Below are 43888 nucleotides of genomic sequence, written 5' to 3'. Positions count from 1 at the left end.
GCGCGACGTCCTTGGACCAGATCCCCACCCTCGGGTCGCCCTTGCGCACACCTCGCGGCCACATGCGGTCGATCAGCACGCGCTGGCCGTCGTCGGGGCCGACGTCGTCGTAGACCCTCGCCACCCTGATCCGGCTCTTGCCGCCCACACCTAGCAGCGTAGCGACGGGCTTGTCGGTGGTGCCGGTTAGCATCGCACGTATGTTCGAAGAATTGGCGGTGATCGACCCGTCGGCCGACGAATCGGCGCTGATCGAGCGCATCGCGGAGCTGGAGGCGGCCAAGTCGGCGGCCGCCGCCGGGCAGGCCCGCGCGACGGCCGCGCTGGACTCGGCGCGTCGAGCTGCCGAGGCGGCCGCAGGTTTATCCGCGGCGCGGCGCGGCCGGGGCGTGGCCACCGAGGTCGCGCTGGCGCGCCGCGATTCCCCGGCGCGGGGCTGCCGGCATCTGGGCTTCGCCAAAGCCCTCGTGCACGAGATGCCGCACACGTTGGCGGCGCTGGAGCGCGGGGTGCTGTCGGAGTGGCGGGCGACGCTGATTGTGCGCGAGAGCGCCTGCCTCGACGTCGAGGATCGCCGCCCGTTGGACGCGGAGCTGTGCGCCGAAGCGGCGAACCTGGACGGCATGGGCGATGCGCGGGTGGCCGCGGCGGCCAAGGCGATCGCCTATCGCCTGGACCCGCATGCCGTCGTCGACCGGGCGGCCAGGGCAGAGCGGGAGCGCACGGTGACCATCCGGCCCGCGCCCGACACGATGACCTACCTCACCGCGTTATTGCCGGTGGCCCAAGGCGTTTCGGTGTATGCTGCGCTGCGGCGCGAGGCGGACACCCGCGGCGACGGGCGTTCACGCGGGCAGCTGATGGCCGACACCTTGGTGGAACGGGTCACCGGCCGCAGCGCGGCGGTCCCCACCCCCGTCGCCGTCAACCTGGTGCTCTCCGACGACACGCTGCTTGGCGGCGCCAATGCGTCGGCCGACCTCTCCGGTTACGGCCCCATCCCCGCAGCAGTGGCGCGCGCGATGGTCTGCAGCGCGGTCACCGACCCGCGCTCGCGCGCGACGCTGCGCAGGCTCTACGCGCACCCCCGGGGCGGGGCGCTGGTGGCCATGGAGTCACGGGCACGGATCTTTCCGCGCGCGCTGGCCGCGTTCATCGCGATGCGCGACCAACGTTGCCGCACGCCCTACTGCGACGCGCCCATCAGGCACAGCGACCACGCGCAACCGTGGGCGGGCGGCGGCCCGACCGCCGCGGACAACGGCCTGGGCCTGTGCGAGGGCTGCAACTACGCCAAGGAGGGCGCGGGGTGGCGGGTGAGCGCCGCCGTCGACGAAAACCACACTCACAGCGCGCAATTCACCACCCCCACCGGAAAGAGCTACCGATCGACGGCTCCGCCGCGAGCGCCCGTGATCACGGTCAGCGAGGTGGAATTCCGCATCGGGGTCTCCATCGCGCGCCATGCGGCCTAGGCACTGTTCAGGATTGGCCGGTGAGGCGCTCCACGTCGACGACCTCGCCGCGGTTGATGCTGACCCAGTCGCGTCCGTCCAGGTAGGGGCGCAGCGCGCGGCCGATCAACTCGGCGTCGGCCGGTGTCTTGGGCCGCTGCAACTCGTACACGTGGGGCAATTCGGCCATCCCGGTGACGACGTTCCACAGCGTCAGGGCCTCGGGCCCGGTCGGCGGGTCCACCAGTACCGGACCGAACAGGCACTGCCCCGACAAAAACAGCGTCGGCACACCGTAGCCGCCCGCGTCGACGACCCGGTGGTGGTCGTGGTGGATCTCGTCGTGGGTGGTCGGGTCGTCGAGCGCCGCATCGAGGAGCGACGGTTCGGCGCCGATCTCGCCCAGCAGGCGGCGCGCAACCGCGGGGTCGTGCGGTTTGCCGCCCAGCGTGTGCAGTTCGCGTCCGATGGCGGCGTACCACCGGTCCAGCAGCGCCATGTCCGTTCGGCGCAGCAGCGCGCCGATCCGCATCAGCGACCACCCGTAGGACCACTCCCGCTCCCAGGGGTGCTTCTGGCCCTCGGACCGGTTGATCTCCTCGAGGCTGAAAAATCGCCAGTCGACGGTGATGCCGAGTTGCTCGCGAACGTCGCGGATCCACAGCGAGGTCTGATAGGCGAACGGGCACATCGGATCGAAATGAAAATCCACCACGACGCTCATCTCGGACCCGCTTTGTCGCTCAGTAGTGATAGGTGTCCGACGGCGCGGGGGAATGATCCCGTTCTTCGTCGTCGAAGTCCGACGATTCTATGTCGTAGGCGCGGGCCAGCTCGAGGATCTTCGTGGCCCTGGCAATCCGCGGCAGGTCGGACCCGTTGCGGATCTCTCCCCCGTCGCGTTCGAACTCGGCGAAAAACTCTTTCGCCCAAGAAATTTCGTCCTGTGATGGCGACAGACCCTCGTTCACCACGCCGCATTGGTCCGGGGTGAGGCAGATCTTGCCCGTCATCCCGAATTCCACGGAAACGGCGGTGGCCTCGATCAACTTCAGGGCATTCGAGCCGATCGTGGGCCCGTCGATGGCGCTGGGCAGACTCGCCGCCTTGGCGGCGATGGTGAACCGGGACCGGGCGTAGGCCAGCGTGCTGGGGTCTTCTCCGAAGCCGGTGTCGCGGCGGAAGTCGCCGATGCCGAAGGCGAGCCGGAAGGTGCCCTTAGCCGCGGCGATCTCGGTGATGCGCTCCAGGCCGCGGGCCGTTTCCACTAGCGCCACGATCGGCACGTTGGGCAGCCGTTGCGCCGTCTCGGTGACGTGGTCCACCGATTCGACCATCGCCAGCATCACCCCGCCCACCGGTGTGCCGGACAGCGCGGCGAGGTCGTCCGCCCACCACGGGGTGCCGAAACCGTTGACGCGGACCCAATCGGTGTTGCCGGCGCCCAGCCAGCTCACCACGTTGTCGCGGGCGGCGTGCTTGTCTTTGGGGGCGACGGCGTCCTCGATGTCGAGCACGACGATGTCGGCCCGGGAGTGCGCCGCGGATTGGAACCGGTCAGCGTGCGCGCCGTTGACCAAGAGCCAGCTCCGGGCCAAAACGGGATCGATGCGGTAGCCAATGACGTCGTCGGGCTCCGTCGCGCTGCTGTTGACCTGGTCGTACATTCGTCTCTCGGGGTTATCGATATCGGACTGGTGCCTTAACCGTAGCGATGTCCCCCAACGGGCGGTCGGGTATGCCCCCCGGGCACAGAAATGGCTGGGCCGCCCGGGCGGAGGAACCCCTCGCCCGGGCGGCCTGGCTTTGAATGCTCGGCTAGTTGATGCCGACAACCTCCTGCGCGATCGCGGCGACACGCGTCTGGGCGGCCGACACGACCCGCTGGCGATTCTTGTTCGCCTCTTCGTAGGCGATGATGGCCCGCACGTCGCTCGGATTCGCAAGCTCCTTCACCTCGGCGACGGCCTCGCTGACGTTCAGCTCGTCGTAGTTGGCGATGGGCAGCTCGTCGGCGTCGAGGACCCCCACAGCGGCGCGTGCCGCATGCAGGGCGTCGGCCGTCTGCCGGGCACCTTCGCTGCGGGTGACCTTCTCGGCCGCCTCGAGCGCGGCGTTGCGCGACGCGGTGAGCGCGCGGGTTGCCACGTCACCGGCGTGCGCACCCCGGCTCACCAGCTCGTTGAACGTCGGCCGGGCCGAGCGCAGCGCGTCCGCGGCCCTGTCGACGCCCCGGACCGACCATTCGACCGGCAGGTTGACCAACTTCACCGCGGTTCCGGCCGCGGCCTGCAGCGGCGTGCGGCGCAGCGCGGCCGGGCCGCCGAGGGCGTCTTCGGCCAGCACGGTGGTCAGCCAGTCCACGGTCGCCGAATGCGCCGTGATCAGCCGCGTTGCCAGGCTCTCGACCTCGGGAAGCTCGGCCGCGACGGCCAGGGCCTTCAGGTAGCGGGACCGGTCCAGCAACTGATCTTCCAGCGCGAGGTCGCCCAGGAGCGCCTCGTCGAACGGCTGGGCCTGCTCGGTCAGCGCCTTGACCGCGGCCGCGGCCCGGCCCAGGAACGGCCCGACGATGTCGGGGACACCGCCGAGCCCACGGATCGCCTTCTCGATCGCCTCGGACCGCTCGCGGGCGTTGGACGCGTTCTGCGTGAGCTCACGCTGAACGGCCTCGGTACGTGCCTGCGCGATGCGGGTTTCCGCGACCTGGATCTCGGTGTTGGTCAGCTGGTGAAGCGCACGCAACTGCGCCAGCACCGTCGTCTTGTCCGATGAAGTCATCGAAAAATTCGCCTCCTGCGTTGATTGTGTGGATCGGCACGAAAGCGCCTTTCTAGCGGCTACCCGTTCGACCCTCGGCAGATAACATCCAATCCGGCGTGTGACGCAGATCGCTTTCGCGCCCGGCCACGTATCGTCGTGGTCGGCCCGGCCGGCAAACGAAAGTTGTTGCCTACTCAGATCTTTGGAGAGACGGCGGCCGACCTGCTGGCGGGGCACACAGGGCCCGTTTAGCCCCCTACGCAGCGGGTATGCGTGGCGAAGGCGCACACAGCCCACAGTGCGCAACCGAATTCGCAGAAACACTGGAGGTATCGGCGATGGCCGACATGATTGTCCAGTCGCCCGAGGAAGTCGTCGCATTCCTGAAGGCGCAGCACAACCTCATCGAGGACCTGTTCGACGAGGTGCTGCACGCATCCGATCCCCAGGCACGGGAAAAGCCGTTCGCGACGCTGCGTCAACTGCTGGCCGTGCACGAGACAGCCGAGGAAATGGTCGTGCACCCGCGCGTGCGCCGGGAGTCCGACGCCGGCGACGCGATCGTCGACGCTCGACTCACGGAGGAACACCAGGCCAAGGAGTTGCTTTCGAGCATCGAAGACCTCGACGTCACCTCCCAGCAGTTCATCGACGAGTTGAAAAAACTTCGCGAGGCCGTGCTGGACCACGCGCAGCACGAGGAAAGCGAGGAGTTCCCCGTGCTGCAGAAGGAAGTTGACGAAACCGACCTCAAGCGGATGGGGGTGGCGGTGCGCGCGGCTCAGGCCATCGCGCCGACGCACCCGCACCCCGGCGTGGAGTCGGCGAAGATGAACTTCGCCCTCGGACCGTTCGCGTCGATGCTCGACCGCGCCCGCGACCTCATCGGCCAGGCCCTCGGCTCGTAATTCGCCGTAGGCTCGTTGAGGTGAGTGTCGCCCCGGATATGACGGTCGCCCTGCAGGACCGGTTCTTCCGCGCATTGCCGGAGATGGCCGTCCGGTGGCAGGCGGAGCCGCCGGCCGAGCCGCGGTTGCTCGCCCTCAACGAGCGGCTCGCGGAGGAACTAAGCCTGGACGCCGACTGGCTGCGAAGCCCGGACGGGTTGCGCTTCCTGGTGGGCGACCTGCTCCCCAGCGACGCCGTTCCAGTGGCCCAGGCCTACGCCGGGCATCAGTTCGGGGGCTTCGTCCCCCGCCTCGGTGATGGTCGCGCCCTGCTGCTCGGCGAGCTCGCCGACGGCGACGGACGCCTGCGCGACATCCACCTGAAGGGCTCCGGGCCGACACCGTTCGCGCGCGGCGGCGACGGCCTGGCGGCCGTGGGGCCCATGCTGCGCGAGTACATCGTCAGCGAGGCGATGCATGCGCTCGGGGTGCCGACCACGCGATCGTTGGCCGTCGTCGGCACCGGCCGTCCGGTCCTGCGCGAGGCCGAACTCCCCGGGGCGGTGCTGACCCGCGTGGCCAGCAGCCACCTGCGCGTGGGCAGCTTCCAGTTCGCCGCCTCCACCGGCGACATCGACCTGCTGCGGCGCCTCGCCGACCACGCGATCGCCCGCCACCATCCCAGCGCCGCGAGCGCCGACCGGCCCTATCTCGCGTTGTTCGAGGGGGTGGTCGCCGTTCAGGCGGCGCTCGTCGCGCGGTGGATGCTGATCGGGTTCGTCCACGGGGTGATGAACACCGACAACATGACGATCTCCGGCGAGACGATCGACTACGGGCCGTGCGCCTTCATGGAGGCCTATGATCCCGACACGGTCTTCAGCTCCATCGACTTTTGGGGCCGTTACGCCTACGCCAACCAGCCCGTCGTCGCCGGCTGGAACCTCGCCCGGTTCGCCGAGACGCTGCTTCCGCTGCTCTCCGAGGATCTCGAGCAGGCGGTCGCGCTCGCGGAGACGTCGTTCGGCGTCTTCCAGCGCGAGTACGACGCCGTGTGGTCATCCGGGATGCGCGCCAAACTCGGTGTGCCCGACGCCGAGGACGGCGCCTCGGCCGCCCTGGTCGACGAGTTGCTCGCCCTGCTCAAGGACAGCCACGTCGACTACACCTCGTTCTTCCGCCTGCTCGGTCGGGCGGCGCGCGGCGACGCAGAGCCCGCGCGGGGCGTGTTCGTCGACCTCGCCGGCTTCGACGCGTGGCTTTCGCGCTGGCAGGCGCTGGGCCCCGACGCCGATGTCATGGACCGCGTCAACCCGGTCTACATTCCGCGCAACCACCTGGTGGAGGAAGCTCTGACCGCGGCGACCGCGGGTGATCTGGGCCCACTCGAGCAACTCCTCGCCGCGGTGACGTCGCCCTATGGCGAACGGCCGGGCCTGGAGCGCTTCGCCAGCCCGGCCCCGGAGGACTTCGGCAAGTACCAAACGTTCTGCGGCACTTAGCCTTACGACAACTTGGCGGACTCGGCCTGCAGCTCGTCGAGGCGCCGCAGCGTCTCGTCGCGCGGCTCGGTGGGCAGTTCCACCAGCAGGTGCTGCAACCCGAGAGCGCGGTAGCCCTCGAGCTCTTCGGCCGTCGGCGCGCCGCCATGGAAGCTGATCACCGGAACGTCCGGACCGGCCACGCCGCGCAGCTGCTCCAACTGGGGCGCCAAGACGTCAGCCGACGGTGTCATCGACAGCCAGCCGGCATGCAGCCGGGCGATGCGTTTGAAGCCCGCGGGCCCGCCGCCGAAGTACAGCGGCGGATAGGGCTTCTGCGCCGGCTTGGGCCAACTGTAGAGGGGCCCGAAGTCGACGAATTTGCCGTGGAATTCCGCCTTTTCGTGCGTCCAGATCTCGATCATCGCGTCCAGCCGCTCGTCGACCACCCGTCCGCGAACCGACGGGTCGACCCCGTGGTTGGCGATTTCCTCGCGCAGCCAGCCCACACCCACTCCGAACCGGAAGCGGCCCCGCGACACCAGATCCAGCGACGCCACCTCTTTGGCCAAGTGAATCGGATCGCGCTGGGGAACCAGCGCGATCCCGGTGCCCAGGACCAGCCGCTCGGTGGCGGCAGCCGCCGCGGTCAACGCGACGAACGGATCCAGGGTGCGGTAGTACTTCGGCGGGATAGGACCGCCTGCCGGATAGGGCGTGACGTCGCCCGCCGGAATGTGGGTGTGCTCGGCGAGGAACAGCGACTCGAATCCACGCTGTTCCAGCGCCTGCCCCAGCTCCCCCGGGCCGATCCCCTCATCGGTTACGAATGTCAGTACGCCTAAACCCATGGCGTCCAGTCAACCGCATCTACCTTGTTCCGGCGACCACCTGGCCGCGATCCGGGCCTCACTGCGCCGGTTCCTCGCTCCCCCGCGTGGTCCGGCGCGTCGCGCCCCACAGCCCCACGCCGATGCCGACGACGGCGCCACCCAGGCCGATGATTCGTTGCGACGGTCTCAGCTCTTGGTGGACGCTCATGCCGCCGAGCAGGTCCGCCGCGTCGGCACCGCCCGACGCCAGGAACCAGCCGCGGGTGTTCTTGCCGCGCAACGCCGCCGCGGCGAGCAGCCCACCGATCAACGCGTCGCGATATCCCATGGACCGCAACAACAGTCGCGCCGTCGGCGTCGGTTCCTCCGGATCCCCCCAGAATCGGTTCGCGCTCAAGGGGTCGACGAGGAACCAGACGCCGGAGGTGAGTCGGATACTGCCCGCCAGAAGTGCCGCTCGGTCGATTGACATGCCCGGCAGCCTAGGAGCAAACCGCTCCTCCGCGCACGGGTTTACCCCAACGGCGGTCACGGAGCCGGGCAGGCGTGGGCGATTTGGATGGAGGCGGGCCACAATGCCGTGGTCAAGCCGAAGGCCACGGCGTCGGCTCCCGTAGGGAACACCGCCTCCACCCGCGCCTGAATCTGTCCAGCCTCGTCGGGGTGAAAAACGGTCCACGCGAACCCGATACACAGGTATGGGATCGCCATCCACAGGGCCAGTTCGATGAGCGCGCCGACCCGGACCTGGTATCGCATGGTGCGCCGAAGCAGATCCACGGTCACTCCAGCGCGGGATCGGGTAGGCCGCACAGCCAGCACAGGGTGGCGAGGCCGTCGGGTGTGCCGGGCCAGTGCCTGGCCAGCGCATCGGGTCCCGCGATGCGGCTGATCCAGCGCAGCACCAGGCCGACGATGACCACGTCGTCGGCGAATCCGATCACCGGAATGGCATCAGGTATCAGGTCGATCGGTGAGACGACGAACGCGATCAACGCGACCAACACGACGCGGATCCGCCGCGGCAGTTCTTGATCGGCTGCGAGGCGTTTCAGCAGCCGAAGTACGTCGGGCAACAGCCGCACCAGGTCTTGCAATCTGGCCTTGGGCCTCAGCAGCCAGAAGGTGACGGCGAGGATCAGCCAGATCACCACGAACGCGCTCAGGATGCCCAGCGCGATCATCCACCAGTCGGGCCACATCTAGTCCATCTTGGCGGGACAGGCTGCCGCGTGCCAGCCCGGCTGCGAACGCCTGGCCTTGCTACGCCGCACCGGGCGGCGGAAACGGAATCCAGGGGAACATTCCGGTGTTGGTCGGAGGCGGCGGTGCCACCGTGTCCGGTTCCCCAATGTGCTGGGGGCAGTAGGCGTTCACCGCGCTGGTCGTGAAGCTGGTCGCCTCCGCCACCGTGAACCCGGCGTTCTCCGAGGACACGCTTTGGATGACAGCGGCTTTGGAGTGACCCTGGTCCATCAGTGCGCAGGCCTTCTTGCCCACCCGAATGGCGACGGCGCCGTCCTTGTAGGGAACGCCGGCCTGATCGAGCGCCGCCAAGAAGCTCGCATCGGGATTGCCGGCCGGATCGGCCCGCGCGGGCGTGGCCGCGCCGATGACGGCGGCGAAGCTCGCCAGCGCCAGAAGCATCCGCACCGTCTCAGCCTTCTACAGATGTTCGGCGTTGTCCTGTCGACCCGTTGCCGACCCCGTTAAGCAAACATTTTCCCAGGGCCCGGGTGTGGTACACAAGGCTTATGCCCGCGCCGAACCGTCAACCTGGTTGAGGGCGCCGTGGGCGACGATCGACTGTTGATCCTTGGGCGAACGTGCTGGCGTCTGGAGCGTGCCGACCGGTTCGGTCACATCATCGACGCGGCCGATTATTTCCGGCATGTCAAGACGGCGATGTTGCGGGCCCGGCACCGGATCGTGCTGATCGGTTGGGATTTCGACGCCAGGATGACGTTCGAACGGGGGGTCAAGACCCTTCCCGGCCCGAATCAGCTGGGCGCCTTTCTCTATTGGATGCTCTGGAAGCGGCCCGAACTCGAGATCTACCTATTGAAGTCCAATCTGCGTCTGCTGCCGGCCTTCGACGGCATCTGGTTCGGGCTGACTCCGGTGGCGCTGGTGAACCAGATCAGCAGCAGGCGAATCCACTTCGCGATCGACGGGGCCCACCCCACCGGCTCCGTCCATCACCAGAAGATCGTGGCCGTCGACGACTCCGTGGCGTTCTGCGGCGGGATCGACCTCACCATCGATCGATGGGACACCCGCGCACACGACCATGACGGTCCTGTTCGTCGGACGTTGGGACGCAGCTATGGGCCGCGGCACGACGTCGCCGCGGCGGTCGATGGCGCGGCCGCACGGGCACTCGGCGAGCAAGCCCTTCAACGGTGGCGGACGGCGACCGAGCAGTCGTTGCAACCGGTCACCGCCAAGCACACCGCGTGGCCCAGCAAACTCAAGCCGGCGCTGCGCGGCGTTGACGTGGGAATCGCTCTGACCCTGCCGGAACTCGGCCGGCGCCCCGAGACCCGGCAGGTCGAGGCGCTCAACCTGGCGGCCATAGCGGCGGCACGGGATTCGATCTATCTGGAGAACCAATATCTGGCGTCCCGGCGCATCATCGACGCGCTGGCCGCGCGGCTGAAGGAAGACGACGGGCCGGAGATCGTCATCGTCATTGCCCGCCGGGGGAACAACCCCCTCGAGCGGGGGACGATGGATTCGGCACGTCACCGGCTCATCCAGGTGCTGTGGGCCGCGGACGAGCATCGGCGGCTTGGCATCTACTGGCCGGTGACCGATGGCGGGGCGCCGATCTATGTCCACTCGAAGGTGGTGGTGGTGGACGACCGGCTCCTGCGCATCGGGTCATCGAACCTCAACAACCGATCGATGGGTTTCGACAGCGAATGCGACCTGGCCGTCGAGGCGGAGCCGGCTAGCCCCGAAGGCGATCGCGTGCGCGCCCAAATCACAGCGCTGCGAAGCCAATTGGTGGCCGAACACCTGGGAGTCACCGTCGGTGAGTTCGACGGCGCGACGCACGAACGCGGGTCGGTCCTCGCGGCCATCGAGGCCCTTCGCGGAGACGGCAAGACGTTGCGGCCGTTCACGGAGGGCACCGTGGCCGACGAAGCGGGCCCGCTGGCGGAGAACGAGCTCATGGATCCCGACCACGTCCCGCGATCGTTGACCCGAAGCGTGCAGCGATTCATCACCGGGTTGAGGGGTTGAGTTGAGGCCTACCCGGCTTAATCTGGACCGGGACGAAGGGCGAGTGCCAATGAACATCGACGACTCCGTCACGACGCTGGAAGACCTCAGGGGCGATCTGGCGCAGCGGTACAGGCGGACACCGACCGGCGGGAGTTCGGTCGACAGCAAGGTCGTCGACGCCGACATGGCGGCTATCGACCGCGACGGCTACGTGATCTGGCACGATCTGCTGACTCCCGAGCAATGCGACGAGATCCGCGAGGTCACTCAACCCTGGCTCGGGCACACGGGCCGCAATTCCTTCGAGGGCCGGCGCACCCAGCGCATTTACAGCCTGCTCAGCAGAACCCGGATGTGCGACGGGATCGTCGATCATCCGCGGGTGCTCGCGGTGCTCGATCGGCTGCTGATGCCCAACTACCTGCTTTCGGCCTTGCAGGCCATCAACATTCAGCCGGGAGAGGCCGCGCAGCTGGCCCACCACGATGACGGGTTCTACCCGATTCCGCGGCCCCGCGAACCCCTGGCGGCGGCGACGATCTGGGCCATCGACGACTTCACCGCCGACAACGGCGCCACCGTCCTCTATCCCGGCAGCCATCGCTGGGGCAAGCGCCGGCCCGGGCCGGACGATCGGGCCCTGCCCGTCGTGATGCCCGCCGGCTCGTGCGTCTTCTTCGTGGGCACGCTCTGGCACGGCGGGGGCGCCAACAGCACCGACCGCGACCGTCTCGCCGTCACCGCCCAGTACTGCCAACCCTGGCTGCGGCCGATGGAAGCCTTCACGCTGTCGATATCGCGCGAGACCGCGCGGGCGGTCTCCGACGACATTCGCCGCATGCTGGGCTACAGCATTCATCCGCCGTTCGTGGGCGCGGTCGACGGGCTGCACCCGCTGCGGCTGTTGGACAGCGACTCATAACTCCCAGTTCCGTTTGCCGCTGACACCCGCCAGGGACGGCTCTTGGGCCGGGCGGCTCTCGACCTCGATCGCCTGGCTGCGGCTCAGCGCGACAGCGGAGGCCGCCATCGCCGAGACCGCGACCAACAGCGCCAGCGCCGTCGAGCCGCCGACCGTCAGGTGTTCACCCAGCACCGCCACACCGAGCAGGACCGCGACCACGGGCTCCCCCACCAACATGATCGGCACCGACGCCTGCAACGCACCGGCGTGGAACGCGGAGTTCTGCACCACCGTCACCGCCACGGCCAGGCCGACCAATATGTATGGGGCGGGGACCGTCAGCAGCCCATGCCAACCGCCGACGGCGAAACGGTGCGTGCAGATCTTCGTCAACACGGCGATCATGCCGAGCAGGACCGCCACGGCGACCGCAAGCAGCATCGCCCGCGCACGGCCGATCGCGCGGCCGGCCGCCATCACGCAGACGACCAGCAACGGCACCGTCACCAGCAGCGTCAACGTCCACGCCGGTACCGCCGGACGGCTGTCACCCTCCCGGGGCTGACCGACGAGCACGAAGGCCGCCAGCGCGCCGGTCAGCAGCGTCGCCCAACCCCACTGGACCGCGCTGATGCGCTGGTCGCACAGCCGGGCGCCCAACGGCAGCGCGAACAGCAGCGAGGAAACCAGCAGCGGCTGGACCAGCAGCAGCGACCCGTGGGCCAGCGCGACGGCCTGGAACACGTAGCCCGCAACGGCGGCGACCAGGCCCGCCCACCACAACGGTCGCCGGACCATGGTCGTCACCATCGTCCCGGACATGCCCTGATCAGCGGGAACCTCCTGGGCGGCGCGCTGTCGAACGACGATGCCGACGGCCGCCCAGAACGCAGACAGCAACGCCGAAAAGATTGCGACCGCATGCGATTGCACCCACCCCATGCCCGCACGGGTACCCGGGGCGTCGGCGCGGCTAACTGCGCCGGGAGCGAACTACCTCATACGTCGTAGTAGAGGGCGAATTCGTATGGGGTGGGCCGGAGGTTGAACGGCGCGATCTCGTAGGTGCGCTTGTAGTTGATCCACGTCGCGATGACGTCGGGGGTGAAGACCCCGCCCTCGGTCAGGTATTCGCTGTCTTCCTCCAGACGGTCGATCACCGCCGACAGCTGCGTGGGTGCCTGCGGGATTTCCGCGGCCTCCTCCGGCGGGAGCTCGTAGAGGTCCTTGTCGACCGGCGGAGGCGGCTCGATCTTGTTCTTGATGCCGTCCAGCCCGGCCATCAACTGGGCCGCGAAGGACAGGTAGGGGTTGCCCGACGAGTCGGGGCACCGGAATTCCAGCCGCTTGGTCTTCGGATTGTTGCCGGTGATCGGGATGCGCACGCACGCCGACCGATTGCGCTGGCTGTAGACCAGATTGATCGGCGCCTCGAAGCCGGGAACCAGGCGCTTGTAGGAATTCACGGTCGGGTTCGTGAAGGCCAGCAACGACGGGGCGTGGTACAGCAAGCCGCCGATGTAGTGGCGGGCCATGTCGGACAGGCCGGCGTATCCCGTCGCGTCATACATCAGCGGCACGCCGTCCTTCCACAGCGACTGGTGACAGTGCATCCCGGAACCGTTGTCGCCGAACAACGGCTTGGGCATGAAGGTGACGGTCTTCCCGGCCTGCCACGCGGTCTGCTTGACGATGTACTTGTACATCTGGTGGTCGTCGGCCGCATGCAGCAACGTGTTGAACTTGTAGTTGATCTCGGCCTGGCCGCCACTGCCGACTTCGTGGTGGCCCTTCTCCAGGGAGTAACCGGCGTTGGTCAGGTGGGTGAGGATCTCGTCGCGCAGATCGACATAGTGATCGGTCGGCGCGACCGGGAAATACCCGCCCTTGGGACGGACCTTGTAGCCGAGGTTCGGGCTGCCATCCGCCTCGGCGTCCTCTCCGGTGTTCCACCACCCGGACGCCGCATCGACCTTGTAGAACGATTCGTTGGTGCTCGAGTCGAAGCTGACCGAGTCGAAGATGTAGAACTCGGCCTCCGGCCCGAAGTAGGCGGTGTCCGCGATGCCGGAACTGATCAGATAGTTCTCGGCCTTGCGGGCGATGTTGCGCGGATCGCGCGAGTACACCTCGAGGGTGAACGGGTCGTGCACGAAGAAGTTCACGTTCAGCGTTTTGCGGGCGCGGAACGGGTCGATCGTTGCGGTCTCGGGGTCGGGCAGCAGGACCATGTCGGACTCGTGGATCGACTGAAACCCGCGGATCGAGGAACCGTCGAAGGCCAGGCCTTCCTCGAAGACGCCTTCATCGAAGGCGTAGATCGGAATCGTGAAGTGCTGCATGGTGCCCGGCAAGTCACAGAAGCGGACGTCGACGTACTCGATGTTCTCGTCCCTGGCGAGCTTGAAAATATCGTCGGGCGTCTTCTCGGACACGCAACGCTCCTTAGCTTGATCGTCGGCAGTGGCGTGCGAGCGCTTTCTACGCCCTGACTATTTCGCCCGCGTCACCACCGCGAGTCGAACCTGTTGCGTCACAGAAAGACAGGCGATTGACCGCACGGCCGCCGGGTTCCGGTGGCACTTCCCAGCGCCTTGGCCGATAGTCATATGGACCATCCAGCCGCAGCAGAAGTAGGAGTAGTCATGCCACGCAACACAACCGGCGGTCATCCGGCGACCAGCCGTGGCGATCGACGCGCGTAAGAATCGAACGTAGCCCCGCGCAATGGGCGAGCTGTTTCAGTTTCACCGCGAGATCATCGTCAGCGGTGACGACGCGCTGTCGAAGACGATCGCCGAGGAATTGAGGGGCGCGGGCGCGCGAATCATCAAGATCAACACCGCCGCCGACCTCCTCGGGGCCGGCGTGCATCGGGCGCGTGCCGTCGTGTGCGCGGGCCCCAACGACGCCGTCAACCTCGAAATCGCCTTGCTGGCAAGGGAGTTCAGTCCAAACGTGCGGGTGGTGGCCCGGCTGGCCAACGACGTGCTGCGCGAAGCAGTGGTCGCCGTCAACGGACCCGGCGCGATCTTGGACGTCGCCGACCTCGCGGCGCCGTCGATCGTCGAGGCCGTCCTGTCCCGCAACGCGCACCAGTTCGACACGGCCGGTATCGAATTCGTCGTCTGGGGATCCGAGGCGCCCTACAACGCGACGCTCCGGGAGATCTACGCCGACCTGGCACCGGTCGCGGTGGTGCACGGCAAGAATTCACCCGCACCCGGCGAGGTGGTGCCATGCCCCGGACGAGATCTGCGGGTCTACGCCGGCGACTGGACGTCGATGATCGGCGTGAAGGACGAATTGGACGCCCGCGGAATCACGTTGCCTCCCCCGGCCGCGACGCGCGCTCGCCACTCCCCGGTGCGGCGGGTCATCGACGCGGTGCGCGCCATCCGGGACGAAGTGAACCCCATGCTCTTCCCCTCGCTGGCGTTCGCGCTGTGTCTCACCCTTGGCTCGACGGCGGTGGTGCACTTCGCCTATCACAACCCCCGAATGTCGTGGATCGACGCCCTCTACTTCGCCTCCGAGACAATCACGACGGTGGGCTATGGCGACTTCACCTTCGCCCAACAATCCACCGCCCTGCGGCTATTCGCGGTCTTGTTGATGTTCGGCGGCGCGAGCGTCACCGCCATCCTCGTCGCGTTCCTTGCCGACCTCCTCCTGTCGCGCCGCTTCGTGCAATCGGCCGGACTGCGGCGCGCACGCCACATGCGCGACCACGTCGTCGTCGTCGGGCTGGGTTCCATCGGGTTCCGGGTCGTCAGCGATCTGGCCGCGGCCGGCTACGACGTGCTGGTCATCGAGCCGGACGAGGGCAACCGCTTCCTGCCGACCGTGGCCGACCTCGACGTGCCGGTGATCTTCGGGGATCCGACGATGCGCCAGACCCTGGAATCGGCGCGCGTCGATCGCGCCCGCGGGGTCGCGCTGGTGACACAGGACGACATGAACAACATCGAGACGGGAATCGTGCTGCTCGAAATGCTGGGTTCCGACACGAGGGTGCCCATCGTCATGCGAGTTCAGGGCCGCGCGCTGGGCACCGCCGTGCATCGGCGGTTCGGTTTCGAGAACGTGCGGTCGATAGTCGACCTCGCGGCGCCGTGGTTCATCGGCGCAGCGATGGGCTTGCAGGTGCTCGGCACGTTCTGGGTCGGCCAGCGCTCCTTCATGGTCGGCGGAATGCTGGTGGCGGCGGGCAGCGAACTCGACGGGCTGCGGATGATCGATCTGTCCACGCAGACGCGCGTCATCGCGATCACACGGCCGGAAGGTCCGGTCAGGTTGCGCCCGCGCCGCGACGCCCGCCTGAAAGCCGGTGACACCGTCTATCTCATCGGCCCCTACCGGGAACTGATCGCGACGCTGCGCAAGGGCCAGCCTCCGCCAATGACCACGATCAACGGCGAGCGCGCCGTGGCTTTGGCGGCCGCACGGTCGACGCGCCGGCCAGATGCGCGTGCGCCACGGTGGGCGCCCGACCCGGACGGTTAACGAACGGCCAAAAGCCGCGCCACTTCATCGCGTCCGGTTGTGATGCACAGCACATTTGTGCTTTCTTTGTATCCGAGGTCACAACGCGACGGGAGCTCCTATGGCCGCACCCCACAGATCGGGCAAGTACGTAGTCGTTGCACCGCGCGCGAACGGAGCCGTGCATTCACATCGGATACTGCTGGCCCTGGTCGTGGTGATGGCCCTCATCGCGGCGATCACCGGCGTCGTCGTCGCGGCGTCGACGGGGCACGCCACCGCCGCGCTCGTGATAGCCCTGGTGGCCGGCGGGTGGTTTTCCGCCGCCCTCTGCTAGCGACATGATCCGCCGGACCCTCACGAGATCGGCGCTGGTCGCCGCGTCGTTGGGCGCGCTGGCAGCGCTGACGCCGGCGGCCCACGCGGACCCCGATCCCATCTCGGTCGCGGCCTACCTGCACACGCTGAACGTCTTGCACGTTCCCTACGACGACCCGGGGCGAATGGTCGGCATCGGAGACTCCGTATGCCAGCAGGCGCGGGGCGGCACCGACTTCGACGCCATCTACCCCGCCGTGGCAAGCAACGGCTATGCCGCGGTGCAGGCGGGCCAGATCATGGGCGCGGCCGTCGGGACGTTTTGTCCCGACATGGAAGCACCGTTCGATCGCTGGACCAACAGCAACTCGTGACCGTCGGCGATTAAGGTGCGCTAGCGCCCGGGCAATACTTGATCCGGCCCAGATCGACCCACATGTTGGCGCGCTTGGCGGCCTGATCCGGATTCAGCCCGGTCACGCCCTGGTTGTTCGCCTGTTGCATCGCCCCGACTATCTGGGCGCGCGACCAGCCGTCAGCCATGGCTCTGCACATCGTCTGTTCGGTCTGCATCTCGTAGTAAGGCCAGTCCGGCGGGAATCCGATCGCGTCGGCGCGGGCGGTGGCAAGCGCGCCCGGCAGGAGCGCCGAAGCAACGACAACCGAGAGGCCAAGGAGCAGCGTTCGCGTGGCCGACAGGGGTGAATGCGACTGATGCACGGATACTTCTCCTCGATTCGGCGCCTTGATGACCCGCAGGGTCGATGAGTGATGACCCTCGCCCATCAATGTTAGGACCTGGGAGGCTGTTGGCGGCGGGAAGAGCCCCAGAGGAGTCAACATGCACCTTCGCTCGGATAGCCTTGGCCGGGGCCGGCGGCCGAGAGTTCCGGACGACGACGGGGTCGCACGGACGATCGGACACTTCGAATGATCATCCCAATTCTTGCGGGCCGCCCGCTGCACACCGATCACCTCGAGTGAGGTTCTGGCGATGAGATTTGTGTTGGCGACCTTGGGAACACGCGGAGATATCGAGCCTTGCGCCGCCGTCGGCCGGGAGCTTCAGCGGAGAGGCCATCGCGTGCTTATGGCGGTTCCGCCCAACTACATTGGGTTCATCGAGTCGGCAGGCCTCACCGCAGTCGCGCACGGCCGCGACCAAGTGCAGCAGAATGCGGAGATCGTCCGCAAATACGGGACGACGCCGCCACCAGTCCTCATGGCGTGGGAAATTCTCAGCGATATAAAGCAACTCTGGCCACAGTTGGGCACGGCGCTCACATCCCTGGCCGACGGCGCCGACCTGCTGTTGACGGACGCAGGCGAACAGGGGCTCGCCGCGAATGTCGCCGAACACTACGACATTCCACACGCGGCGGTGCACATCTACCCGATCCCGCCGGACCACGCGGGTTCGTCCATCACCAAAGAGGCTGAAGACGCCCTACGCCGGGCGCTGGGCCTCCCGGCGACGAGGCCCTCGACGCGGCGAGCGCTCGAGATCCAGGCCTACGACGAACTCTTCTTCCCGGGGTTGGCAGCCGAGTGGGCCGGATGCGGCGCCCGACGGCCGTTCGTCGGCGGGCTGACCCTCGAGTTGCCGACGGAAGTCGACGACGATGTCTCGTCGTGGATTGAGGCTGGGACGCCACCGATCTACTTCGGCTTCGGCAGCAGCGCACGAGTCGCGTCTCCCACTGACGTCATCGCGATGATCACCGACGCTTGCGCGCAACTCGGCGAGCGGGCGTTGATTTGCAGCGGCGTGAGTGACTTGACCGCGCAAACGGATTCCGCCGACGTCAAAGTGGTGAGCGCGGTGAACCACGCGGCGGTGTTTCCCGCTTGTCGGGCCGTCGTTCACCACGGGGGGCCCGGCACGACGTTCGCCGGCATCCGGGCCGGAGTCCCCACGCTGGCCCTCGCCGTATCGGTCGATCAGCCGATGTGGGCGAGTGCGGTCAGTCAACTCGGAGTCGGAATTGGCCGGCGCTTCCCCGACACCACCCTGGAGTCTCTCGTCGCGGATCTGCGGTCCATCCTCACCCCGCCCTACGTCACTCGGACCCGCGAGGTCGCCGCGCAGATGACCGCGCCCGCTCAAAGCGCCGCCATTGCCGCCCAAGCGCTGGAAGATGCGGCCGCTCGTGGCCCGTTGGCCGATCAACGAACGCCGCGGGACGCGGACTGATCCACGCGCGCCCGTCAGGAAGTGGCGGCCGAGGGTTCGATCTGGCTCTCCGAAACGCTGCGATACGACGGCAACCCGAAATCGGGGAAGGCACAGATGTCGGCACAATCTCGGACTCGCTCCGACCAGAAACCCTGATCAGCGGCCGACGTGCAGGCGTAGATCTTCATGTAGGTCGCCGCGAACGGGAACAAACAGCCGTTGCCAACCGCCTGCCAGACCGCCGCGGCGACGCCGGGAGTTTCGACACCTCGATAGTCGTCTATCGCGATCACGCCCCGGTTTGCCGTGTGGGTCACGGCGAGGGCGATGTCGTTCGCGACGCACCGGTAGCTGTGACAGCCGTCGATGTGGACGAAGCGCAGTGCCCGTTCTCCGAGGTCGAGCTCCGATGACTCGCAGACTTCGAGCGTCGGCCGGCGAACGTGAAACCGATCCCAATTGGCGAGGAACTGCTGCTGCTCCAGGCCCGAATACTGCTGGCGTGGGGTCAGCGACATGTCCGCGTGATCCATTACGGCCTCGAACAAGTCGCAGATCACCAGTTCTTCATCGTCGCGCAGACCGTAACCCATCAGGATGGCGGACTTGCCCTGGTATGCGCCGATCTCGAGCATGTCCCCCTTGATGTTTTCCGCCGTCTGCGACGCGAGCAGCTTGGTGAAGAGCTTGACATCGGCCTCGAAGAACCAGCCGTCGACGTTGTCGACTTCCTCGGCATAGAGGCTCCAGGCGGCATCGGTCATGTGCCCATCTTTCCCCAGGCGGCCTCGAGCGGCATGGCCGGATGTACTCCGGCCAACTTGCTGACCCGACGGTGTCGCGGCGACCGCCGCGTAGGTCAGAGTGCAATGGTCGCTTCAATCGATGCCCTTGGTCCTTAGTCCTTGCATCGCTTCGGCCCTGACAAATCAGGCGGTGCTGGATGATCCTGCCTGTGGGCACGCGGCCGATCAGAAACGAGCTGGAATGTGGCAACCCCCACCTAACGCGATCTTGGTAGGCGTCGACGGCTCGGCGGCGGCACTGGGTGCCGTGCGGTGGGCGGCTCTGACTGCCGCGTTGCGCAACGTGCCACTGGCCCTGGTCCATGTCGTCGACGATCCGATGCCGGGGTGGCTCCAGTCAGGCGCGCCGGTGGGGCACTGGCAGCAGCACCGGGCGCGCGAAGTGATCACGTCGGCAATGCGGGTCGCCGAGGAGAGCGCCGGTGAACTCGGTCCCATTCAAGTCCACGGCGAGGTGATCTATTCGACCGCCATCGCCACGCTCGTCGCCCTCTCCAGAGAGGTGGAGATGGTCGTCGTCGGCTATCGGGGGTATCGCGGCGTGGTGGTTCGCAGCGTCCTTGGCTCGGTGAGTTCGGGATTGGTCTACAACGCGCACTGCCCGGTCGCGGTGATCCACGACGGGGAACCGCCGCTCAGCAATGTCGACCGGGCACCCGTGCTCGTGGGCATCGACGGATCATCGGCGTCGGAAGCCGCGACCGCGATCGCGTTCGAAGAAGCGTCGCGACGAGGCGTCGCCTTGATCGCTTTCCATGCCTGGGCCGATCCGCGAGTGTTCAACTCCAACAACGCTTTTCAAGATTCCAAGTGGGACGCCCAGCTGTCCGAGGAGGAGGAGGCGCTCGCCGAACGGCTAGCGGGTTGGCACGAACGCTATCCCAACGTGGCGATTCGTCGCAGAATCGAAATCGGTGACCCGGCCCACTGGCTGATCGAGGCTTCCGAACTGGCGCAACTGATCGTGGTCGGCAGCCACGGCCGTGGCGGATTCGCCGGCATGTTGCTCGGCTCGGTTGGGTCGGCGGTGGTCAACAGGGCGAAGATCCCTGTCATCGTTGCGCGTCAGCCCTGAGCTCGTCACCCACGCGGTTCGTAGGCCAGAAAACACTGCACCTGCCGCACCGCGTCGGGCCGGTTGACTCCCATATCCACTAATCTCTCGACGATTTGGGCCGGCGGCACGGCCCCATCCACATCCGTCTCAATCACGTGAACGCTGGGAAACCAGTTCTCCGGACGCACCCCGGGCGGCGGGGGTTGCACGCCGCCTCCGACGCAACGTGCGTAGCCCTCGATGCCATTGTCAGCGTGAGCAGACGCCACTACCAATACGACCGGCGCGACGAGCGATACGGCGATGGCCATGCCGACCGCCGCAGCCACACGGATGAAGCGCATGCTCGAATATAACCTCGCGCCGTTCAACCGAACACAGAAATCTTGCACGCACCGTGGCGCACACTCGGCGTAAGGTGACGGCGGGCTCGGAGGGTCGGAAGAAGCAGGCGGTGAACACTGCATCGGGGTTGACGCGCTTCGGGCGCCGGTTTGCCGCCGCGGCCGGAATGCTCGCGGCGGGTCTGGTGCTGGTGCAATGCACGGCCGCGGCGCCGCCGCGCGCGGCCGCACCGTCTCCGTCTGCGGCCGCCCTGTCATCGTCATCGGCGGCGGCCACGCCGCCGGCCAACCCGCCGCCGGCCGCCGCCGCTGCGACCGTGGAAACGGTCACCGCGGCCGAACTCGGTGCGACGTGGCGGCCGGGTTGCCCCGTCGAGCCGGAACAGCTGCGACGGGTCGACGTCGACTACGTCGGTTTCGACGGCCAGACGCACCGCGGCCAGCTGATCGTGCATCAGGACTTGGCGCCGGAGGTCGTCGTGATCTTCGAGCAGCTTTTCCGTCTGGGCTATCCCATCGAGAAGATCCGCACCGTCGACCACTACCAGGACGCCAATGACGAGTTGTCGATGGAGGACGACAACACGTCGGCGTTCAACTGCCGCCTCATCCCCGGAACCAACGAATGGTCGCCACACGCCTACGGCCGGGCGATCGATATCAATACGCTCGTCAATCCGTGCCTGTACGCCAGCGGGTATTTCGAACCGCAGAACGCGGCGGCTTACCTGGACCGCAGCCGCACCGACCCGGGACTCTTACACCCTGGCGATCCGGCGGTGCGCGCCTTCACAGATCGTGGCTGGCGCTGGGGCGGCGAATGGGCGGCTCCCCTTGACTACCAACACTTCGAGCGGCCCTAGAGGCCCAGGGCCTGGGCCGCGGCGGTTGCCACCTCACCCCGGATGTCCGAGATCGGTGGGCTGCCGCGCGTATGAATCGAGTTGGTGAGCAGAACGACGTAGGTGTCCGAGGCCGGGTCGAGCCACACCGAGGTTCCGGTGAAGCCCGTGTGTCCGAAACTCCCGACGGGAAAAACCGCTCCGCGTGGCATGGACAGCGGCGTATCGATATCCCAGCCGAGACCGAGCAGATTCTGCCCGGCGATAGCCGGATAGCGGGCGGCAAGCAGCGGATGCGCGGTCTTCGACCTCTTCGCGGCTGCCGCCCGCGCGGCGTCGTCCGCCGCCTTGACCTGTTGGTCGGTGTGTCCCGGCTGCTGCGGGGTCGTCATCAACTCCAAAGTCTGTTGTTGGAGCGGGAATTCGCTCGGCCGGCCCGCAAGCCGATCGAGCAGCGCCTGCGCGTAGACGCCGACATCGTGCGCCGTGGAAAAGACGCCGGCGTGCCCGGCCACCCCGCCCATGCGGCGGGCGGTCGTGTCCTGCACGGTGCCGCGCAGCAGACGGTCGAGGTCGGGATTCTTGGCCGGATCGGCCCGGCCTTCTTCGTCCCGCGCCGTGGGTGCGATGCGCGCCAGGATGTCCGTGTCCCAGCTGCCCGCGGGACACGGCTGCCCCTCGCCTGCCGTCGACGCGGCGGCCCAACCGACCGCGGCTCCCCTGACCGCGTGTGGACCGCATGCCTTGTCCGACGGGAGATAGCGGGTGTCCCGCAGGCCAAGAGGCGCGAATACGTGTTCCTGGACGTAGACGTCTTCCGCCTCGCCCGTGACTTTCTCGACGAGCGCGCCAAGCAGGATGAAATTGATATCGGAGTAGCGGAAAGACCCGCCGGGGCTCGACTCCAGCGGCGTCGTGAGCGCACGATGAACGCCTTCGGTCTTGTCGGGTGTGGCCAGTCCCCATGGATCCTTGAGTTCGACGTCGCCCGTCTCACCCGACGTGTGCGTCAGCAACATTCGAACCGTCACGTTTGCGCGCCGTGGGTCGTTGGCCGGGTTGAACTCCGGCAGATAGCGCTGCACGGGATCGTCGAACTGAACCTTGCCTTGTTCGTAGAGTTGCATCACCGCGGTCGCCGTCGCGAGGCTCTTGGTCAACGACGCCAGATCGAAGATCGTGTCCTCGGTCATCGGCTCGGCCGGTGCGGGCGACCCATCCAACCCCGGCTCGCCCGCGAGCTTGCGCGATCCGAAAGCCTGATCGAACGCAACGGTGCCGCCGTGGCCGATCAGGACCACCGCGCCGGGCAGCCTGTTGGCCGCAATAGCGTCGTTGATCAGTTTGGATAGGGGTGCGAACTCCGGTCCGGGCGGCTTTGCGGCCGGGGAACCGGGGGGCTGTGCGGCCGGGGAACCGGGCGGCTTCGCGGTCGGGGCGTGCGTGAGCTGCCAGGAATCGCCGGCCGCCGGGTGCGAGGCTTGACCACGCCCGCACGCCGCCACGACCACGAGCGCGACGCCCGCAACGGCGATGGCCGTCCGCCGACGTAGGCGCCAGCGGTCGAGCGAGCTGTTGCCAACCGTGCTGGCCCGTCCCATCGGCACGCCTCCCGACCTGCTTCTCCTCCTACGGCCAAAGCCTAGTGCGGTTTCTCGCCGAGCCATCCGGATTTGCCTGGATGGTTATTACGCGGTTTGTCGCCACGAATTCGCCTTGTAACCAACAACTCTCAGGCATTGACGCGCAGCGCGGCGCGCATTTCAGGCGGCGAAGTCGCCGACGACCGTCATCTTGTTGCCGTCCGAGGCGGTGGCGAAGCCGGCCGCGGTGTAAGCGCAGTTCAAAATGATCGCCCGGTGCGGCGGGCTTTGCATCCACAGGTCGAGCGCTTGGTTGATGTTCGCGGCGGACCCGGTACCCCAGAAGACGACCTCACCGCTGTAGGGGGTGCGGTAGCCCGCATCCGTGATGCGCGTCTGCGGTGAAGAGCCGTCCGAGCCGATGTGGCCGTTGACCCCGTTGGTAAGCATGTCGTTGGCGTGCCGCTGCGCCGCATCGGTCAGGCGTGGGTCCTGGCCGATCGGCCCGCAGGATTGGCGAAGCCGGTTCACGCCGCTGTACAACGCCCACCCTGATGCGTCTGCGCGGGCGGCGATGTCAACGGTCCCGGGAGCCGTTGCGACCAAGGCGCCGAGCGAGAACACTGCGACAACCTTGACTTTCCTCGTCATGTTGCCTCTTGCCACACCGTGTCTTTCGGGCCGCGGGAAGCAAGCGTTACCGTCTCGTGACCATGGGAGGTCCCCGCGATCGGTCCGTTTCGCGACGTCGACCCCCGTATCGTGGTGAGGCGTGTGTGAGCCCGCGTCAAGCCGGCCGGCCGTTGTCAGCCGCCGCCAGATGCTGGGACTGGCCGGCGGCCTCGGGGCGGCGGCCGTGGTCGGGCCGCGCTCGAAGACCACACCGACGGGTCCGACGTCGACGGCAGACGTCCGCCTGACCGCTGGGAGTTCGGCCCTGTTGCTGTGCCGGGACGCCTGGGGCGCCCGGCCGGCCCGCCCCGGGGGCAGGCGTCACACCATCACCCGGATGACCCTGCACCACGAGGCCGTGGCCCTCGGTGACAACCGCAACGCCCCCAACCACCTGCGCCAGGACCAGCGCTACCACCAGGATCAGCACGGATGGATCGACATCGCCTACCACGTCGGCGTCGACCGCAACGGCAACATCTACGAATTGCGGAGCACCGAGCTCGCGGGCGACACGGCGACGGATTACGACACGACGGGCCATTTCCTCGTCCTCTGCGAGGGCGACTTCGATCAAGAGGCGGTCCCCGAGGCGCAGCTCCTGGGAGCGGCTCGGGCATTCGCGTGGGCCGCCCAGACGTTTCGCGTCGCGACCACCACATTGGCGGGCCATCGGGACCTGGCGTCGACGTCGTGCCCGGGCGCCAACCTGTATGCGCACCTGACTTCGGGCGACCTGAAACACCGCATCGACGATCTGCTGGCCGCGGGCGGGGTGGACCTGCAGCGGTTCTGCGGACCCGACGCGGCGGCAAGAGTCGCGGCGATCGAAGCGGGGAACTGAGGTTCGTCGGCGCTTCAATTGCGCTGCGCGGGTTTGCTAGGGATGCTACGTTGCTGACCAATCGGTAGTTCGACCGGCCTTTGCGAGGCAACATGTTCGACTCTCGGATCGTGGCCGCGGCGCCCGCGGCCCTGGCGGCCGCCTGCATCGGTATGGCCAGCATATCGACCCTATCGGCGTGCAGTGGGGCGTCACCGTCGATACGCGCAACCGCTACCTCAGCTACCGTCGACGGCGGCCGGACGCAGGCCAGCCCGCCCAGCACCCGAGCGATTGCCAGCGGCGTGTACGGCGACCCGGACGCCGCCGCCGAGTTCTGGCAGCAGCAGTCGTATGAGGACAACTGCGGGCTGGCTTCGGTGGCGGACGTGGTTGGGGAGGTCACCGGGCACTCCCCGACCGAGCAACAGATCATCAAGCTGGCACAGCACACGCCCTCGTCGATCCGCGACGGCCCCATTTACGCCCCCACCGGCGACCCGGCTCACGACGGCCCGAACGGTGGCATCGACATGGCCGACACGGTGGTGCTGCTCGAGCACTACGGCATCAAGTCGCACATGACCTATGACAAGCACCCCGAAGAGGTGGGCCTGTCGTCGCTGGAGCAGTACCTGGGCGCGAACCGCAAGGTCATCGCGTGGGTCAACTCCGGAACCATCTTGAACTCCAACGACCAGCGCACGTCGGCCGATCATTTGCTGGTGGTCACCGGCATCGACACCGTCAAGGATGTCGTCCACCTCAACGACCCCTACGCCGATCACGCCAACACCAAGGTCAGCATCGGCACGTTCATGACGGCCTGGAAGATCGGACAGGAATCGATCGTCGTGACCGCGCCGCCCGGCTAGGGATTCGTCACTGTGTATCGCCCGGGCCCGCCGTTTTCATGGCGTTCGGCGCGGTGATGGGAGCCGTCGCGGTCGTGGTCGGGGTCGCGCGGCTCGTCGGGCTGGTGGAACTCGTGGGCCGCCCGGAGCTCGTCGTCGTGGGCGTTGTCGGAGTCGTGGGCGTTGTCGGAGTCGTAGGCGTTGTCGGAGTCGTCGGACTCGTGGGAGTCGTGGGCGTGGTACTCGCCAGGCCGGGACCTTCGCCGCACCAGTCCGCCACATCCTTCGGGTACTGCTCGATGGGCGGTGGGCAGCGCTGCCCCGGCGGGAAATTGGCGCCGGCGTTGAGCAGATCGCAAGGCACGTAGACTTGCTTGCCCGTCTGGGTGTTGGTCAGGCACTTCGTCGGCGGCGCACCGTGGGCCGCGACGGGAATGACGGCGGCCGCCGCCGCCACCGCGCCCAGTGCCAAGGCAAGGCGGCGATAGGTCATGAAAAGCTCCTCGTTATAGCTGCGAGAGTTCATCACGATTAAAGCCGCTCACCCCTGGCGCAACGCAAATTACCGCCGTGAGCAGGACATTCTCTGTGGAGGTGTTCGAGAATCGAGCCAGTCTCACCGCAGATACGGGCGCCGGCCCCACGGCTCATTGCGTGCCGAAGGCGAAAACAGTCGTCGAATCGTAGGTCTGGCCGGGGTTGAGCGTGGTCGTCGGAAAGTTCGGGTGGTTCGGCGAATCAGGGAAGTGCTGGGTCTCCATCGTGAATCCCGCACCCTGCCGGTAGATATGCCCGCTGGTGCCGGTGAACGCACCGTCAAGGAAGTTGGAGGTGTAGAACTGCACCCCGGGCTCGGTCGTGGAGACGGTCAGCGTGCGCCCTGTCTGCGCATCCTCCGCCCTGGCCGCTTCCACCAGGCCTGCTTTGTCGCCCCGGTTGATCACCCAGTTGTGGTCGTAGCCGTGCGCCATCAGCAGCTGTGGGTCGTTCGCGGTGATACGCGCTCCGATCGCGGTCGGTGAGGTGAAATCGAACGGCGTGCCCTTCACCGGGACGATCTGGCCCGTCGGAATCTGTGTGGCGTCGGTCGGCGTGTAGTTGTCGGCATGGATGGTGACCTTCTGGTCGTACACGTCGCGCGTGTCCTCGCCCGCCAGGTTGAAGTAGCTGTGATTGGTCAGGTTGATCACGGTCGGCGCATCGGTGGTCGCGTGGTAGTCGATGCGTAGTTCGTTCCGCCGGTTCAGGGTGTAGGTGACGGTGACCGTCAGCGTCCCGGGGTACCCCATTTCGCCTGCGGGGCTGACATATTGGAGTTCCAGGCCAACGCTGTCGCCGCCGTCGCGCCGGCTTGCCTGCCACACCTTGGTATCGAAGCCCGCGGTGCCACCGTGCAGGCTGTTGCCGTTGTTGTTGATCGGCAGGTGATACTCGTTGCCGTTCAACGAGAATGCCGCCTTGGCGATCCGGTTGCCGTAGCGGCCGACGAGCGCGCCGAAATAGGTCTTGGCGGATCCGGTGTTGTTCAGGTACCCGTCCAGGGTCGGAAAACCCAACACCACATTGCCGATGAGCCCGGTGCGGTCGGGGACCTCGATCGACTGAATGATGCCGCCGTAGGTCAGGATTCGCACGCGCATGCCGTGTCCGCTGGTGAGCGTATAGCGGCGCACGTGCGCCTCACCCACCTGACCGAACGGCTCGCTGGTTATCGACGGCGGCCCTGCGGGTGCGTTGCCGCGGTCCGTGGCGGTGTTTGTCGTCGTATTGACACAGGCGGCCAAGCCCGCGACAGCGAGGACGGAGATCAGCTGAAACGGTCGCTTACCGCGCATGGGCGCCCCTCGCCTTCGTCCATTCGGAGTAACCGGGCGAAGCGTTCTGTCCAGTCAAACGAAAGGACCGCCAAGCGGCGATCCATTTGGTGGAGCTGCCGGGAATCGAACCCGGGTCCTACGGCATTCCCTCAAGACTTCTCCGTGCGCAGTTCGCTATGCCTCTACTCGGATCTCCTGGTCACGCGAACAAGCCAGGATGACGATCCCAGTCGCTGTTGGTGTCCCGATGAGCCCCGCGACCGAACTCATCGGTTGATCCCTCTAGCTGACGCCAGGCTCCGGGTCGAGGGCTTTCCCGGTCTGACGGACTAGCTGTCGCTTAGGCAGCGAGAGCGTAGTCGCGCTGATGTGAATCGGCGCTTAATTGGTTGCAACGACGCTTACGGTGGTCTCTTGCCTGCACCGGCACGCTTCCCTTGATTCGATGCGCGAAGTCGAAACCGTTCAGCCCCTCGCATCCCCGCCGATTTTCGGCAGGACAATCAATAGTACGCCGTGATCAACGCGCGGCAACGAACGTATCTTCCCGGTCCGCGCTGCGATCAGATCACGAAATTCAGGTGCTCGACGACCTGGGCGGCCACGTCCTCGTCACCGCCGAGGTCGACGGATTGCGCCCGGGCGCGGCACATGGGCCGGCCGCCGGCCAGCCGGGTGAACTGCAGGCCGTCCAGCCGGATCGCCACCGTCGGCTCCTGGCCGCCGAAGTCATCGACCAACCGGGCCCGCCCATCGACGCTGACGCGGATGTTGCGGGACAGCGGCCCGGTCAGCTCGAACAGGACCCGCGAGCCCTCGGGCGCCTTGGCCCGCTTGCCCACCACGTAGCCCATGGTGGCGGCGATCTCGTCCAGGGACAGTTCAGCCGCGGGACTGGCGAGCTGCTCATCGGACGACGGCCAGCGCAGCGCCTCGCGGATGTCCTGCTCGTGCATCCAGCAGTCGAACACCCGGACGCGCATGAATCGCCCGTAGCTCTCCGGGCCCACCGGCGTCACCGTCACGGCGTCCCAGTCCTCGGCGGACATGTCCGTCAGCGCCGCGCGCCGGTCGTCGGTGATGTCCTTGAACCGTTTGAGCACGTCGCCGCCGGGCTCCGCGCTCAGGTAGCGCACCCAGCACTCGTTCATCGCGCCGATGTCGTTGCGAACATGCTCGAGCGTCGAGACGTCGATGTCGGGTTGCGGCGCGGGGACGCCGGCGAGGAACGACTCGGTGCCGATCATGTGCGCCACCAACGCCTTGACGTCCCAACCGGGCAGCGGGCTGGCCGCCTCCCACTCCGCCTCCGGCAACCCGTCCAGCAGGGCGGTGATGTCGTCCCACACCGCGAACAGACCCGCGAGCACTTCGGACTTGTCGAGCTTGGTGACAGGGCGATCGGCCATGGTCGGATAGTAGGCCGATCATTTCCCGATCAAGAGCCCGATCCGAATAATGACCAGGGCGCCCACGGCCAGCAGTCCGCCGACGGCGATCATCGCCGGGGGTCCGGGGTAGACGGTGACCCACGCCCCCGCCGCGATGGCGACCAGCGCGTGGATGGCGCGGGCGGCGGAGAATCGCTGCTTGCGCAACACGGACAGCAGCACGCCGCGCGGAATCGCACGCACTAGCCACCACAGCACGGCGATCATGGCCGCGGTGAGCAACCCCACGGCCACTCGCGCCACCGCGGTCGGACGCCCGTCGTTGTAAGCCCCCGCGGTGATGGCGAGCAACACGCTCAGCACACCGGCCCCGACGGTGACGCCAGCGAGCACCTTTCGCAGCACCACCCCGATGTTTCGGCGAGCCAGGTCCGCCAGTTCCGGGTCGCTTCCCGCGGCCCCGAGAAACCCACGCAGGGCGCGACCAAACTTGTTCCCATCCAATCGGTGAATGGCCAGATCGTTGAGCGCCTCGGCGTTGCCGGGATCCAACTGCAACGCTTGCCGATAGGAGGCGACGGATTCGGAACGCCGCCCGAGCCGATGCAGGATCGCGCCCCGCAAGTTCAGCGCATCGACATCGTTGGGTTCGAGCTGCAGCGCCCTATCGATGACGTACAGGGCCGTCGCCATTTGTCGCGACCTCAGCAGCAGAGCCGCGTACAGGCGGTATTGGGCTGCCTGGTTCGGATGGGCGACCACCCCCCGCCACGCCATCCACATTGCGTCATAGTTGCGGCCGAGACCCTCGAGCGCCAACGCGTAGACCCGCATCGCGAATTCGTGTTGCGGCGCGACCGACAACGCTGCATATGCGCTGTTGGCTGCGGGCCCATGGTTTTTGAGTGCGTGATCGGCCGCGGCGTGCAGGGCCAGCAGGTCAGGGTCGTTGGGATTTTGCGACAACGCAGCGCGGGTGACATCTCGTGTCCGCTGGTAATTCCTGGTCGCGTAATACGCGCGGGCGACCTGCAGGGCGCTGTCGGCTCGAACGCCGGGGTCCGACGTCACCGGTGGTCACCGAAACTTCCTGCGGCGCAGGTACTTCGCCAACTCGTCGTACGTGCCGTCACCGTTGGCGAATTCGACGACATTGCGCGCCGTCTCGAACCAGGGGCCGGTGCTGGGCCGGATCTGAGCGAGCGCGTTGTCGATATCGGCCATCAGCACCGGCCGCACCTGGCCGCTGCGCATCGAATCCGCCATCGCAAGCTGCGTCGCGATCTCGCACACGTAGGCCAAGTCGGCGCCGGAGAAGCTTTCGGTGCGGTTGGCGATCGTCTTGAGGTCGATACCGGAGACCGGCCGGTCCTGCAGGTGCGATCGCACGATGCCCGCTCGGGCGCCGACGTCGGGCAGGCCGACGAAAATCATCCGGTCGAATCGGCCCGGCCGCCTCAGCGCCGGGTCGACATCCCAGGGCGCGTTGGTGGCGCCCAGCACGTACACACCGTCGTTGATCGACCCCGCCGAATCCATCTCCTCCAGCAGCGTGTTCACCACCGGCCGCATCCCCGAGCTGCCGCTCAGGGCCGAGCGCCGATGACCCAACGCGTCCACCTCGTCGAAGAACAGCACGCAGGGCGCGTTGCGCCGGGCGGTGTCGAAGACGGCGCGGATGCTGCGCTCGCTGTTACCGAACCACTGGTGCAGAACGTCGGCGATGCCAACTTGATAGAAGTTCGCACCCAGCTCGCCCGAAATGGCTTTGGCAATGAACGTCTTGCCGCAGCCCGGTGGGCCGTACAGCAGCAGCCCGCCGCGCGCGGTCACCTTGTACGCCTTCATCAGCTCGGGATTCTTGATCGGGCCGAGCAGCGAAAGGTCCAGCTGCCGTTTGACGTCCTCCATGCCGGCGACGTCGTCGAGCCGGACGCGGACGCGCTGCACGACGTCGAAGTCGTCCTCGTTGACGGCGTCCGGGGGGCGCTCGACGAACGCGGGCTCGATGATGTCGGCGACCTCGCGTTCGGCGCTCGACCAGTCGAACCCCTCCTGGCCGGCGGGTGGCTCTCCCGGCGACGGCGGACCCTCGGACGATGCCCCCAGCGCCGCGGTGCACCGCTGCAGCAGGCTCAGTGCCTGGGCGTTGCCCGGTTGCTGGGTCAGCGCCGTACTGCAGTGACTCAGCGCCTCGGCGTACCGCCCCTTGTCCGCGAGCAAATTGGCGAGATGCAGCCTCAGCTCGATCACGTCGGGGCTGCGTTCCACCGCGCCCGACAACTCCCGGATGACCGGGTCCTCGGTATCGGATGCCCCCACCGTCATCTCCCCGCGTATGAGTGCTGGCAGCCCAATACTAAGGGGGCAGCGCCGTCAGCTGGCGGCGATCATGGCCACGGAGCCCATGGCCATCACCATGCCGAACCCCTGCCACCGCGTGAGCCGCTCGCGCAGCACGACCATCGCCAGCACGACCGTGGCCGCCGGGTAGAGGGAGATCAGGATGCTGGCCAGCGAGAGCAACCAGGTGTGCAACGCCAGCAGCATGGTCACGTTGGCGCAGATGTCCAGCACGGCCACGGCCAACGCCAGCTTCAACGGCTTCCCGCGCGGCGCCCGCAGGTTGTCACTGGCCGCGGCCATCACGAAGATCACCACGGTGGCCGCGAGCCGGGCGAAGACCAGCGGCCACAGTTTGCACGCGTGGGGCGCCTGGTGCAGAAAGACCAGGTTCAGTCCCATCGCCGAACCGGCCAGCAGCGTGAGCCACGCCACCTTCGGGGTGAATCGATACGGGGTGACGCCCTGTGCGGTCGCTTCCCGGCTCACCAGCATGACCGCGACCAACGCCAGCACGAAGCCCACCGAAGCGCCTGGCCCCGGCCGCTCCCCCAGCGCCACTCCGACCGCGACCGGGACGGCCGCGTTCAGCACCGCCGCCAGCGGCGAGACGACAGAGATCGGCCCGGCGCCCAGCGCGGCAAAGAAGGCCCACATGCCGACCGCCATTCCGACGCCGTAGAGGCAACCCCAGAAAACGGCGCCCCACGAGATCGGCCCGCCCACCGCCAGGGCCAGCGCGCCCAGCAAGAACGTCTCGATCGGATAGACCACCAGCATCACGCGCAGCGCGGCGACCCGGCGAGCGGCTACACCGCCCACGAAATCGCTGACGCCGTAAGTAACGGCCGACAGCTGCGCGTAAGCGGCCCCGATCAGCTCATGCCCTTGGCTCGGCGACCCAATTCACGGACCACTTCGCGCTGGGCATCGCGGCGGGCCATGTCCTGACGTTTGTCGTGCGCTCGCTTGCCGCGCGCTAACGCGAGCTCGACCTTGACCTTTCCTTCGGAGAAATACAGAGACATCGGCACGAGGGCGAGGTTACCATCTCGTATCTTTCCGACCAGACGGTCGATTTGTTGCCTATGTAACAACAACTTTCGGTTTCGACGTGGCTCATGGTTGGTCCAGCTACCGTGCTGATACTCGGGAATGTACAAGTTGCGCAACCACACTTCGCCGTCGTCGACGGTTGCGAACGCGTCGGCCAGGGACGCGTGTCCCTCGCGCAGACTCTTCACCTCGGTGCCCTGTAAAGACACTCCGGCCTCGAACTCCTCGAGGATCGAATAGTTGTGCCGCGCTTTGCGATTGGTGGCGATGATCTGTTTGCTGCCACGCTTGCCGCCCGCCGCCCTGGCCCGGCCGGGATCTTTCGCCACAGCTACCGCCGGATGTAGAGGCGCAACGTCGCGTAGGAGGTCAGCCCGGCGATCGACACGCCGAGCAGGAACAGCCACGGCGAGATGTAGAGGATGTCGGCGTAGTCGACCTTGGCGATCAAATGCGCTTGGTAGAACTGGCTCAGCGCGTTGTCCAGGAACCACGCTCGCACCAGAACCAGGCCGACGATCGCGATGGCGACACCGATGGCCGCGGCCAGCATCGCCTCCACCAGGAACGGCAGCTGGGTGTACCAGCGGCTGGCCCCGACCAACCGCATGATCTGGATCTCCGTGCGCCGCGTGTGCGCGGCGACCTGGACCATGTTGGCAATCAGCAGGATCGCCCCGATGGCCTGCACCAGGGCGACGGCGAACGCGGCGTCGCGCAAACCGTCCAGGACGGCGAATAGCCTATCTATCAAATCTTTTTCGTTGAGGATGCTGCGCACGCCGGGCTGGCCCTGCATCGCGGCGTCGAACTCCGCGTGCTGTTCGGGGTTGTTCAGCTTGACGATGAACGACGCGGGAAACGACTCCTTGCCCGCCACGTCCTTGAACTCCGGGAACTTCTTGATCGCGTCGTTGTAGGCGTCCTGCCGGTTGACGAAACGCACCGATTTGACGTCTTGGCGCGCATCGATCTTGTCCCGCAGCGCTTTACACGGGCCGGACCCGCATGTCGCGTCGTTGGCGGAGATGTCGTCGGTGAGGAACACCTGCGTCTCCACGCGGTCGAGATAGATCTCCCGCGAGTTGTCGGCCAACCGCACCACCAGCAGACCGCCACCGAACAGGCCGATCGAGATGGCCGTGGTGAGGATCATCGCCGCCGTCATCGTGACGTTGCGACGGAGCCCGGTCAGGACCTCGTTGAACAGGAAGCCAAAGCGCACTTAGCGGTCCATCCCATAGATGCCGCGCTGCTCGTCGCGAACCAGCCGCCCCAGAGACAACTCCACGACGCGCTGACGCATCGAGTCGACGATGTGGTGGTCGTGCGTCGCCATCAACACCGTCGTCCCCGTGCGGTTGATCCGCTCCAACAAATCCATGATGTCCTTACTGGTGTCTGGGTCGAGATTGCCAGTCGGCTCGTCGGCCAGCAGAACCAGGGGCCGGTTGACGTACGCGCGCGCGATCGCCACGCGTTGCTGCTCGCCGCCGGACAACTCGTGGGGCAGCCGGTTCGCTTTGCCGGACAGGCCGACCGTTTCGAGCACCTCGGGCACCACCCGGTTGATGGCGTCGGCCCGCCGGCCGATCACCTCCAGCGCGAAGGCGACGTTCTCGTAGACGGTCTTCTGCTGCAGCAGGCGGAAGTCCTGGAACACGGTTCCGATCACCTGGCGCAGCTTCGGAATGTGACGACCGCGCAGCTTGTTGACGTGGAACTTCGACACCCGGATGTCGCCGGAGGTGGGGTTCTCCTCGCCGAGCAGCAGCCGCATGAACGTCGACTTACCGGAACCCGACGGGCCGATCAGGAAGACGAACTCACCCTTGTCGATTTTGACGTTCACGTCCTCTAACGCCGGACGGGCCGACGCTTTGTACTTCTTGCTGACATGGTCAAGGGTGATCATCACGGCACGCCAGTGTAGCCGTGAATTTCGCTGGCAAGCCAAGTCAACTGGCCGGCGGTGGCGAAGTGGGCGCCGGGCCGGGCCCCGGCTGCGGTAGCTGAGGCGGCGATGCGGGGCTGCTGGTGCTGGGCGGGCAGAAGGGCGGCGGCAGCAGGCACGGCAGCTGCGGCAGCGCCGGTGGCGGCGTGGTGGTGGTCGTCGTCACGGGCGGCGGTGGCGGCGGCGGCGTGCTCGTCGGGGTCGGCGTGTAGGTGACGGTCGGCGGCGGCTGCTGCACGCGACTGCGCGGCACCCAGGTGTAGTTCGGGTCGGGGACGAAACCGGGCGGCACCACCTGCTGCGCGGGTGGCTTGGGCGCCGGTTCCGGGCGGTAGGTGTCGTAGACCCACCACGCGGCGAAGAAGGCGATGATCAGCACGAGGGTCGAGGTGCGGAGCCGCCCGCCGAACATGTATTTCGGCCAGCGATGATCCGCGTCCGAGTCTTCGCTGCGCTTCTCGAAGATGCTCAGGGTGAATTTCAACGCTTCTGCACCGCACCTTCGACGTCGTCGTCGATTCGCTCCTCGGCCGCCTGGGCCACCGGGACGGACGGGTCTTCCACCAGCCCGACCTTCGCGTCCGCCGCGGTCATGATGCCGACGCGGGCCAGCGCCCGTATGACCAGGACACGCAGCTGTCGGCCGGCCTCGAACTGCTTGCCGGGCAGCGTGCGGGCCACCAGACGCAGGGTGACGGTGTCGACTTCGATGCTCTCCACACCCATGACGGTGGGCGCGTCCAACAGCAACTCGCCCAGTAGCGGGTTTTCCATCGCGCGGTCGCATTCCTGGTGCAAGACCTCGTTGACCCGGTTCAGGTCGGCGCTGGTGGACACCGGGATGTCCACCACCGCGCGCGCCCAGTCCTTGGACAGGTTGACCACCTTGACGATCTGTCCGTTGGGGATGGTCAACACCTCGCCGTCCGCTGAGCGCAGGCGGGTCACCCGAAGCGTCACGTTCTCGACGGTGCCGCTGGCCTCCGTCGAGGAAACGACGGTGAGGGTGACCAGGTCCCCGAAGCCGTACTGGCGCTCCGCCAAGATGAAGAAGCCGGACAACAGGTCCCTGACGAGCTGCTGCGCCCCGAAACCCAGGGCGGCGCCGACCACGGTGGCCGGCGCGACCAGTCCCCCCACGGAGAACTGCAGCACGTCGGCGATCTGCATGATCACCCAGATGCTGATCAGGACCACCGACACCCAGGAGATCACCGAGGCCATCGCCTGGCGGTGCTTGGTCGCCTCCGAGCGCACCAGCGCGTCGCTTTCGGCGAAACCCAGGTTGAGCTGACGGGTGATCTGCTGCGCCACCCAGTTGACGAACCGGGCCGCCAGCACCGCCACGATCAGCACCATCACGATCCTCAGACCGCGGCTGATGATCCACTGCCCGATGTCGCCGCGCCAAAATTCGTGCCAGCCCAGCGCCCTTGTCAGGGCGGTCGAGGCAAGAAGAGTTGTGTTAGTCGTCATCTTTTCGGTTGCGCCACCGGATTCCCGCTTCCAGGAACCCGTCGATGTCTCCGTCCAGGACGGCCGCCGGATTGCCGACCTCGTACTCGGTCCGCAGATCCTTGACCATCTGATAGGGATGCAGAACGTAGGAGCGCATCTGATTGCCCCACGAACTGCCGCCTTCACCTTTCAACGCGTCGAGTTCTGCGCGTTCTTCGGAACGCTTGCGCTCCAACAACTTTGCCTGAAGCACTCGCATCGCCGAGACCTTGTTCTGCAATTGCGATTTTTCGTTCTGGCAAGTCACGACGATACCCGTTGGGATGTGGGTTAGACGAACGGCCGAGTCGGTGGTGTTCACGGATTGGCCGCCGGGCCCGCTGGAGCGGTAAACATCAACGCGCACATCGCCTTCCGGGATGTCGATGTGATCGGTGGTGTCCACCACGGGAAGCACCTCGACCTCCGCGAACGACGTCTGGCGTCGATTCTGGTTGTCAAAGGGGCTGATCCTGACCAATCGATGGGTACCCTGCTCGACCGACAACGTGCCGTAGGCGAACGGGGCGTGCACGGCGAACGTCGCGCTCTTGATGCCCGCCTCCTCGGCGTAGGACGTGTCGAACACTTCGACGGGGTACTTGTGCTGCTCGGCCCACCGGATGTACATCCGCATCAGCATCTCGGCCCAGTCGGCCGCGTCCACCCCGCCGGCGCCCGACCGGATGGTGACCAGCGCCTCCCGCTCGTCGTACTCCCCCGAGAGCAGCGTGCGCACCTCGGTGGCTTCTATATCGGCCCTCAGCGCCTTCAGCTCGGCGTCCGCCTCGGCGAGCGCTTCTGTTTTGCTGGCGGCGCCCTCCGCTTCTTCGGCCGCCAGCTCGTAGAGCACCGGCAGATCATCGAGCCGTTGCCTCAGCTCTTCGATGCGACGCAGTTCCCCCTGGGCGTGGGACAACTGGCTGGTCACCCGCTGCGCGTTGGCCTGGTCATCCCACAATTGGGGATCGGACGCCTCGTGTTCGAGCTTCTCGATCCGGCTGCGCAGACCGTCCACATCGAGCACCCGCTCCACCGTGGTCAGGGTGGAGTCAAGGGCGGCGATGTCGGCTTGACGGTCGGGTTCCACAGCGGACAACGTTACCGGGACGCTCCGAGCGCCCCGGCTCCCGGCGAGTGCCCGGGCCACGACCAGCGGTCATGCGTTTAGCATCGAGTCACGGTCATGTGCACCCCGCGCCGCGCGCCGCCAGCCCCCCGCGCGCTAACCGGGCACGAATAGAAGGTCGAGTATGCGTCCATACCACGTTGCCATCGTCGGCTCCGGACCGTCCGGGTTCTTCGCCGCGTCCTCCCTGCTCAAAGCGGCGGACGCGGCCGAAGACATCGAGGTGGCCGTCGACATGCTGGAGATGCTGCCGACCCCGTGGGGGCTGGTGCGCTCGGGCGTCGCGCCCGACCACCCGAAGATCAAGTCGATCAGCAGGCAGTTCGAAAAGACCGCCGAAGATCCCCGCTTCAGATTTTTCGGCAATGTGGTGGTCGGCGAGCACGTGCAGCCCGACGAACTGTCCGAACGCTACGACGCGGTGATCTACGCCATCGGCGCGCAATCCGACCGGTCGTTGAAGATTCCCGGCGAGGACCTGCCCGGCAGCATGGCCGCGGTGGAATTCGTCGGCTGGTACAACGCGCACCCACACTTCCAAGAACCCGGCCCCGACCTGTCGGGCGCCCGGGCCGTGGTCGTCGGCAACGGCAACGTCGCCCTCGACGTCGCCCGCATCCTGGTGACCGATCCCGACGTGCTCGCACGCACCGACATCGCCGACCACGCCCTGGAGTCGCTGCGGCCGTGTGGCGTGGAGGAAGTGGTGATCATCGGGCGGCGCGGGCCGCTGCAGACCGCGTTCACCACGCTGGAGTTGCGCGAGCTGGCCGATCTGGAAGGCGTCGACGTGATCGTCGATCCGGCGCAGCTCGAGGGCATCACCGCCGACGACGAGGCCGCCGCGGACAAGACGACGAAGCTGAACATCAAGGCGTTGCGCGACTACGCCACGCGGGCGCCACGGCCCGGCCATCGCCGGATCGTGTTCCGGTTCATGACTTCGCCGATCGAGATCAAGGGCGACGGCAAGGTGGAGAGCATCGTGCTCGGGCGCAACGAATTGGTCAACGACGACAGCGGCCGGGTATCCGCCAAGGACACCGGCGAGCGCGAGGAGCTGCCGGTTCAACTGGTGGTGCGGTCGGTCGGGTACCGAGGTATGCCCACCCCCGGTCTGCCGTTCGACGAGAAGACCGCGACCATCCCCAACGCCGCGGGCCGGGTGGAGGGCAGCCGCAACGAATACGTCGCCGGATGGATCAAGCGCGGGCCGACCGGTGTCATCGGCACCAATAAGAAGGACTCCCAGGACACCGTCGACACGCTGATCGCCGATCTGGACCGCGCGAAGGAATCCGGTCTGCCGGACTTCCCCGACGACCACGCCGACCAGCTGGCCGACTGGCTGGCCTCACGCCAGCCCAAACTGGTCACCTCCGCGCACTGGGAGGTCATCGACCGTCATGAGCGCGCCGCCGGGGAGCCGCACGGGCGCCCGCGCGTCAAGCTGCCCAACCTGGCCGAGCTGCTGCGGATCAGCCACGGCTGATCACCGGGCGACGGTTGCCGGCGGCCCGTCGTCCAGCGCCCGTCCATGAAAACGACGCAAGAGCGCCACCACGTCGGCGCGGTCGATCAGATCCGCCGTCACAGGTTGCTGCACCGTATCGCCAGCACCGAATGCCCCACGTTGCAGACGTCGGCGGCGGTGTGGGAGTCGGTGACCAGCAACTGGCCCGCTTCGGGGTTGGCGTGCAGGTACTGCTCCACACTGCCGCGCACGATCGCGGATTCCGCCCGGACGTCGGGATACAGTCGCGTCCACCGCGCGAGCCGCCGGCTCAATCGTGCTTGGGCCGAACGCATTCCGTCGCCGGCGTCGTGCGAGTCCTCGCCGTATACCCAGAGCGCGTGCAGCGTGGCTCGGCGCAGCCTCGCCTCCTCGAAAGCGTGCCGCAGCACCATGCCGTTGTCGACTTCGGCGAGGACGCTCCCGACCTTCGGCGCCGCCGAGCGGCGGGCCGGCTGATGGATGACGGCCACCGGGCACCGGGCCGAGCCGGCCAGGGCGCTCGCGACGGACGTTCCGCCGTGGCGGGCGTGGTTGAGCCCGATCGAACCGATGCAGATCATGGCCGCCGACCTCGCCTCCTCCATCAACTTGGTGAGTGGCCTGCCATAAAGGATGTCGGCTTCGATCTTCACCTGCGTGCCGGTGGCCTCCACTGCCCGGTGGGCGTCGGCCAGCGCCGTGCGTGCGGCGGCGAGGCGCGCCTCGCTGGCGGCCGCGGTCGGCGCGTCCCGTGGATCGACGACGTAAACCAATCGCATCGGGATGTCCCGGCTGACTGCCTCGTCGATCGCCCACAGGGCCGCCTGCACCGCCCCACTCGATCCGTCCACACCCACGACGATCGCCGGAGCGGGATAGCTGGTGCTCATCGAGGGCTCCTTCGCTCAGCTGTGGGCGGGCACTTTCCGGTCGCTCGGTGACGACGCTATGACCGGGAACCCCTCTCCCACAGAGGCATTGGTCCCCGAATATGTGCCATTCGGCCCCTGGGTACCGGCGGCGGCGGACCGCAGGCCACGCCAGTTATCAAACGGTTCAGCGGCTTTCGCTATTTGTCAGGCGTTTGATAAGACTGGGACTGGTTAACGTAAGGTAAACGCTCGGCAAACGGAGTCTGAATTAAGGGTGGCCGGCGCCGCGAAATCAGCAAAACCCCGCACGTGTGGTCCGCACCTGCGACCTTTGAAGTGCCCGAACATCGAAGGTTTCTCGCGATGCCCTGTGCGCACGGTCCGCCAACTCGATAACCGCCACGCTGCCCGGTAGCCAGCCGTGGAGCGATTCCGCCCGGGCCGCCTCTCGTCCGTTCGCCGGGGAGGGCTTCGCCTGCCCGCCGACCGGCACGAGCGGCCAAAGACCGTCGCTAATCATTCTTGCCCACAACGCACTTGAGGGATGGACACTATGGATTGGGCTTTTCTTCCGCCAGAGGTCAACTCTGCCCGGATGTACACCGGCCCGGGGCCGGGATCGCTGTTGGCCGCCGCGGGAAGTTGGGATGCGCTGTCGGCCGAACTGACCTCCACCGCCGCGTCTTACGAGGCGGTGCTGCCGAGTCTCGGCCTGCAATGGCGGGGCTCCGCTGCCGACGCGATGGCGTTCGCGGCCGCCCGCTACCTGGCGTGGTTGCAGGCGACCGCCGAGCAGACACAACAGACAGCCATGCAGGCGCGAACCGCGGCGGCGGCTTACGAGCAGGCGTACACGATGACGGTGCCGCCGCCGGTGATCGCGGCCAACCGCACCCTGCTGGCATCGCTGGTGGCGACCAACATCGTGGGCCAGAACACCGCGGCCATCGCGGCCGTCGAGGCGCAATACGCCGATTTCTGGGCCCAGGACACCGCAGCCATGACCGGCTACGCCGCGTCCTCTTCGGCGGCGATGCAGCTGCCGAAGTTCGCCAGCGCGAACAAATCCACCGCGGAGTCCGGGGTCAGCGCCCAGCATGCCGCCGTGACCGCGGCCGGCATGAAGGCCGCCGCGTCCAATGCCGTCAAGCAGTCGCTCTCACCGCAATCGGCGCAGACGTTGCTGAGTCCGAATCCGGCGGCCGCACCCATTCAGCAAGCGGCCGCGAACAACAACGGCGCCTTCCGGCTCCTCGACGCGATTCAGGGAACGGGCGTCGGCTTCAGTGCTCCCTACAACATGGAGCAATTCGTATCCGGAATCATTGGCGCCGAGAACAATCTGGGCATCCTGGCCAAGCCGGGGGCGGCCGCGGCCAATCTCGCACCCGCGGTCGCGGCGCCCGCACTTCGCGGCGCGGCCGCGGGCTTGGGCGGGGGCTTGGGCAACGTCACCGCAACGCTGTCGCACGCCGGGTCGATCGGGCCGATGTCCGTGCCGGCCAGCTGGTCCGCGCCCACGAGCACCCATATCTCGCCGTTATCACCCGCCGGGTTCACCACGCTGCCGGGCACCGAGGAGCCGGTGTCGTCCGGATACCCCGGCTATCCGGGCATGCCGGGCGCCGGCAACTCGCGAGCCGTCGGCGTGGGTGCGCCGCCCCGCTACGGGATACGGCTCAACGTGATACCGCGGCCGCCGGCCGCCGGGTGACATGCGGTCGATCCGCCAACGGCCGGCCAGGGAACGAACCGCCCGACGCATGCGGCTTCGTGGTGCGCGCTCATAGGGCTGTAGGACAATGGATTTCGGCATTCTCCCACCAGAGGTGAACTCCGGCCGGATGTACGCCGGCCCCGGTTCCGGCCCGCTGCTGGCCGCCGCGGGAGGGTGGGACTCGCTGTCGGCGGAGTTGACCGTCACGGCCGCGGTGTACGAATCGGTGCTGTCGGGGCTGACGGGGTTGCATTGGCACGGACCGGCATCCCGGGCGATGGCAGCCGGCGCAGCGCCCTACGTGGCGTGGCTGCATACCACCGCCGAGCGTGCACGGCAGGCCGCGATGCGGGCCCGGGCCGCGGCGGCGGCTTACGAACTCGCCCATGCCATGACGGTGCCCCCGCCCGCGATCGCCGCCAACCGCAGCCGATTGGCGCAGTTGATCGCGACGAACTTCTTCGGCCAGAACACCGCCGCGATCGCGGCCACCGAAACCGAGTACGCCGAGTATTGGGCCCAGGACGCGTCCGCGATGTACGCCTATTCGGCGGGTTCGGCTGCCGCGGCGCAGCTTTCGCCGTTCCTCTCCCCGCGGGCGGCCACCGATGCGGCCGGGATCGCGGACCAGCAGCAGGCCGTCGCACACGCCAGCACGAACTCGGGGTCTCAGGCGGTGGCCTCCGCGGCGCCGGGCTCGACCTCGGGACTCTTCCGAATCCTCGACAGCATCCAGGCTGTCCAGACCACGTTCAACGCCCTTTTCAACGCCGAGGGGTTTCCCGCCGGAATCATCCAGGCGGACAAGAACTTGGGAATCCTGCCGAACCTCGCGGCCGTCCCGGCCGCGGCGCCCACGCAGCCCGCGCTCGGGGGGCCGGGATCGGGTGTGGGGAACGTCCATGCCGTGTTGGCCCGCGCCGGGCGGATCGGGGCGATGTCGGTGCCCGCCGGCTGGACGGCCGCGACGGGCAGCCCCGTCGGGGGACTTCCGGGCGGCGGGCCATCCGCGCTGCCGACGACCGAGGCGCTGGCCCGAACCGGATCCGGCACGCCCGGGGTGCCCGGAATTCCAGGGGGCAGAGTCTCGCGGGCCGCGCTGGTCGTACCGCGTTATGGCGTCCGCATCTCGGTGATGGCCCGCCCGCCGGCGGCCGGCTGATGGATCGCTAGACCGGGGGCGGCTCGGACGGCGCGAACTTCCAGTTGTCCGGATTCTTCGGCGAATACACCACCGGAAACAACTGGCCCATGGTCGGCCACTGCTCGACGTCGACGGCCATGCGCTGATACACCGCGTGCTCGCTGACCGTCGGCCCGTTGATGACCCCGGCGATGGTGACGAATTGCTCGCCGGTCGCGTCCGGCCGCGGGCTCACCCCGGTCACCAGCAGCGTGCCGTTCAAGAGGTCTCCACGTGGGCCGCGGGGGAGGAACCGCTGAGCAAGTGCGACCGCCAAGACGCCCAGCAGCAGGATCAGGACTCCGAATTCCCACACCCCGCCATCGTAGGGCCGTGATAGGACTGCGTCATGAGCCGGGACGATCTGACGCTGGCGCTCGCGCTGGCCGACCGCGCGGACGCGCTGACTTCCGCCCGCTTCGGCGCGCTGGACCTGCGCGTCGACACCAAGCCCGACCTGACCCCGGTTACCGACGCCGACCGCTCGGTGGAAACCGAACTCCGCGAGACGCTAGGGAGCGAACGGCCACAGGACAGCATTCTCGGCGAGGAGTTCGGCGGCACCGCCGTTTTCACCGGGCGGCAGTGGATCATCGATCCCATCGACGGCACCAAGAACTTCGTGCGCGGCGTGCCGGTGTGGGCCAGTTTGATCGCATTGCTCGAAGACGGTGTGCCGACGGTCGGCGTCGTGAGCGCGCCGGCGCTGCAACGCCGGTGGTGGGCGGCTCGCGGCCTCGGCGCGTTCGTCACGGTCGACGGCGCGCCCCCGCGGCCGCTATCGGTTTCCGCTGTGGCGCAACTCGACTCGGCCAGCCTGTCGTTCTCCAGCCTGTCCGGCTGGGCCGAGCGCGGTCTGCGGGACCGCTTCATCGGGCTCACCGACGCGGTCTGGCGGGTGCGCGCGTTCGGCGACTTCCTGTCCTATTGCCTGGTGGCCGAGGGGGCCGTCGACATCGCCGCCGAACCCGAGGTGTCGGTGTGGGACCTCGCTGCCCTCGACGTCCTCGTGCGCGAAGCGGGCGGAACGATGACCGGACTCGACGGCGTCGCGGGTCCGCACCGCGGCAGCGCCGTGGCGACCAACGGGCCGCTGCACGAACTCGTGCTTCGCGCCCTCGACGCCGGCGGTCTGTGAATTAGTTAACAAGTGTTCTCTGTGATCTTACTCCGGAGTAAGATAGCCTTGTTCGCACTGCCCCGACTAACCACAGGCTGCCGACATGACCGACACAGGTTCCGGTTCCACAAAGACTTCCAAGTCCGCCCGCTCCGGTCGCAAGCGGAAAGACCAGCAGAGCGCGGTAGGGCTGCAACACCACAAGCGCACGGGCGTCGACATCGCCATCGCGCTGCTCACCCCGCTCATGGGCCAGGAATTCCTGGACAAATACCGTCTGCGCGATCCGGTCAACCGGGGCCTGCAGTACGGCACGAAGACCGTCTTCTCCACCGCGGCGGCCGCCTCCCGGCAGTTCAGGCGGGTGCAGAATCTGCGCGGCGGGCCGACCCGGCTCAAGTCGAGCGGCAAGGACTACTTCGACCTGACGCCCGACGACGAACAGCAGATGATCGTCGAGACGCTTACCGAATTCGCCGACGAGGTGTTGCGGCCCGCGGCGCCCGGCGCCGACGAGGCGGCGACCTACCCGGCCGACCTGATCGCCAAGGCCGCCGAGCTGGGCATCACCGCGATCAACATCCCCGAGGACTTCGAGGGCATCGCCGCCCACCGGTCAAGCGTGACCAACGTGCTGGTGGCCGAGGCGCTCGCCTACGGCGACATGGGTCTCGCGCTGCCGATTCTGGCCCCGGGCGGTGTGGCCGCGGCGCTCACGCACTGGGGCAGCGCGGACCAGCAGGCCACGTATCTGCACGAGTTCGCGGGCGAGAACGTTCCGCAGGCCTGCGTCGCCATCGC

The 43888-nt window shown here is 67.4% G+C and carries 48 protein-coding genes and 1 other RNA gene; 18 read left to right on the top strand and 31 right to left on the bottom strand.

The window, feature by feature from the left end; translation table 11 throughout:
• Positions 1-148 (bottom strand): DUF488 family protein (locus tag A9X05_RS15530; protein WP_231978395.1); only part of this gene is annotated, 148 nt, incomplete at its 3' end.
• A 52-nt stretch (positions 149-200) separates the two neighbouring features.
• Here A9X05_RS15530 and A9X05_RS15525 point away from each other — a divergent pair.
• The gene (locus tag A9X05_RS15525; protein ID WP_067782489.1) at positions 201-1475 is read left to right on the top strand and encodes an HNH endonuclease signature motif containing protein; all 1275 of its coding nucleotides are present in this window, start codon (positions 201-203) and stop codon (positions 1473-1475) included.
• Positions 1476-1482: 7 nt separating this feature from the next.
• Here A9X05_RS15525 and A9X05_RS15520 read toward each other — a convergent pair whose 3' ends face one another.
• The 3 genes from A9X05_RS15520 to A9X05_RS15510 form a co-directional block, all read right to left on the bottom strand.
• Entirely contained in the window at positions 1483-2178 is a 696-nt protein-coding gene (locus A9X05_RS15520; protein WP_067756906.1) for a DsbA family protein, read from the bottom strand.
• 19 nt (positions 2179-2197) lie between these two features.
• Positions 2198-3121 carry a CoA ester lyase gene (locus tag A9X05_RS15515; RefSeq protein ID WP_067756909.1) on the bottom strand — a complete coding sequence of 308 codons (924 nt, stop codon included), beginning with the start codon at positions 3119-3121 and terminating at the stop codon, positions 2198-2200.
• Positions 3122-3272: 151 nt separating this feature from the next.
• Positions 3273-4235: a hypothetical protein gene (locus A9X05_RS15510; RefSeq protein ID WP_067782486.1), complete on the bottom strand. Its 963-nt coding sequence runs from the start codon at positions 4233-4235 to the stop codon at positions 3273-3275.
• Positions 4236-4555: 320 nt separating this feature from the next.
• On the opposite strand from A9X05_RS15510, the gene A9X05_RS15505 reads away from it, so the two are divergent.
• Entirely contained in the window at positions 4556-5125 is a 570-nt protein-coding gene (locus tag A9X05_RS15505; protein WP_067756915.1) for a hemerythrin domain-containing protein, read from the top strand.
• A gap of 38 nt (positions 5126-5163) precedes the next feature.
• Positions 5164-6606: a YdiU family protein gene (locus tag A9X05_RS15500; protein WP_197499076.1), complete on the top strand. Its 1443-nt coding sequence runs from the start codon at positions 5164-5166 to the stop codon at positions 6604-6606.
• A 2-nt stretch (positions 6607-6608) separates the two neighbouring features.
• On the opposite strand, the gene A9X05_RS15495 is transcribed toward A9X05_RS15500, so the two are convergent.
• From A9X05_RS15495 to A9X05_RS15475, 5 genes are all read right to left on the bottom strand, one after another.
• Positions 6609-7436, bottom strand: coding sequence for an LLM class F420-dependent oxidoreductase (locus A9X05_RS15495; RefSeq protein ID WP_067756922.1), 828 nt, complete (start codon positions 7434-7436; stop codon positions 6609-6611).
• 58 nt (positions 7437-7494) lie between these two features.
• Complete coding sequence (locus A9X05_RS15490) at positions 7495-7890, bottom strand: DUF4267 domain-containing protein (RefSeq protein WP_067756925.1); 396 nt, start codon at positions 7888-7890, stop codon at positions 7495-7497.
• A 56-nt stretch (positions 7891-7946) separates the two neighbouring features.
• Entirely contained in the window at positions 7947-8177 is a 231-nt protein-coding gene (locus A9X05_RS15485; protein WP_067756928.1) for a hypothetical protein, read from the bottom strand.
• Between the two features lie 23 nt (positions 8178-8200).
• Positions 8201-8620: a YkvA family protein gene (locus A9X05_RS15480; RefSeq protein ID WP_067756931.1), complete on the bottom strand. Its 420-nt coding sequence runs from the start codon at positions 8618-8620 to the stop codon at positions 8201-8203.
• Positions 8621-8681: 61 nt separating this feature from the next.
• A complete protein-coding gene (locus tag A9X05_RS15475) occupies positions 8682-9065 on the bottom strand; it encodes a DUF732 domain-containing protein (RefSeq protein ID WP_082950194.1) in 384 nt (127 codons plus the stop codon).
• A gap of 144 nt (positions 9066-9209) precedes the next feature.
• On the opposite strand from A9X05_RS15475, the gene A9X05_RS15470 reads away from it, so the two are divergent.
• Complete coding sequence (locus tag A9X05_RS15470) at positions 9210-10667, top strand: phospholipase D-like domain-containing protein (RefSeq protein ID WP_067782483.1); 1458 nt, start codon at positions 9210-9212, stop codon at positions 10665-10667.
• Between the two features lie 49 nt (positions 10668-10716).
• Positions 10717-11571: a phytanoyl-CoA dioxygenase family protein gene (locus tag A9X05_RS15465; protein WP_067756940.1), complete on the top strand. Its 855-nt coding sequence runs from the start codon at positions 10717-10719 to the stop codon at positions 11569-11571.
• Here the strand turns inward: A9X05_RS15465 and A9X05_RS15460 are convergent.
• Both A9X05_RS15460 and glnA read right to left on the bottom strand, forming a co-directional pair.
• On the bottom strand, positions 11566-12495 hold the full coding sequence (locus A9X05_RS15460; protein ID WP_067756943.1) for a DMT family transporter: 930 nt from the start codon (positions 12493-12495) through the stop codon (positions 11566-11568). The genes A9X05_RS15465 and A9X05_RS15460 overlap by 6 nt on opposite strands.
• 56 nt (positions 12496-12551) lie before the next feature.
• Positions 12552-13988 (bottom strand): type I glutamate--ammonia ligase, encoded by a 1437-nt coding sequence (glnA, locus tag A9X05_RS15455; protein ID WP_067756944.1) that lies wholly within the window; start codon positions 13986-13988, stop codon positions 12552-12554.
• A 292-nt stretch (positions 13989-14280) separates the two neighbouring features.
• On the opposite strand from glnA, the gene A9X05_RS15450 reads away from it, so the two are divergent.
• The 3 genes from A9X05_RS15450 (at position 14281) to A9X05_RS15440 (ending at position 16730) form a co-directional block, all read left to right on the top strand.
• Positions 14281-16059 (top strand): NAD-binding protein, encoded by a 1779-nt coding sequence (locus A9X05_RS15450; protein ID WP_082950193.1) that lies wholly within the window; start codon positions 14281-14283, stop codon positions 16057-16059.
• A gap of 160 nt (positions 16060-16219) precedes the next feature.
• Positions 16220-16375, top strand: coding sequence for a hypothetical protein (locus A9X05_RS15445; protein ID WP_197499077.1), 156 nt, complete (start codon positions 16220-16222; stop codon positions 16373-16375).
• Positions 16376-16379: 4 nt separating this feature from the next.
• Complete coding sequence (locus A9X05_RS15440) at positions 16380-16730, top strand: DUF732 domain-containing protein (RefSeq protein WP_067756946.1); 351 nt, start codon at positions 16380-16382, stop codon at positions 16728-16730.
• 10 nt (positions 16731-16740) lie between these two features.
• On the opposite strand, the gene A9X05_RS31110 is transcribed toward A9X05_RS15440, so the two are convergent.
• The gene (locus A9X05_RS31110) at positions 16741-17142 is read right to left on the bottom strand and encodes a hypothetical protein (protein ID WP_156736747.1); all 402 of its coding nucleotides are present in this window, start codon (positions 17140-17142) and stop codon (positions 16741-16743) included.
• A 208-nt stretch (positions 17143-17350) separates the two neighbouring features.
• On the opposite strand from A9X05_RS31110, the gene A9X05_RS15430 reads away from it, so the two are divergent.
• Positions 17351-18550 (top strand): glycosyltransferase, encoded by a 1200-nt coding sequence (locus tag A9X05_RS15430; RefSeq protein WP_067756949.1) that lies wholly within the window; start codon positions 17351-17353, stop codon positions 18548-18550.
• A gap of 14 nt (positions 18551-18564) precedes the next feature.
• Here A9X05_RS15430 and A9X05_RS15425 read toward each other — a convergent pair whose 3' ends face one another.
• Positions 18565-19296, bottom strand: a complete 732-nt coding sequence (locus A9X05_RS15425) for a class I SAM-dependent methyltransferase (RefSeq protein ID WP_067756952.1) — start codon at positions 19294-19296, stop codon at positions 18565-18567.
• A gap of 223 nt (positions 19297-19519) precedes the next feature.
• Here A9X05_RS15425 and A9X05_RS15420 point away from each other — a divergent pair, with 223 nt between their 5' ends.
• Complete coding sequence (locus tag A9X05_RS15420) at positions 19520-20413, top strand: universal stress protein (RefSeq protein ID WP_067756955.1); 894 nt, start codon at positions 19520-19522, stop codon at positions 20411-20413.
• Between the two features lie 5 nt (positions 20414-20418).
• Here A9X05_RS15420 and A9X05_RS15415 read toward each other — a convergent pair whose 3' ends face one another.
• Entirely contained in the window at positions 20419-20739 is a 321-nt protein-coding gene (locus tag A9X05_RS15415; RefSeq protein WP_067756958.1) for a hypothetical protein, read from the bottom strand.
• Between the two features lie 167 nt (positions 20740-20906).
• On the opposite strand from A9X05_RS15415, the gene A9X05_RS15410 reads away from it, so the two are divergent.
• Positions 20907-21602, top strand: a complete 696-nt coding sequence (locus A9X05_RS15410) for a M15 family metallopeptidase (RefSeq protein ID WP_082950197.1) — start codon at positions 20907-20909, stop codon at positions 21600-21602.
• Here A9X05_RS15410 and A9X05_RS15405 read toward each other — a convergent pair.
• Both A9X05_RS15405 and A9X05_RS15400 read right to left on the bottom strand, forming a co-directional pair.
• Complete coding sequence (locus A9X05_RS15405; protein ID WP_067782480.1) at positions 21599-23182, bottom strand: serine hydrolase; 1584 nt, start codon at positions 23180-23182, stop codon at positions 21599-21601. The two genes, A9X05_RS15410 and A9X05_RS15405, sit on opposite strands and share 4 nt — an antisense overlap.
• Before the next feature lie 162 nt (positions 23183-23344).
• Positions 23345-23815 (bottom strand): CAP domain-containing protein, encoded by a 471-nt coding sequence (locus A9X05_RS15400; protein ID WP_197499074.1) that lies wholly within the window; start codon positions 23813-23815, stop codon positions 23345-23347.
• A gap of 121 nt (positions 23816-23936) precedes the next feature.
• On the opposite strand from A9X05_RS15400, the gene A9X05_RS15395 reads away from it, so the two are divergent.
• Complete coding sequence (locus A9X05_RS15395; protein ID WP_231972854.1) at positions 23937-24680, top strand: N-acetylmuramoyl-L-alanine amidase; 744 nt, start codon at positions 23937-23939, stop codon at positions 24678-24680.
• Positions 24681-24772: 92 nt separating this feature from the next.
• The gene (locus A9X05_RS15390) at positions 24773-25534 is read left to right on the top strand and encodes a C39 family peptidase (protein WP_067756967.1); all 762 of its coding nucleotides are present in this window, start codon (positions 24773-24775) and stop codon (positions 25532-25534) included.
• Here the strand turns inward: A9X05_RS15390 and A9X05_RS31690 are convergent.
• The 13 genes from A9X05_RS31690 to prfB form a co-directional block, all read right to left on the bottom strand.
• A complete protein-coding gene (locus A9X05_RS31690) occupies positions 25531-25782 on the bottom strand; it encodes a hypothetical protein (RefSeq protein WP_067782477.1) in 252 nt (83 codons plus the stop codon). The two genes, A9X05_RS15390 and A9X05_RS31690, sit on opposite strands and share 4 nt — an antisense overlap.
• Positions 25783-26160: 378 nt before the next feature.
• Entirely contained in the window at positions 26161-27348 is a 1188-nt protein-coding gene (locus tag A9X05_RS15380; RefSeq protein WP_067782474.1) for an aldose epimerase family protein, read from the bottom strand.
• Positions 27349-27435: 87 nt separating this feature from the next.
• Positions 27436-27803: a transfer-messenger RNA gene (gene ssrA / locus A9X05_RS15375) on the bottom strand.
• Positions 27804-27893: 90 nt separating this feature from the next.
• On the bottom strand, positions 27894-28739 hold the full coding sequence (locus A9X05_RS15370; RefSeq protein ID WP_067756980.1) for a maleylpyruvate isomerase family mycothiol-dependent enzyme: 846 nt from the start codon (positions 28737-28739) through the stop codon (positions 27894-27896).
• A gap of 18 nt (positions 28740-28757) precedes the next feature.
• Positions 28758-29792 (bottom strand): tetratricopeptide repeat protein, encoded by a 1035-nt coding sequence (locus A9X05_RS15365; RefSeq protein WP_067756983.1) that lies wholly within the window; start codon positions 29790-29792, stop codon positions 28758-28760.
• 6 nt (positions 29793-29798) lie between these two features.
• Positions 29799-31043 carry a 26S protease regulatory subunit gene (locus A9X05_RS15360; RefSeq protein ID WP_231969071.1) on the bottom strand — a complete coding sequence of 415 codons (1245 nt, stop codon included), beginning with the start codon at positions 31041-31043 and terminating at the stop codon, positions 29799-29801.
• A 54-nt stretch (positions 31044-31097) separates the two neighbouring features.
• Positions 31098-31847 carry an EamA family transporter gene (locus tag A9X05_RS15355; RefSeq protein WP_197499075.1) on the bottom strand — a complete coding sequence of 250 codons (750 nt, stop codon included), beginning with the start codon at positions 31845-31847 and terminating at the stop codon, positions 31098-31100.
• Positions 31848-31939: 92 nt separating this feature from the next.
• Positions 31940-32449 (bottom strand): SsrA-binding protein SmpB, encoded by a 510-nt coding sequence (gene smpB / locus A9X05_RS15350; RefSeq protein ID WP_067756993.1) that lies wholly within the window; start codon positions 32447-32449, stop codon positions 31940-31942.
• 2 nt (positions 32450-32451) lie between these two features.
• Positions 32452-33345, bottom strand: coding sequence for a permease-like cell division protein FtsX (ftsX, locus tag A9X05_RS15345; protein ID WP_067756996.1), 894 nt, complete (start codon positions 33343-33345; stop codon positions 32452-32454).
• On the bottom strand, positions 33346-34035 hold the full coding sequence (ftsE, locus tag A9X05_RS15340; RefSeq protein ID WP_067756999.1) for a cell division ATP-binding protein FtsE: 690 nt from the start codon (positions 34033-34035) through the stop codon (positions 33346-33348).
• Between the two features lie 43 nt (positions 34036-34078).
• Positions 34079-34558: a hypothetical protein gene (locus tag A9X05_RS15335; RefSeq protein ID WP_067782471.1), complete on the bottom strand. Its 480-nt coding sequence runs from the start codon at positions 34556-34558 to the stop codon at positions 34079-34081.
• Positions 34555-35550, bottom strand: coding sequence for a mechanosensitive ion channel family protein (locus A9X05_RS15330; protein ID WP_067782468.1), 996 nt, complete (start codon positions 35548-35550; stop codon positions 34555-34557). The genes A9X05_RS15335 and A9X05_RS15330 overlap by 4 nt, the downstream gene beginning before the upstream one ends.
• Positions 35540-36661 (bottom strand): peptide chain release factor 2, encoded by a 1122-nt coding sequence (gene prfB, locus A9X05_RS15325; protein WP_067757008.1) that lies wholly within the window; start codon positions 36659-36661, stop codon positions 35540-35542. Before prfB ends, A9X05_RS15330 begins: the two co-directional genes overlap by 11 nt.
• 163 nt (positions 36662-36824) lie before the next feature.
• On the opposite strand from prfB, the gene A9X05_RS15320 reads away from it, so the two are divergent.
• Complete coding sequence (locus A9X05_RS15320; protein ID WP_067757011.1) at positions 36825-38192, top strand: FAD-dependent oxidoreductase; 1368 nt, start codon at positions 36825-36827, stop codon at positions 38190-38192.
• A 98-nt stretch (positions 38193-38290) separates the two neighbouring features.
• Here the strand turns inward: A9X05_RS15320 and A9X05_RS15315 are convergent, their stop codons facing one another.
• Positions 38291-39085, bottom strand: coding sequence for a universal stress protein (locus tag A9X05_RS15315; protein WP_067782465.1), 795 nt, complete (start codon positions 39083-39085; stop codon positions 38291-38293).
• 535 nt (positions 39086-39620) lie between these two features.
• Here A9X05_RS15315 and A9X05_RS15310 point away from each other — a divergent pair.
• The gene (locus A9X05_RS15310; protein WP_067782462.1) at positions 39621-40781 is read left to right on the top strand and encodes a PPE family protein; all 1161 of its coding nucleotides are present in this window, start codon (positions 39621-39623) and stop codon (positions 40779-40781) included.
• A gap of 88 nt (positions 40782-40869) precedes the next feature.
• Complete coding sequence (locus A9X05_RS15305; RefSeq protein WP_067782459.1) at positions 40870-41946, top strand: PPE family protein; 1077 nt, start codon at positions 40870-40872, stop codon at positions 41944-41946.
• Between the two features lie 7 nt (positions 41947-41953).
• On the opposite strand, the gene A9X05_RS15300 is transcribed toward A9X05_RS15305, so the two are convergent.
• The gene (locus A9X05_RS15300) at positions 41954-42283 is read right to left on the bottom strand and encodes a hypothetical protein (protein ID WP_067757014.1); all 330 of its coding nucleotides are present in this window, start codon (positions 42281-42283) and stop codon (positions 41954-41956) included.
• 33 nt (positions 42284-42316) lie between these two features.
• On the opposite strand from A9X05_RS15300, the gene hisN reads away from it, so the two are divergent.
• Both hisN and A9X05_RS15290 read left to right on the top strand, forming a co-directional pair.
• Entirely contained in the window at positions 42317-43105 is a 789-nt protein-coding gene (gene hisN / locus A9X05_RS15295) for a histidinol-phosphatase (RefSeq protein WP_067757017.1), read from the top strand.
• Between the two features lie 85 nt (positions 43106-43190).
• A partial coding sequence (locus A9X05_RS15290; protein WP_197499073.1) for an acyl-CoA dehydrogenase family protein occupies positions 43191-43888 on the top strand: 698 nt, incomplete at its 3' end.

Source organism: Mycobacterium sp. E3298 (genome assembly GCF_001666895.1).
GTDB lineage: Bacteria > Actinomycetota > Actinomycetes > Mycobacteriales > Mycobacteriaceae > Mycobacterium.
This window is presented reverse-complemented; position numbering and strand designations above follow the sequence as displayed.

Coding starts and splice junctions, on each gene's coding strand:
- A9X05_RS15525 (WP_067782489.1), top strand. CDS start 201: ATGTTCGAAGAATTGGCGGTGATCGACCCGTCGGCCGACGAATCGGCG.
- A9X05_RS15520 (WP_067756906.1), bottom strand. CDS start 2,178: ATGAGCGTCGTGGTGGATTTTCATTTCGATCCGATGTGCCCGTTCGCC.
- A9X05_RS15515 (WP_067756909.1), bottom strand. CDS start 3,121: ATGTACGACCAGGTCAACAGCAGCGCGACGGAGCCCGACGACGTCATT.
- A9X05_RS15510 (WP_067782486.1), bottom strand. CDS start 4,235: ATGACTTCATCGGACAAGACGACGGTGCTGGCGCAGTTGCGTGCGCTT.
- A9X05_RS15505 (WP_067756915.1), top strand. CDS start 4,556: ATGGCCGACATGATTGTCCAGTCGCCCGAGGAAGTCGTCGCATTCCTG.
- A9X05_RS15500 (WP_197499076.1), top strand. CDS start 5,164: ATGACGGTCGCCCTGCAGGACCGGTTCTTCCGCGCATTGCCGGAGATG.
- A9X05_RS15495 (WP_067756922.1), bottom strand. CDS start 7,436: ATGGGTTTAGGCGTACTGACATTCGTAACCGATGAGGGGATCGGCCCG.
- A9X05_RS15490 (WP_067756925.1), bottom strand. CDS start 7,890: ATGTCAATCGACCGAGCGGCACTTCTGGCGGGCAGTATCCGACTCACC.
- A9X05_RS15485 (WP_067756928.1), bottom strand. CDS start 8,177: ATGCGATACCAGGTCCGGGTCGGCGCGCTCATCGAACTGGCCCTGTGG.
- A9X05_RS15480 (WP_067756931.1), bottom strand. CDS start 8,620: ATGTGGCCCGACTGGTGGATGATCGCGCTGGGCATCCTGAGCGCGTTC.
- A9X05_RS15475 (WP_082950194.1), bottom strand. CDS start 9,065: ATGCTTCTGGCGCTGGCGAGCTTCGCCGCCGTCATCGGCGCGGCCACG.
- A9X05_RS15465 (WP_067756940.1), top strand. CDS start 10,717: ATGAACATCGACGACTCCGTCACGACGCTGGAAGACCTCAGGGGCGAT.
- A9X05_RS15460 (WP_067756943.1), bottom strand. CDS start 12,495: ATGGGGTGGGTGCAATCGCATGCGGTCGCAATCTTTTCGGCGTTGCTG.
- A9X05_RS15450 (WP_082950193.1), top strand. CDS start 14,281: ATGGGCGAGCTGTTTCAGTTTCACCGCGAGATCATCGTCAGCGGTGAC.
- A9X05_RS15440 (WP_067756946.1), top strand. CDS start 16,380: ATGATCCGCCGGACCCTCACGAGATCGGCGCTGGTCGCCGCGTCGTTG.
- A9X05_RS31110 (WP_156736747.1), bottom strand. CDS start 17,142: ATGGGCGAGGGTCATCACTCATCGACCCTGCGGGTCATCAAGGCGCCG.
- A9X05_RS15430 (WP_067756949.1), top strand. CDS start 17,351: ATGAGATTTGTGTTGGCGACCTTGGGAACACGCGGAGATATCGAGCCT.
- A9X05_RS15425 (WP_067756952.1), bottom strand. CDS start 19,296: ATGACCGATGCCGCCTGGAGCCTCTATGCCGAGGAAGTCGACAACGTC.
- A9X05_RS15420 (WP_067756955.1), top strand. CDS start 19,520: ATGTGGCAACCCCCACCTAACGCGATCTTGGTAGGCGTCGACGGCTCG.
- A9X05_RS15415 (WP_067756958.1), bottom strand. CDS start 20,739: ATGCGCTTCATCCGTGTGGCTGCGGCGGTCGGCATGGCCATCGCCGTA.
- A9X05_RS15410 (WP_082950197.1), top strand. CDS start 20,907: ATGCTCGCGGCGGGTCTGGTGCTGGTGCAATGCACGGCCGCGGCGCCG.
- A9X05_RS15405 (WP_067782480.1), bottom strand. CDS start 23,182: ATGGGACGGGCCAGCACGGTTGGCAACAGCTCGCTCGACCGCTGGCGC.
- A9X05_RS15400 (WP_197499074.1), bottom strand. CDS start 23,815: ATGACGAGGAAAGTCAAGGTTGTCGCAGTGTTCTCGCTCGGCGCCTTG.
- A9X05_RS15390 (WP_067756967.1), top strand. CDS start 24,773: ATGTTCGACTCTCGGATCGTGGCCGCGGCGCCCGCGGCCCTGGCGGCC.
- A9X05_RS15380 (WP_067782474.1), bottom strand. CDS start 27,348: ATGCGCGGTAAGCGACCGTTTCAGCTGATCTCCGTCCTCGCTGTCGCG.
- A9X05_RS15370 (WP_067756980.1), bottom strand. CDS start 28,739: ATGGCCGATCGCCCTGTCACCAAGCTCGACAAGTCCGAAGTGCTCGCG.
- ftsE (WP_067756999.1), bottom strand. CDS start 34,035: ATGATCACCCTTGACCATGTCAGCAAGAAGTACAAAGCGTCGGCCCGT.
- A9X05_RS15330 (WP_067782468.1), bottom strand. CDS start 35,550: ATGACGACTAACACAACTCTTCTTGCCTCGACCGCCCTGACAAGGGCG.
- A9X05_RS15320 (WP_067757011.1), top strand. CDS start 36,825: ATGCGTCCATACCACGTTGCCATCGTCGGCTCCGGACCGTCCGGGTTC.
- A9X05_RS15315 (WP_067782465.1), bottom strand. CDS start 39,085: ATGAGCACCAGCTATCCCGCTCCGGCGATCGTCGTGGGTGTGGACGGA.
- A9X05_RS15310 (WP_067782462.1), top strand. CDS start 39,621: ATGGATTGGGCTTTTCTTCCGCCAGAGGTCAACTCTGCCCGGATGTAC.
- A9X05_RS15305 (WP_067782459.1), top strand. CDS start 40,870: ATGGATTTCGGCATTCTCCCACCAGAGGTGAACTCCGGCCGGATGTAC.
- hisN (WP_067757017.1), top strand. CDS start 42,317: ATGAGCCGGGACGATCTGACGCTGGCGCTCGCGCTGGCCGACCGCGCG.